We start from the raw sequence: 57,671 nt of genomic DNA on the forward strand, positions 1-57,671 counted from the left end.
TGACATTGACAAACTAAAGTTTCTCCACCTAGAAGGTGGAGGCTTGTACCATCTTATGGAAAGTCAAATTATATACTTCGAGTATTAAATTAACAGAATTTTATCATGAATTTATGTTAAAAGTATTATACTTTGTAAACTTATGTCATGATATTAACTACATTAGCTAAAACATGCTTTTTATCTAAGTGGAGTTGCTTTGCGGCAACGAAAAGTTCATCTATTTTTTTCCACTGACTTAGCAGAATTTCAACATCATTTACCTCTCTCTTTATGCTTTCTAAAATGAAGGCCTGAATTATATATGATGCTAGTTCTAGTTCGATTTCGCTATTAATTACTTTATTAATCATATTGGGATTCTTTAAATCATGAAGAAATTTATAAAAGCATTTGTATGCTTCATAAGCATCACTACTTATTGCATTTATTATCATTCCTGGCATTCCAGGAAATAAAGTAATCATTTCGTCAAACGTTTGATCATCAAATTTACATTGAGATGAAGCAACTTGCTTTGTTTCATCATAAGTTAATGGAAGTAAATTTAGCTGAAAGCACCTACACAAGATAGTGGTTTGTATATCATATGGCTTATGGCTAATTATAAATATCTTAGAATTTTTTGGCGGCTCTTCTAATATTTTCAATATTGCGTTTTTAGCGTTATTAGTCATTGCCTCTAAGCTATCTATTATAGCTATTTTGTGTTCTGATTGAATGGGACTTAAGTGTAGAAAGTTTTTCATTTCTCTGACTTTTTCTATTCCGATAGTATCACCTTCAACAATGTGTAAGTCCAATGCTACTTCATTATAGCTTTTTATGAGTAACCAATTGGAGAAGGATTTTGCAAGCGTTGCTTTTCCTATACCTTTTTTACCACAGATCAGCCAAGACTGAACAGATAAGTTGTTCATTAATTTTTTTTTGGCCTGGTTGTGACCTATTACTCTTTTCATTTTTTCTCCTATAGATCTTAGTTTGAAAATGCGTTGTTTACTGTTTGTAATGAAATTGCACCTTCCCTTAAAACCTTAATCTTATCTTCGGTTAAGTCAATAATAGTAGATTCTGTACCAGAAACTAGTTCATCATCTTCAATCACTACAGATAAATGTTGCTTAATGGATTGTGGTATATCGTCTGCCTTACATACACTTTTTTCTCCTGAAATATTTATACTAGTTGCAACTATTGGAACTTTCAGTTTATTTAATATTGAAATTGCAATAGGATGCTTAGGGATTCTGATGCCTATACTATCTTTAAAGAATTCGTTTGGCAATATATTGTTGTTTTTAAGTGGTAAAATATAGGTAATTGGTCCAGGAGAAAAGTGGTTTATTAAATCAATATATCTTTCCTTTACCTTTGCTATTTTTGTCAAATTGTAAATATCACTAACAAATATAGACAGTGGTTTATTTTGAGAGCGTTTCTTTATCTGATATATTTTTCCTATAGATTCATTATCTAGTGCATTACAAGCAAGAGCATACACTGTTTCTGTTGGAAAACACACTAACAAGTTGTTCTGTATTGCATTTATTATTTTAGATACCATATAGCTCAAAACTTATTTATAACAACTAGATCAGTTTTGTTGCATTGTATCTTATATAGTAACTGCTAGTTTGTATCCGTTCAGGATAGCGGCAAGACCATAGAGTAAAAGTGAGTTTACAACAAATGGTGTCATCCCAGTGCTTGACACTGGGATGGCTTTGTTGCATAGCAACTGAAAAAATCTGGTGGCTACTGACAAAATTCATTATAAAATAGCCATTTAACCTTGAAAGAAAAAATATGCCACAAAAAATGAGGGTCAGTAACCATAGCGAATATAACAAATTTCTAGAAAAAAGAGGAAATATTTTTCATTATATCAACGAAGCCATAGAAAAGTGGTACGAGAATGGTCCAAAAATACCAGTTGGCAACAATATTTATAGCGATAAAGTTGTAATTTTGGTGCACATAATAACTTGTTTATTTAGAATAGGCCTGAGGCAAACAGTTGGGTTTATAGCAGGATACCTTGAGCAAATTGGGAAAAATTTGCAAGTTATCAGCTATTCACAATCATCAAGAAGGTTTAAGAAACTCAATATTAAGATCAATGATTGCAGAAAATAATATGGAAGATATCGAAATTGCTATAGACAGTACAGGAATTAGTATATACAACAACACTCCTGGTCATAGCAAAGAAAATAGCGAAGATAGAAAGTATCGCAGCTATGAACAGACAAGAAAATTGCATGTAATGTTGAATACAAACAGCAAAAAAGCCATAGCTGTAAAATACAGTAACGGCTGATCACTATGGAGCTTGTGATTTGCTAAAAGAAGTCGATTTTCAGTATGTCATAAAAGTACTATATGCAGATAGGGCATATGACAGAGAAAAGCTCTATAAGCTGTGTAATCAATATGGTATAAAAACGAAAATTCCTCCGAAAAACAACGCAGCAGAGCATCCAAAGTTAGACTATATGGCTGAGAGAAATGCTGCAATTAGACTAATAAAATCATGCAGCGAAGATGGAATGAAGAGGTGGAAAAGGCAAACAAACTACGGAAAAAGATCTTATATAGAAAGTTTTTTCTCGCGACTGAAACAAACATTCGGGTTTAGTTTTAGGAATAAATCTGAGACAAATAGAGAGAAGGAACTACTTGTTAAATGCTATTTGCTCAATAAGTTCACTGATATTGGTATGGCTAAATTTGAGATAGCTTCATAAATTTATTGTGCGTTACCTACTATCCGAAGAGCGATGCAACAAAGCCCACTGGGATCCAGGAATTTTATTAAGTTGGTAAGCATAAAAGTAGCCGTTTTATGTTAAAATACAACATTTTGATGATTATGAAAAAGCTGGATTCCAGTGTCAAGCACTGGAATGACATCGTTTACTATGTACCATATTGCAATGTTCGTACAGCTGTGTGTCACGCACTTTGCTTCAATATTTGCACATTAGCCACTCCTCTAAACAGATACGCTAGTTTTTGTGAATATAATACAACGCAGCTTACCATTTGTTATGCAGACTTGCTACAACCCAAACTCTTCATTGACTTTATCAACTATTGCCTGTGGTGGATCCTCTCCCCATCCTGAATACAAAATCTCTCCATAGTCTGCAACATCTATAGAGCCAGTTCTGCTTTTTGCTAGAAACATTTCTCTTTTCTCTTTATCAACTAATACATAATGCCACGCTGATTTTCCACGATCTTTACCACGGACTAAGTATATAAGATCTGACCTACTTCTTTTTGTTGCATCAGCAAAAGATCTTTCATTGACAGTTCTGCTTTTACTTTTTATGCTGCCACTTTCAGAAAAAGCTTCCTTGGATTCGGTTTTTTTGCCTGCTAATTCAGAAATTTTTCCTTTTTCCCCTAATGCCCGTTCTTTGGTGTTTTGAGACGAATACTTACTGGAAAAACCTTCCCCTGTACCGCCAGGAGTCCTGTTTGTGAAACGCTTAGTAAATGAATTATTGTCGTTGTTTTCTGCCATAAAAATCTCCAAACTTTAGATTGTAGAATCCAAACTTTTACTACACTTTATCATATGTTAATTAAATTAATATAAATGAAAAATAATATAGTAATTATTACAGGAATTACGGCCTCAGGTAAATCAGAATTATGCGATAACCTGATAGAAAAATATGGAAATATTAGTATAATAAATTGTGATTCAAAGCAGGTATATGAAGAAATTCCCATAATTACTGCTCAACCACCAAAGCAAGAAGTATTTTATAAACTATATGGTTATGTTTCAGCAAAAGAAAATTATTCCGTGGGTCTATGGTTAGAAGATTTAGAAAAAGAAGTTAATCACGCATTAGAAAATGCTCAAATACCTATCATCACTGGAGGAAGCGGGCTTTACATCAGCAGTTTAATCAAAGGCTTATCATCAATGCCACAAATAAGTCAGGAAGTGAGGAAAAATGTAAGCGAATTAAGGAAAAATTTAAGTAAAGAGGAGTTTTACAAATTAGCGCTAAGCAAAGATCCAAGGATTCAAGGTAAAGTGTTCATGAATGACTCGCACCGCCTTTCAAGGGCACTTGAAGTTATCACTGAAACTGGCAAGTCAATTTTTGTATGGCAAGAGAATAGACAGCCTCCTTTATTCAATAATTTTAAGATATATACAATTCTGCCTAAACGTGAAGATGTATACCGAAAAATAAATTCTCGTTTCATTACAATGATTGAAAATGGAGCAATTGATGAAGTAAAAAAGCTACTTAGCATGAACCTAGCCCCACATTTGCCAGCTATGAAAGCACACGGAGTGCCAGAAATTATAAAGTACTTGAAAGGTGAGATTACTTTAGACGAAGCGATACAAATTGCTCAAACAAACACAAGACACTACGCGAAACGTCAGTATACCTGGTTTAAAAAACAATTTCTAAATGCTGAAGTGATTGATTGTGCAAACAAGCTCAAGATATTTTAATTCAGGCCGTGCTCATTACTACGAATAGGGGGTTCCATATTTTCCAGATGGTCGCTTACTTCTAGTGGATCGCCTAAACCATGCTCTATTTTTATTTTAAAAAATCCAAGCCTCTCGCACAATTTCTGAAAGTATTCTTTTATAATGTCAAATAAGCTTTTATCACCTATATTATAGTCCTTCAGTCTCTCAGGAACAGTAAGTGACAAGTTACCATTTGTGTATGTTACATTTTTATCATCTTGAGACTTAAGCGTGAATTCTAGTGAGCTGGATAGATCACACACCTTGTCACCGAATGTACCGTCACTCCTTTGGAAAAATATTGGTAATGTCATATCAGATTTAACACTCACATTATTTTGGCTAACACAGTCAATACTTATTACTTTTTCAGGGCTTTCTATTATGAATGAATGCTGGCTAAGTGCACCTTGAAACTCTATATGTACACCAGCTTCATATCCTGCTTGATTACAATTGATAACTAATTCTTCCAAGATAGATTCACTTGGAACTTCTGCCTTAGCGTATTTGAACATCTCCTTAAAAACTTTTCTTGCAAATGGGCGGTAGTCTTCATTTTTACCTTCACTTTTTGGCAGTAAACTATCATGTTCTTTGTATAGCTCGGCAATCAAATCTCTACTTATACTTTTGCCGTTAATAACAAAATCCATTCTCTGAAAATCTAAGAACGCTGTATTACCAGAATTCGCTTCAGCATTGTCTTTACCAGCTCTTAACTTGCTAAAACCAAACTTTTCTGCTTGAGTTCTTAATGTAACTACTGGATTTTCCTTTTCTTCTGATATAGAGCTACTCATTATGAATACCTTGATATAGACTGCTGATAGTATAATAATACATAAAAATGATTAATAAGTTAATAAAATACCTACTATAAGCCCTATGATAGCAAATATAGTTAGGGGTAACTTAGGCTTACCGACGATTTTAAAAACAACAAATTCGTCATTCCGTTACGTGTTAGCGGCTGAGATACCGCGAATGAATCGCGGTATGACGTTAGAGAGCTGTGCTAGCTATAGTGCATACCTGACCATAAGGTGACAAGATTTTAAAAAGGCTCTATAACAGTTTTACACATGTATGAATCTCAATGAGCAATCAGATTTTTCTAAATAGCAGGCTGGAGAATATACCTAAGTTTCATTCCGCAATATTACCTAAACTTTGTGGTGGGGACAAGGTGGTGGATCTGCTGTTTTATAAGCCACTTAGTTATGTGGATAGAAGCAAGTTACTATCTGATGCTCGAGTTGGAGAATTTACAACTTTCATTGCAAAAGTTTATGAACATCAGTCGCCCACTTTTAGAGGTAGACCATATAAAATAGTCGTTGAAAGTGAGAGTCAGTATATATTCATAGTCTTTTTTAATTACTCAGTTAAGTATTTATATAAACTATTTCCAATTGGAGCGAATGTGATCATCAGTGGCAAACTCGAAAAATTTGCTGAACATTGGCAAATTACTCATCCAGATTACGTGTCGCTTGACATCAACCAATTTAAAGAAATAGCTTGCATAGAGCCAGTTTACCAATTATGCCGTGGCATTACCAATAAGCACATTGGGAACATAATAAGCTCTAATCTAAAGGAATTGCCTGATTTACCAGAGTGGATAGATGATACATTAATCAAGCAAAAAAAATGGTTAAGTTGGAGGGAAAGCATCATAAAGTTGCACAGACCAAGCTCATTGGTGGAAGCTGAGGTTTGTAGAAAAAGGCTTGCTTATGATGAATTGTTTGCGTATCAGCTAGCGCTGAAACTTGCAAGAAAAAATCATGTGAAAGAAAGGGGAAGAGAATTTATAATATTGAGTAAATATAAAGAGCAAGTTTTAAATGAATTGTCGTTTCAATTAACAAATGATCAAACTCGTGCAATAGATGAGATCTCAGAGAGACAAAAATCCAAGTATCGCATGATAAGCTTGCTGCAAGGTGATGTTGGTAGTGGCAAAACCGTAGTTGCACTTTTTGCAATGATAAATGTGGTAGAAAACAACATGCAGGCAGCTCTAATGGCACCGACTACTATCTTGGCGGAGCAACATTATAATTGGATTGAGGAAGTTTTATCCTGTATCGATATAAAAGTTGCGCTGCTTACTGGTAAAACTTCGCGCAAGGAAAGAAAGATTATCATGAACGAACTTGCAAGTGGTGTTTTAAATATAGTGATTGGCACTCATGCACTATTTCAAGCTAACGTTACATTTAAAAATTTAGGGCTTGCAGTCATAGACGAGCAACAGCGATTTGGAGTGATGCAGAGAAATCGCTTGGTAGGAAAAGGAGAAAATGCCGATATACTTTTCGTTACTGCAACTCCCATTCCAAGAACTTTGCAGCAAGCTATGTATGGTGACGTTGAATGTTCAATTTTGAAAGAAAAACCAAAATCCAGATTGCCAATAAAAACTGTAACTATGAACATTAGTAGGGTGCCAGATGTTATTGAAAAGCTAAAAGGTGCTATAAACAGGGGCGAAAAAGCATATTGGATTTGTCCATATATAGAAGAAAACGAAGAGACCAATATTGCTGCAGCAGAGATGCGTTTTCAGGAATTACAAAAAACATTTCTTGATAAAGTCGGGATAATACACGGAAAATTGACTCAGGAGCAGAAAGATCAAGTTATGTTTTCCTTCAAAAGGAATGAATTTTCTCTGCTTGTTGCAACCACTGTGATAGAAGTTGGTATAGATGTGCCAGATGCAACCATCATGATTATAGAAAATGCAGAGCAATTTGGGTTATCACAATTGCATCAGTTAAGAGGCAGAGTAGGGCGAGGAAACAAGCCATCTTTTTGTGTATTATTATACGATAATTTAAGTAAAAGCTCATCTTCAAAGTTAAAGATCATGTGTGAGTCACAAGATGGATTTTACATTGCTGAAAGGGATATGATGCTAAGAGGCAGTGGAGATATTTTAGGCACAAAACAATCAGGATGTATGGAATTTAAATTTGCTGATTTATATCAGGACAAAGAGCTGCTCAATCTCGCGTATAATAACGCAAAAGGCGCAATGGCTGATTTTGAATTACTGCTTGATATATTTGAATATAGGAGTAGATTACATTTTTCAAAATTTCAGTAGGAAAACCAGGTAGCCCGCAGAAACGAAAAAACTTCCTTGACAAACCTCGCCAGCCCCCTTATCATGAAACTGAAGCTATTGTATTTGCTTTCGCCAATCTGCAGATTAAAAGGTAAGGATTACTTAATGTATCGGCGTCTTATGTTCAATTTTTTGCAGTATATAGATACTGTATGTCTTTACAAAACTTCATCTACATCTAGATTTTTATCTAAATAAGCTGAACGCGCTTATAAAGCGTTACAAGACATCAAAAAATGCCAATACTCGACAGAGATAGTAAAAGACTAGCTAACTCGGGGATTCTTTGTCTTTTTTTCTGCTTAGTAAATTTCTTAAACATTTGCAGCGTAAGTTAGTTGCAATTAAAAGCAGCTGAATTTCGCTTGTCAAGCGTTTAAAACATAAAAAACGCCAATATTTTAAAGCGGATAATAACCACGGGGCTTCTTTTGCCTTTTTTTTCATTTGGTAAATTTCTTAATGTTTATGGCTAAAAGAGCCCAAGAGAGGTCAGTGCTCCTGTGATGTCATTCCAGTCTGGAATCCAGCATTTCACACAATCCCATCAAGAACGTTGTATTTTACATAACACTTTTATGCTTACCAACCCAGTGTCCAATCAAAATTCCTGGATCCCAGTGTCTGGGCACTGGGATGACATCATAGGGACACTGGGATGACACCATAGGGGCACTGCCGTCATAAAGGAACCAGTGTCAGCTACTTGAATGACATCATAGGGGCGCTGGCCTGACAACCGTCATCCCGCTGCTTGTTAGCGAGATACCGCGAATGAATCGCGGTATGACGGTGTAATGACGGTTAAGTAATTCGTTATCCCGCTGCTTGTTAGCGGAATCTGCTGTGGCGACATAAACTCAAATCATTCAAATTTTAATCCAAAGAGGTATCATTATGTCAAACAACTTCAATTTTAAAGAATTTTTTAACCACTATGAAACAAATAGTACGTCAGATGATATACAAAGGTATTATTTGCTGTGGAAATCAGTAATAGCGCAGGCAATGATTGATGCAGCAAGTAACTGTAAAAAAACAGAAAGCTTGGTAGAAAAACGTAAGGCAATTTCTTGGTTGTCAGACTTTAGTCAAGATTTTGTGCACACATGTATATTGGCTGATTGTGATCCGGTATACGTAAAAAATAAAATACAGCCAACCTTAAAAAGCCTTACTAGATAAAGCCTTTTTATATACTTAATGAGGTTTACTCCTTTTACCGAAAAAAATATAATTCAATCTCCTATCTATAGTTGCCTCTATATCTTTGATTAATAGCTGCTTTATCATGTTTACTTTTCGCTTTGCATCTTGAGCTTGACGCTCATTGTTACCACTGTTATTGCTGTAATTATTCTTATCACTATAACTACTGCCACTTGGTTTGCTACTGTTACTGAACTCACTACCCTTTTTTCTTCTTGTGTTGAGTATCTGTATTATCTTTTCCTTTAAAAAGGACTTCCAGCCTGTGCCAAGTAATAATTTATAGAGAAAATGCGGAGTAAGAAACGCCACTAATATTCGAATAGAAATTCCGTAACCGAGATCTTCCCTATTTTCATAATACCACTTGCAATATTGAAACAAACGGTAAAACGCATTTTTGAAAGAGCAAAATTCTACAGCATACCAAAAACCATTGCTGAGAAACATGAGCACAATGCTGAATGTGTAAAGATACATTGTGAAGAGAAACAGTTTCACAATTATATCTTTTAGACTACCTAATATATAATTCAATAATCTTAATTTATAGAAAAGTGATATCATTTCACACCCACTTCAATATGGCTGGGGTGGAAGGATTCGAACCTTCGCGTGGCGGTATCAAAAACCGCTGCCTTACCACTTGGCTACACCCCAATACTACTTACATCAATAACACTATTAGCCCAATTAGTAAAAGATTTATTTGCTTTTTCTATGGGCATCACAGCAATAGCTGGCTGATCATAAGAATGCATTGCTTCGATTTTTTCTACAATTTTATCAACTTGATCATTCCTGCTCTTCATAATTGCCACTACTTCACAACTATTACTAATTTTACCTTCCCATAAATACAGAGAATTCACTTCGGGAAATATATTTACACATACAATTAATTTCTCGTTTAACAATTCTTCAGAAACAGTTTTAGCCTCCTCAAAATTTGAAAAAGTTGTATAAACCAAAACTAAATTATTCATTAGTAGCTACATAAATGCATTGCTACTATACTCTACCGAGATTTATTCATCAAGAGAAAATAACGCCAGCGCGTACTGTATGAACATTTGTTTGCAAAGGTAGTATGTTAAGTGTTATAGCTAGTTTGCCTCAAACGTAAAGGTGTCATCCCAGTGCCCCTGTGATGTCATTCCAGTGCTTGACACTGGAATCCAGTTTTCCATATAATCTCATCAAAAACGTTGTAACCACTTTCTATGCTAGTTTGCTTGTAAACAAGCAAACTTTCCTGGATCCCAGTGGGCTTTGTTGCATCGCTCTTCGGATAGTAGGTAACGCACAATAAATTTATGAAGCTATCTCAAATTTAGCCATACCAATATCAGTAAACTTATTGAGCAAATAGCATTTAACAAGTAGTTCCTTCTCTCTATTTGTCTCAGATTTATTCCTAAAACTAAACCCGAATGTTTGTTTCAGTCGCGAGAAAAAACTTTCTATATAAGATCTTTTTCCGTAGTTTGTTTGCCTTTTCCACCTCTTCATTCCATCTTCGCTGCATGATTTTATTAGTCTAATTGCAGCATTTCTCTCAGCCATATAGTCTAACTTTGGATGCTCTGCTGCGTTGTTTTTCGGAGGAATTTTCGTTTTTATACCATATTGATTACACAGCTTATAGAGCTTTTCTCTGTCATATGCCCTATCTGCATATAGTACTTTTATGACATACTGAAAATCGACTTCTTTTAGCAAATCACAAGCTCCATAGTGATCAGCCGTTACTGTATTTTACAGCTATGGCTTTTTTGCTGTTTGTATTCAACATTACATGCAATTTTCTTGTCTGTTCATAGCTGCGATACTTTCTATCTTCGCTATTTTCTTTGCTATGACCAGGAGTGTTGTTGTATATACTAATTCCTGTACTGTCTATAGCAATTTCGATATCTTCCATATTATTTTCTGCAATCATTGATCTTAATATTGAGTTTCTTAAACCTTCTTGATGATTGTGAATAGCTGATAACTTGCAAATTTTTCCCAATTTGCTCAAGGTATCCTGCTATAAACCCAACTGTTTGCCTCAGGCCTATTCTAAATAAACAAGTTATTATGTGCACCAAAATTACAACTTTATCGCTATAAATATTGTTGCCAACTGGTATTTTTGGACCATTCTCGTACCACTTTTCTATGGCTTCGTTGATATAATGAAAAATATTTCCTCTTTTTTCTAGAAATTTGTTATATTCGCTATGGTTACTGACCCTCATTTTTTGTGGCATATTTTTTCTTTCAAGGTTAAATGGCTATTTTATAATGAATTTTGTCAGTAGCCACCAGATTTTTTCAGTTGCTATGCAACAAAGCCATCCCAGTGTCAGCTACTCGGATGACACCTTTCCTAGCAGAGAAATCACAATGTTCATACGGTTGTACGCATACCGCTGGGATCTAGGATTTTTCTATAGTTTAAAAACAAAAAAAGGACGTTACTCATTGAGTAACATCCTTTTGGAGAAGGTAGAAGTTTTACTTATTACACTGTTCCTGGAGTTGCTGTAGCTCTTGAGTTGACAGGTTCTGCACTAGGTTGATCTAGAGATGCGCGTCGTTTTGCCAACTTTTCTTCGAGTTCTCTGTCAAATTCTTCTTTTAAAGGAAGAACTTGTTTTCTTGTTAGCGTAGAAGAACCAGAACCCATTCCACTATCAGTAGAATTACTGTGAGTGAGAGTTCTGTTACTCAAACTATCCAGGTTTTGCTCCACAATAGGATCACTGAGAACATCTTCACTGAAAGAACTTTGTCCATTTAAGTTAGTCAATGAGGCGCTTCTAGGTAGTTCTGGTGGAGCAACTGGAGTAAGCTTAGGAGTTAAGCTACTAGATGAATTGCTTCTACGGACTGTTGCAAAGTTCTGAGAATCTGAATCAGAGACAGTAGCAGTACTTTCAGTTCCTATAGAATTTAGTGAATTGCTTTTTGACAAGCTGTTAGATTGTTCAGAGCCTTTTCTTCCCAGTGAAGAGAATGATGATGACACAGACCTAGTTAAACTTTTGACAGAAGGCCTGTTAGCTTTTTTCTCTGCTCTGTCAAACATATTGCTTACGCTTGAGTACAAATGATTTTCTCTACATTCTTTAATAACCTTCTTAATTTCATCGTAATGTTCAGAGAAAACACTGTCGATGAAATAACTACCTTTAGGTAATGACCTTTGTGTTAACAAGTTATGCAAGCTTTTTTCATTTAAATTATTAATGAATTCTTTCTGTACTTGCCATCCAGAAGTATGTTCAATCTCCCCTGATTTTGCCTTCTCTGCCATTTTTAAATCAATTTCTGACGATATTCCAGAAAGTACATTTTTCACTAACCCAGAATTATTTCCTTTATCAGCAAAAATTGCTTTCATATCATTTCTTATTTCGTCAGATTTCTTAATTGCATCTGGAGTAAACCTTTTTACCTTATCTAAATAGTCCGTCTCACCAGATGCCTTATGGAATTTATTTGCCACTCCTTCGCCTACAAAACTAGCGCCTTTTTTCAGTGAATCTACTGAATGTTCATAACCTTCTTTCACCTTATCTTTAACATGCACAGCACCATCTCTAACTTTTCCGGCAGCGTATGTTGATGCGTCCTTAACTTTCCCAGCAGTATATTTCGCCCCATCAACTGTTTTTTCTGCTGACCACTTGAGCCCTTTATATCCAGATTGAACTGTTTTTACAGCGACTTTTACAGCGAAATATAAAGCAAGACCAACTATAGCACCTGGTATAGCAAGTGTTGCACCAACTGCCAAAAGTGGTAGTACTGCCGTAAATAATCCACTTGCTGCACTTACTACAAGAATCTTATCTCCTTGTTTCATCTTAGAGAATTTTGTATCCCCTTTTAACAGGTCAGTAATTCTTTCTTTTAGCTTCTTGGGATCATTAGCAATATCTGAATTTGGTAGATTTTGCATCGTTTTATTCAAATCAAAACTATCTTCTGGTTGGTTTTGTTGAGTTCCAACAGAATTTGAATTTTTTTCATTATGTAACATTTTAAACCTCACTATTAATTAAATATATTATAATTGTATTCCTTGATTCTTAAGTTAGTGTTAAATTGATTGCCAGTATTTATTTGTCTTCAAATAATTTCGCTTGACGTGTTTTGTGGTAACATAGAAAATTAGGTCAAGAAGCTGCAGCATTTATGAAGTATAGAAAAAGAACACTCATCTTTTTGGCTGTTATAACTTTAATAATAATAGCTTTACTATTTAGGTATAATTCCCATTTTCACAAAGACGTAGTGCACTTAAAGAGTGACAACAAAGAATTCAAAAAAAAGCCAGAAAATTCCATAGAGTCGACCATATTACATAGAGAAAAGGAAGTGTACGATCATGTTTTCCATCCTGATGATTAATTTGTAAATAAAATAGCAATTTATGTTTGCATTTTCTTATTAAAGAAGTAATATTAGCGTATTAATTATAGAATCAATCATTATGTTTGATGATAATAATCCTTGGAATCTGGGAAAGAAACCGGTAGGGAACAAAACTCCTAATAATGAAGATATTTTAAGTAAAGCTGTATCTGATATAAGGTTCTTTCTTAATGGATTAACCAGAAACAGGGGCAAAAAACCTTATTTCATCATTTTCATTATTTTGCTGTTCTATGCTTGCACTGGCTTTTATATTGTCCATCCTAGTGAAGAAAGTATAGAACTTACCTTTGGTAAATATTCTAATACAGAAACACCTGGTTTGCGTTATCACTTCCCCTACCCTATTGGCAAGGTTTTTAAAGTGAACGTTAAGGAAGTAAATCGTGAAGAAATTGGGGTAAGTAGTTCTTATGGGCGAGATACAGATCGCGGTGAAGGCGTGATGCTAACTGGAGATGAAAATATAGTCAACGTTAACTTCGAGGTTCAATGGCGCGTTAGAGATGCTAAGGACTATTTATTCAAAGTGCGGGATTACAAACCCGGTTTCAGTGTTAAAAATGCTGCTGAAAGTGCCATGAGAGAAATAATAGGTAAAAATACGATCTCTTTTGCACTTGGTCAAGGCAGACCAGAAATTTCTAGAGATACTAGAATTCTATTGCAGCAGATTCTTGATGGATACCAAATGGGTATAGAGATTTTATCTGTTCAAATGAAAAAAATTGATCCACCAGAAAAAGTAATCAGTTCGTTTAGAGATGTACAAAGTGCTCGTGCAGACAAAGAGCGTACTATAAACGAAGCATATGCTTATAATAATGATATTATACCTCGAGCAAAGGGTGAAGCGATAAAGATAAAATTAGATGCACAAGCATATGAAAATGAAATAATAAATGAAGCAAAAGGTAATGCAAATCGCTTTTTATCTCTTTATGAGGAATATAGACAGAATCCTTCTCTCGTTAAGAATCGTATTTATCTTGAAACTATGGAAAATATTTTCAGTAAGGTAGACAAAGTTGTTGTAACTGATGATCTGAAAGGTATGTTTTCTTATTTACCTCTTACAAATTTAGGAAAATAACCATGAGTAGTAATATTAAAATTGTTTTTGTTTCTGTATTTGTTGTTTTATTGATTGCTTTATCTAATTCAATATTTGTTGTGCAAGAAACAAAGCAAGCGATAGTTATACAACTCGGTAAAGTTGTAAGAGATGTTAGGGAAAGTGGCTTATATTTTAAGTTACCATTCATAAATAGTGTAGAGTTTCTTGATAAAAGAGTTTTAGATTTAAGTCCTGATAAGATCCCAAGGGAAGTGATAACAGCGGATCAAAAACGTATTATAGTAGATGCGTATGCAAAATATAAAATAACAAATCCTGTTACTTTTTACCAGGCTGTGAGGAATGAATCAGGTCTGGTTAGAAGATTATATCCGGTTATAGAAGCACACATAAGAGAAAATATAGGCAGATTCTCGTTGATTAGTTTGTTGAATGAAAAAAGATCAGAGGTTATGCAATTGATTCAGCGTGGAGTTTATTCTGAAGCTGAAAAATTTGGCATAGAAATAATAGATGTAAGAATTAAGAGAGCAGATTTACCAGAAGAAAATAGTTCTGCAATATTTCGCCGTATGCAAACTGAAAGGGAAAAAGAAGCAAAAGAAATTAGAGCAGAAGGAGAGCAAGCTGGGCAGGAAGTTAGATCAAAAGCTGATAAATTAAAAAGGGAAATTATCTCCAGTGCAGTAAAAGAATCGTACGAAATAAGGGGCCGTGGTTATGCTGAAGCAACTAGAATTTATAATGAGGCATTTAAGGTTGATGAAGAGTTCTTTAACTTTTATCGCTCTATGAGCGCTTACAGTAAATCATTTGCCGAAAATAATACTAAATTTGTACTTTCACCAAACAATAACTTTTTAGATATTTTAAATAAAGGATGGAAATAATTTATGAAAAGTAAGGCATTTATTTTATCTATATTTGCATATTTTCTAATTGCGTTTTCTTCGTATGCTAATATGTTTGATTGGAATGCAAAAAAGGTCGTTGATGCTAGCACTACTGCATGCAACTGTAATCAAGGACTTGCCGATTTAGTGGAAGAACTCATTCCTGCGGTTGTAAATATTTCAAGCGAACAAATCATCAAACAAGAAAATAACAGCAGAACTAGAGTTCCATCTATGCCAGGAAATAATTTTTTTGATGATTTTAGAGAGTTTTTTGAGCATTTTGATCAGTTTTTTATGGATAGGGGCCCTAGTGTTAACAAAGAGGTGGTGTTGCTTGGTTCTGGGTTTATTATAGATAAAGGTGGAACTATAGTAACCAATTATCACGTTATTAAAAACGCCAAAGATATCACAGTTACTATGAACGATAATACTTATTTCAAAGCAGAAGTTTTAGGCTATGATGCAAGAACTGATCTTGCTGTGCTTAAGATTAATTCTGATAAAGATCTTTCTTCTGTTGCATTTGGTGATTCTGATAAAGCAAGGGTTGGTGATACGGTTATGGCAATAGGTAACCCATTTGGTTTGGGTGGCTCTGTAAGCACAGGAATTATATCTGCAAGGTCCAGGGACATTAGTATTGGCACTATGAATGAATTTATTCAAACTGATGCTGCAATTAATAGGGGTAACTCTGGAGGACCGTTATTTGATTTAAATGGAAAAGTTATAGGTATTAATACTGCTATCTATTCTCCATCTGAGTCTGGCGGCAACGTGGGTATAGGTTTTGCCATACCATCTAATTTAGCTATGTCAATTATTGACACATTAAAAAGTGGCAAAAAAATAAAACATGGTTGGCTTGGTGTGCAAGTTCAGCCTATAACGAAAGAATTTGCTGAGTCCTTGGGTTTAAAAGATATAAAAGGCGCATTGGTTGCAAGTATAGTAAAGGATAGTCCTGCAGAAAAAGGTGGGATTAAAGTAGGTGATATATTATTAGAATTTGAGGGTAAAAAAATCGATAGAATGACACAATTACCTCAAATGGTTTCAAGAGCTGGACCTGAGAAAAAAGTGCAAATTAAGTTACTTAGAAAGAGCAAAGAGGTTAATATTAAAGTTGTGATCGGAGAATCTACAAATGATGGCCAAGATAACAATCAAGAAGAAAATAAATCAACATCTGATTATGTAACCGGTTTAACTGTTTCAAATCTGCCAAAAGAATCAAAAGAAAGTAAAAATAATGTACCTACAAAAGGTGTGATAGTTACCAATGTAGATAGTAACAGTAATGCCACGCTGCGTGGTATTAAAAAAGGGGACATCATTATCCAATTGGATGGAACTGATATAGAAAATACTAACGATTTTCAAAAACAAGTTGATTTAGCAGTAAAGAAAAACGGTAAAGATTCAATAATGTTGCTCATTTACCGCAATGGAAATCAATTTTTCGCTTCAATAAAGTTAAAGAAGTAATTTTATTCACTAAATTTACAAAACAGTAGTGTTGTAAGCTCGCTACTGTAACACTTCAATCTTATAAAATAAATAAAAATCTACACTAGATTTCTTGCATAACCATATAAAAAATCAAAGGATGTCATTCCAGTGTCAGCTACTTGCATGACGCCGTCATAAAGGAACCAGTGTCGGCCACTTGGATAACACCATAGGGGTTACTTGGGTGATACTATAGGAGGTCTAACATGAACTCTCTAAAATTCATTGAACTGTGCTTTCAAACAGTGGTGCCGGGATGTGAGTATAATGATTATCAGTACATAAAAGTCATAGCAGACAGGCTGGAAGCAGCGAATGCTGGCGAAGTAAGGCGCATAATATTCAATATGCCTCCGCGTTCAATGAAGTCCATATGTATGAGTGTTGCGTGGCCCGCATGGATACTGGGCAACTGCAAGAATAATAGTTGCAAGTTATTCTAAGTTGCTTAGTGAAAAACATTCGCTCGATACCAGGTGCATAATGCAATCTGATTGGTATAAAGAACTATTTCCAGAGGTAGAACTATCCAAAGACCAGAACACTAAATATAAATTCCAAACAGTGCAGAGAGGATACAGAATCGCAACATCAGTTGGAGGAACATTAACCGGTGAAGGTGGTGACTTTATTATTGTGGATGATCCGCTTAACCCTGCTCAAGCTTTGAGTGAAACATTTAGAAAACGTGCCACAAATTGGTTCGATCAGACTTTGGTAACGAGACTCAACGATAGAAAAAAAGGAGTAATTGTGCTTGTGATGCATAGGCTCCACCTGGAAGACTTAACTGGGCACCTCTTATCTAAGCCAAAAAACATATGGCATCACATTTGTTTGCCAATGATTTCTGAAAAAGTGGAGATAATCGACTCAATTACGACACAAGAAAAAGGTTTATATTCAAGAGAAGAGAATGAGTTATTATATCCCCTGGAGGGAGGAAGAGAAGAAGTTGAGATGATAAAAGTTGAACTCGGGAGTTACGCTTTTGCTGCTCAATATCAACAAAACCCCCTGCCGCTTTCAAGTGGTATAATAAAACAAGAGTGGTTAAAGCGCTATAAAAATTTCCCTGATAATCTCTCACATGTAACTCAAAGCTGGGACACTGCAGTTTCAACAAACGATTCCAGCGACTTTAACGTCTGCACCACCTGGGCAAAAATAGATAATAAATTCTATTTACTTGATGTATATCGAGCAAAGCTTGAGTACCAAAAGCTTAAAGAGCAAGTTCTGTCACTAGCTGCAAGATGGACGCCACACGCAATTTTGATCGAAGCAAAAACGAGTGGTCAACAATTAACACAAGAGCTAAAGGCAAATAGCGATCTACCGATTATCGAAATAATTCCACACAATGACAAACTCACTCGATTTTATCAAATTGTTCCGGTGATAGAGTCTGGCAGGGTTTTTCTGCCACAGCAAGCGGTATGGCTCAGCGATTTCGAATATGAAATTTTAATGTTCCCAGAAACTCGCCACGATGATCAAGTGGATAGTACGGTGCAATATCTGCAATGGATGAGAAAAACTAACACCAGTGCTTTCAGGGTCAGGGATTTTGGCTCCAACCCTAATAAAACACTTGGGTGGATATCTAAAAACCTAAATTTATTTTCTCAAAGCCTCTGATACAGGCTCTACCTCACACTCTTTAACCTCTGAAGGGACACTTTCCTTTGAAGGGACACTTCCCTTATGTTGCGCAGCAGGAGAACCCGTAGAACAAAAACCACTATCTCTATCAACTGCTGTTTTAGAACTAGAGTTATCAGATCTATACTCTACAGGTAGTACCTCCCCTTTCCCCGAAATAGTACCTTGTGACGGGCCTGGATCACCATCTAGAGAACTTACAGGAGAAGTCTCTTTTGAGGGTGAATTATTTTCTGCTCTTACTATATCTGACAATGAAGAAAATAATCTAGACACAGATGATTTTTTAGTTACAGGAGTTTCAGGAGTACTGCGCGTTGTACCACGCCCTTCATCATGTCGCTTAAGGTTTACGTCATATTGCTTACTAAAAGTTGAAGAGAGCCATTTTTTCATTTTTTGAACACCACCCCCATGTTTCTTCGGGATTTACTATCTTGTGACTTTGCTTCAGAACACTCATCACTAGAAACCCCAGAATTTAAGGACATTGAATTCTTCCATGCTCTAGGAGAAGAAATCGATGATGATCTACTCAAAGATAGCTGTGATTGACCACAAGTGGATTGACTTGAATCTATTTCCTCCGGCACCAACTGAAACAGCCCCCTTTTTCCTCCCTCTCTTTCTGATCCTTGCCTGGGAGGCCTCTCTAACCCTTCATCACGACTTCGCTTGGGAAACTCCTGTGTCTGTGATGCTTCAGCTAATAGCGTTCGAGGAAGCTCAGGGTCAATGGCCAGTTCATGGTCTTTGTTGATTACAGAGTTTTTTATTATTTTGGTTATCACACAGTGAGAAATTTCTTTATTAGAAAAGTCTATACCGTATATTCCTCTACTACCAAATACTGGTAGGTGTTTTGGTGAAGTGTAACTTTCAATATTATTTAACACAACCATACCAAAGCTACTATTAATAGTATCTACTTCTTCTTTGGTTAAAAATCTATAATAGTTATCATAACTTACAATAGGAACTAAAATTGAATCCTCATTATTTCCTGAATAAGAAGTATGAAAGACATAATAAAGAGGAGGGCATGCTTTACGAATGAAGCCAGTTATTAAATACTTAATCTTCTCAATAGCTGGATCATCTGAGCTAGAAGTTTGAAGATCACGTCCTATCAAACATGCTTGACTTTCTTCTATCTCATTAATGAACTTAGTTTTATCAAAGATGCTTTTCTTTATATATACACAATTGTCCTTGACTTTCAAGAAATCATCAGTTCTTTTAGGACTATTTTTATAACCTTTTACTGTCGCTGAGAATGACTCTATAAAATACTCTTGTAACCTTTTATCATAGAAACGCATACAATATAGATAAGATTTCCTGTCAAAGCTTTCATCAGATGTATACTCTTCTACATGTTCTAAACCAAAATTTCTTCCCATAGCACCTGTGATGTCTCTCGCAAGCCCATTAGCTAGCAAACATTTTAGATTGAAAACTATACTTTGACCTATCGGCACTGAAAATCTATACTTTCCATTACTATCTACCAATTGGCTCCGATTGAAATTAAAAGGAAAAGATTTCATATCAAAAGATAAACTAGCAGTACTTTCATTTCCACAGAATGTTTCTACTATCCTTCCTTTCATATTGTCTAAATACTTCATGCATTGATCAGCATCCATACTTTTATCAAATGAGATAACAATATGACCCTTGTTACGTAAACCTCGATGTACATTTTGTACTTTTAGATTAGTATTAATAATATTGTTATAACAAACACTAATATTAAATGCGTTTACTAATGCTTGATTCATTTCACTCGCACTAAACATAATACCCTCCCTACTTTTAATATACCTTAAAATCTTGAACTGCCTTGACCACTACTTTTACTTTTATTGGATTCATCCCTTCTTTTCCTCTCTTCATCTTCACGCTTAAACCTTTCACCAAAATTCTCTAGCTTTTTCTGATCTAATTTAGTTATATCAACTCTCCCTCCTCCTGGTGCAGTATTATCAAATTGCCTTTTGCCTGAGCCATTATTACTATGCATATTAACCTCCAGTAAAAATATTATGTAACTAATATACTAAAAATAAAATTAAGTGCAAGCACTTTTTTATATTTTTTTTTAAAAAATTTTATTCACTCTTTTTCATAAAATTCAGTTTTCTAGATTCCAGCGTCACGCGCTGGAATGACACCTGTATTTCTCTTTGCCATCAATCCCTACTCTTTAATGTCATACCAGTACCTCTTTTTCTTGTCATCCCAGTGCCCAGACACTGGGATCCAGTCTTTTTTGTCATCTAAAGCTAACACTAGCTATCCCCTCGATGGTGCTTTTTCTGGTGCCTTTCCTATTGAATCCACATGATTATTAACTTTTACATCATCAATCAATCTTTTTGGTGGTTGAGCAGTACTAGCATTAGACTTTCCATTAGAAGCTTGTTCTTGCTGATTGTCAGATGGAATATTCCGTTGATTATTATTACTCAAATTTATCCTTCTTGACTGTGTACTATCGAGTTTAAACTTTCCACCTCTTTTTTGCTGATCTCTCTTCGGCGTCTGCCCTGTAGGTTCCGGTGGACACACCTCTTTCTTCGGTCCCTCCGGCTTCGCTTTTTTCTCTTCTTCCACTTTTGGTTTTGTTTCTTTTACCTCGCGGATCTCCTCCTTTATAACCTCTTTAGGTATTAGTTCTTTCATAGGTTTTGGTAAAAGATCAAGCTCTGGTTTGCTCAGAGGGACTGGCCTTACAAATCCGGGTGAAATTTCAAAAAGGAAAACTGGCACTTTAGGCTTTTCTCTTTCGTCTAACTTGATTTCTACGTTTTCGCAAACTTCTTTATTTTCTTCCTTTAATGATGTTTTTTCTGCTTTTTTATCTTCTTTTTCTGTAGATGCCTCTACCGCAGCCGCCAACTCAACTCCAAACATCTCTGCGAACATTGTAACAATCCATCCGACAACGGCCATTTGTAACCTGAGTTTCAGATCTTGCAATGCAGTTAATCTTTCTAACGCCCTTGCAAACTCTTCTTCTGATAACTCACCACTGCCTAATTTCTCCTGCAATTCTTTTATCTCTTTGTCCAACCTCTGATTGAAACTTAAATCGCGTGCAAAAATCTTCTTGATTAACTCCTTAAGCTTGTCACGCATAAATTTAATTATCGAAAGAAGCCAATTTTTTTCTTTCTTCTCCTTGAGCATTTGGTAGATTTTCGGATCATCTACATCTACTTCAAAAAGGGTAAAGAGAGATTCAAAGAAATTCCAGAAATCTCCGAGTACTCTTCCTTTTTCACCAGTGAAGTAATCCTCATCATCACCTTCTCCGATATGTAGCTCTGCTTGAGATGATATTTCATCGATACAACTAGAAGCCTGACGCTCACACTCGAGCCTCCTGAGCAAATCTTGTCTGGTGAGCTCCTCTATGGCTGCTTTTAGTTCATTTAGCTTCTGCTCTGCAGAGAAATCTTGCTCCCTGATTTTTCCTTGGAAGATCGAGCCACCGTTTCCGTTATTATCTGAAAAATTTTCCATTATTTTTGCCTCCTCAATAAAATTACTGCCTTTGTTGTTACCTGAAAAGCTTTCCACCATTTTTACTTCCTTCATAAAACTTAATAATTTAATTCTACAGTACTAAATATTTAAGAACTATTAATGTAAAGATGTCAATAAAATTATTTACATTTTTACACTATATATATATTATATCATGTGCTATTTAACCTTTCAATAATATTTTTTATTTTTACTGCTTCTTCAAACTCTAGCATGCACTTTTCTTAAATTATCCTTATCAATATTTGCTTTTGCCTCTATCCCACTTTTTCTTGTAAAGTATTTGATATAGATTTTATTATACTCTTTGGCATAACATTTGCAACATACTTTATCTATAAATGGAAATTATTATACTTGCAGCTAGACACAATTTGAAATAATTTACACTATAAAGTTAAGGAACGAGATCCCAGTGTCACGCACTGGGATGACAGCAGTCCTACGTCATACCGCGATTCATTCGCGGTATAGATTCCGCTAACAAGTAGCGGAATGACGAATTTTTGTTTTTCAAATTATCGTAAGTCACTTTAGCTATATCAGAGCAATAGAGGCAGTGCGTAGAGGAGCTCACCAGACAAGATTTGCTCAGGAGGCTCGAGTGTGAGCGTCAGGCTTCTAGTTGTATCGATGAAATATCATCTCAAGCAGAGCTACATATCGGAGAAGGTGATGATGAGGATTACTTCACTGGTGAAAAAGGAAGAGTACTCGGAGATTTCTGGAATTTCTTTGAATCTCTCTTTACCCTTTTTGAAGTAGATGTAGATGATCCGAAAATCTACCAAATGCTCAAGGAGAAGAAAGAAAAAAATTGGCTTCTTTCGATAATTAAATTTATGCGTGACAAGCTTAAGGAGTTAATCAAGAAGATTTTTGCACGCGATTTAAGTTTCAATCAGAGGTTGGACAAAGAGATAAAAGAATTGCAGGAGAAATTAGGCAGTGGTGAGTTATCAGAAGAAGAGTTTGCAAGGGCGTTAGAAAGATTAACTGCATTGCAAGATCTGAAACTCAGGTTACAAATGGCCGTTGTCGGATGGATTGTTACAATGTTCGCAGAGATGTTTGGAGTTGAGTTGGCGGCTGCGGTAGAGGCATCTACAGAAAAAGAAGATAAAAAAGCAGAAAAAACATCATTAAAGGAAGAAAATAAAGAAGTTTGCGAAAACGTAGAAATCAAGTTAGACGAAAGAGAAAAGCCTAAAGTGCCAGTTTTCCTTTTTGAAATTTCACCCGGATTTGTAAGGCCAGTCCCTCTGAGCAAACCAGAGCTTGATCTTTTACCAAAACCTATGAAAGAACTAATACCTAAAGAGGTTATAAAGGAGGAGATCCGCGAGGTAAAAGAAACAAAACCAAAAGTGGAAGAAGAGAAAAAAGCGAAGCCGGAGGGACCGAAGAAAGAGGTGTGTCCACCGGAACCTACAGGGCAGACGCCGAAGAGAGATCAGCAAAAAAGAGGTGGAAAGTTTAAACTCGATAGTACACAGTCAAGAAGGATAAATTTGAGTAATAATAATCAACGGAATATTCCATCTGACAATCAGCAAGAACAAGCTTCTAATGGAAAGTCTAATGCTAGTACTGCTCAACCACCAAAAAGATTGATTGATGATGTAAAAGTTAATAATCATGTGGATTCAATAGGAAAGGCACCAGAAAAAGCACCATCGAGGGGATAGCTAGTGTTAGCTTTAGATGACAAAAAAGACTGGATCCCAGTGTCTGGGCACTGGGATGACAAGAAAAAGAGGTACTGGTATGACATTAAAGAGTAGGGATTGATGGCAAAGAGAAATACAGGTGTCATTCCAGCGCGTGACGCTGGAATCTAGAAAACTGAATTTTATGAAAAAGAGTGAATAAAATTTTTTAAAAAAAAATATAAAAAAGTGCTTGCACTTAATTTTATTTTTAGTATATTAGTTACATAATATTTTTACTGGAGGTTAATATGCATAGTAATAATGGCTCAGGCAAAAGGCAATTTGATAATACTGCACCAGGAGGAGGGAGAGTTGATATAACTAAATTAGATCAGAAAAAGCTAGAGAATTTTGGTGAAAGGTTTAAGCGTGAAGATGAAGAGAGGAAAAGAAGGGATGAATCCAATAAAAGTAAAAGTAGTGGTCAAGGCAGTTCAAGATTTTAAGGTATATTAAAAGTAGGGAGGGTATTATGTTTAGTGCGAGTGAAATGAATCAAGCATTAGTAAACGCATTTAATATTAGTGTTTGTTATAACAATATTATTAATACTAATCTAAAAGTACAAAATGTACATCGAGGTTTACGTAACAAGGGTCATATTGTTATCTCATTTGATAAAAGTATGGATGCTGATCAATGCATGAAGTATTTAGACAATATGAAAGGAAGGATAGTAGAAACATTCTGTGGAAATGAAAGTACTGCTAGTTTATCTTTTGATATGAAATCTTTTCCTTTTAATTTCAATCGGAGCCAATTGGTAGATAGTAATGGAAAGTATAGATTTTCAGTGCCGATAGGTCAAAGTATAGTTTTCAATCTAAAATGTTTGCTAGCTAATGGGCTTGCGAGAGACATCACAGGTGCTATGGGAAGAAATTTTGGTTTAGAACATGTAGAAGAGTATACATCTGATGAAAGCTTTGACAGGAAATCTTATCTATATTGTATGCGTTTCTATGATAAAAGGTTACAAGAGTATTTTATAGAGTCATTCTCAGCGACAGTAAAAGGTTATAAAAATAGTCCTAAAAGAACTGATGATTTCTTGAAAGTCAAGGACAATTGTGTATATATAAAGAAAAGCATCTTTGATAAAACTAAGTTCATTAATGAGATAGAAGAAAGTCAAGCATGTTTGATAGGACGTGATCTTCAAACTTCTAGCTCAGATGATCCAGCTATTGAGAAGATTAAGTATTTAATAACTGGCTTCATTCGTAAAGCATGCCCTCCTCTTTATTATGTCTTTCATACTTCTTATTCAGGAAATAATGAGGATTCAATTTTAGTTCCTATTGTAAGTTATGATAACTATTATAGATTTTTAACCAAAGAAGAAGTAGATACTATTAATAGTAGCTTTGGTATGGTTGTGTTAAATAATATTGAAAGTTACACTTCACCAAAACACCTACCAGTATTTGGTAGTAGAGGAATATACGGTATAGACTTTTCTAATAAAGAAATTTCTCACTGTGTGATAACCAAAATAATAAAAAACTCTGTAATCAACAAAGACCATGAACTGGCCATTGACCCTGAGCTTCCTCGAACGCTATTAGCTGAAGCATCACAGACACAGGAGTTTCCCAAGCGAAGTCGTGATGAAGGGTTAGAGAGGCCTCCCAGGCAAGGATCAGAAAGAGAGGGAGGAAAAAGGGGGCTGTTTCAGTTGGTGCCGGAGGAAATAGATTCAAGTCAATCCACTTGTGGTCAATCACAGCTATCTTCCGGAGAAATAGGTCCAAGTCAATCCACTTGTGGTCAATTACAGCTATCTTTGACCTGTGGATCATCATCGATTCCTTCTCTTAGAGCATGGGATAGTTCAACATTCTTAAATCTTGAGGTTTCTAATGAGGAATCTGAAAAACAGCAAGTTACTGATGAAAGTGATCGAAAAAGTAGTGATGAGTGTTCTAAAGCGAAGCCACAAAAGCAAGAACGTGATTCGGTGTATTCAAGTGCAAGTACTCCTTAGGGTTCTGTAAGTAAAAAACCATCTTTAAGTAATCCACCCTCAGGAGTGACTTCTCCTGTTACTGAACCAGGTGATGGCGGATTTCTCAATAGACCAAAAATACGAGCATTACGTTCTAAAACGAATGGTGGTATTCCAGAACCCTTGCCACAAGATGCCGTAAGCAAGCCAAATGTGCCCGGGGACCGTAATTCTAAAATTTCTAAAGATAGTGGTTTCGAGTCGCTTGAGCGGCCACAGTCGAATTCTTCTATCACTACTAGTACTGTTCCAGGGATATCTGAATCAAGGAAAGATCTAAATCCTCCCGTAGACAATAAGCGGCCACAGTCACTGCCACTTGCGGGTTTTTCTACTTGTGCTAGTAATGAAACAGTAAAAGCTTTTTTGTGTTTTCTAGATTATTTTTCTTCTTCTGAAGGGAAGAAGCAACTACCCTCACTTCTTTCTTCTGAGGCGGGAAAGCAGTTATCCTCGATTTCTGATCCTTGTGAACAGGAAAACCTACTAGACTTTCTTTTTTCTACTGAGAGGAGTAAGCAACTATGCTCGCTTTTTTCTTCTGAGAATAAACAACAACTGCATTCACTTTTTTCTCTTAAGGGAAAAGAGCTACTGTTTTCACCTTCTCCTGAGGGGCAAAAGCTGATACCTTTAGTTCTTTCTCCTAAAGGGAAAGAGAAACTACCCTTACTTTTGTCTCCTGAGGGAGAGCGAATATCCAAACCTTTCTCTCCTGAGGCAGGCAATATAATATCCTTACTTATTTATTCTCGTGTAGAACCTAAAAATATGTCACACCGTTCATTTCGTGACAAATTAGCAAAATGGCTTCACCGTAATTCTTCACTCTCAAAAGTGGCTTCTCCTCAAGAAAAACCTCTTACTAATGACGAGAAGAAGGAACTACGCCCATTTCTTTGTCCTAAGCTGCAGAAGAAACTAGATTCCAACTCTCTTGAGGATGCACAGTTAAAATACTTGCTGTATACTCCTGGTGGGAAAGAGAAGCTAGACTTACTCCTTTCTTCTCCTGAGAAAGAGGAGAAGCAACTACTCTCAGATTTACAAAAAGTTGATGGTAACGCTTCTACAAGTTTTGCAGATAGTGGTTGTTATTCAGGATCGTCTTCACAAAAATCGACTAGTGATACTGGAAGTGATGAAGATGAACTAGAAGCTAGTGGTAGGTCGTCAGTCTCATCGAACTCCAGTACTTCCACTGTTAGAACTAAAATGGATGCTACTAAGATCGAGCAATACTTGCAGGAGAAAAAAGTTAACAGTCGTACCTAATCCACTGCTCTCAGCCACCTAAGTGTTTTATTAGCTGACCCTGAGAGCACTGGTGTTGGTTTTTCTTGTCCATTGTAAGTATTGCATGGTACTAAATGTTTAAAAAGTATTAATATAAAGATATCAATAAAATTATTTACACTTTCATGCTATGCCCATAGCATCATATATTACTTAACCTTACAATAATTTTTTTATTCTTGCTGCTTCTTCAAACTCCAAATTTTTAGCATGCTCTATCATTTGCTTTCTCAAATCATCCTTATTAGTATTTACTTTCGGTTCTGCTATTGCCCTCTCCTGTAAGGTGTTTGATATAGGTTTTATTATAGTCTTCGGGATAATATTGTGCAATATATTATGTTCTTCTTGTTTTTTTCTTCTTCTTTCGGTCTCTCTCAATGCACGATCTAAAGAACCAGTGATTTTATCTGCATACAAAATTACTCTACCTTCAGCATTACGTGCAGCACGACCAATCGTTTGAATTAATGAAGTTTCCGATCGCAAAAATCCTTCTTTATCAGCATCCAAAATTGCAACCAACCCACACTCTGGAATATCAAGACCTTCCCTCAGCAAGTTAACACCTACTAAAACATCGATTTCTTTAGATCTCAATTTGTATATAATTTCTATTCTCTCCAGCGCAGCAATATCAGAATGCAAATAACTCACTCTCATATTCAATTCACTCATATATTCAGCTAAATTTTCAGCCATTTTTTTCGTCAATGTAGTGATTAAAACACAAAATCCCTTCCCTATTGTCACTTGTGCCTCATGAATTACATCATCAATTTGACTCTCTATTGGTTTTACAATGCAGATTGGGTCCGTAAGCCCTGTTGGACGGATAACTTGCTCTATAAATACATTACTGGTCTTTGCCAACTCATACTTTCCGGGAGTGGCTGAAATGTAAACAGTCTGCGGCCTAACTCCCTCCCACTCTTCAAATTTTAATGGACGATTATCAAAAGCGGAAGGGAGCCTGAAGCCATAGTCAATCAATTTCTTTTTACGCGCCTCATTACCACTGTACATCGCACCAACCTGAGGAACGGTGACATGACTCTCATCAACAAATAAAATTACGTCTTTGGGTAAATATTCAAACAAAGTAGGTGGTGGATCCCCAGCTTCCATTCCATAGAGATAACGCGAATAATTTTCAATACCTTTACATATTCCTGTTGTTCTCATCATTTCGATATCAAAATTAGTGCGTTGCTCGAGGCGCTTTGCTTCAACAATCTTGTTTTGCGAGTAGTAATAATCCAAGCGTTCATGCAGCTCTTTTTTGACTAGTTCAATTGCCTGCAACAAAGCCTCACGCGGGGTTATGTAATAGCTATTTGGAAAAATGGTGATTTTATTTACGCCTTTGGTAACATTGCCCGTTATAGCATCAACTTCAGAAATTTCTTCTATTTCATCGCCAAATAACGATAAACGCCAAGCTTTATTTTCATAATGGGAAGGAAATATATCAATAATATCGCCGCGCACTCTGAAATATCCTCTCTCAAACCTGGCATCAGAGCGCTTGTATTGAAGATCAGTTAAGTTGCTCAGGAAATCATTAATACGAATTTTATTTCCAACACTAAGCGGTATGATCATGCTGCGGTAGCTCTCAGGCGAACCAAGACCGTATATGCAGGAAACACTGGCAACTACGATCGTATCCCTGCGCTCCAAAAGGGAGCAGACGGTGGAATAACGCAGCATCTCAATTCTTTCGTTAATTGCAGAATCTTTTTCGATATAAGTATCAGTTTGTGGTAAATAGGCTTCAGGTTGATAATAATCATAATAAGAAATGAAGTATTCAACAGCATTATGGGGAAACAATCCTTTCATTTCCTCATAAAGCTGTGCTGCTAAAGTTTTATTGTGTGCCATAATTAATGCAGGCCTGTTTGTCCTTGCAATAACATTTGCCATAGTAAAAGTTTTCCCAGAACCAGTAACTCCAAGCAAAACCTGATCTCTTTTATTGCTATTTAGCCCTGCAATTAAGCTATCGATTGCCTGTGGTTGATCCCCAGCCGGTTGAAAATGTGTAGCGATTTGAAATTCCATAGACTTTACTTACTATCTTTGATTCATTGTATAGTAAACACTATATTGCTTTTAAGATAAGTTGTATAGCTATCGTAAAGCCATGAAACATTAACCAACAATGTCATGCAAGTAGCTGACACTGGAATCTTGTTTCAATGTTAAACAAAATACCATAGAATTCAAGAAGACAATTCCTAAAAAATCCCTACATCCAAAAAAAGGCAAAATGCTGCTTGAATAAGCTAAATTTTTTTAGATGCAAAAACAATAAAACATAGTTGATACTAAAGTTATAGTACTCCTATGACAACGTTACAAAAATTAAGGAAATGGATAGCTCTGATCAATTGGAATAGTATTTTCAGGTACCGGTGGTCAATATGACATTTTTAAAATAAAGATTTAGAACCTGTTTAAAATCTTCTCAATAGAAGAGAAATGAAGGAAAGAACGACCATTTGTAGGCTAGTGTTAAGTTTTCGCTCGCAATTTTTCCACAATCGTCTGCATTTTTCTAACCAAGCGAAAGATCGCTCTACAACCCATCTTTGTGGCAATACAGCAAAGGAATGTAATTCACTTCGTTTTATTACTTCTACAGTTGCTCCAATAATCGTTTTTATTTGAGTTGCAAAATTTTCTCCTGTATAACCTGCATCGACCAGTATATTTTTAACTTCCGAGAGGTTTTCTTTTGCGCTTTCAACCATTCTCACAGCACTGCTAACCCCAGTTGTAAATTAGAAAAAATAGAAAAGGTAAGGAAATAGGGTAAACTCCAAGGTATTTGATATTCATTCCTAAAATAGGAGGTTACCAATGAAAGAGAAAGTAACAGAAATCTTTTGTATAGTCGATGATTTTTGCAATACAGTCGATGAAAATTTTGCAGAAAAACTTCTACCAAGTGGCAAAAAACCAACCAGGACGCCAGAGATTACGCATTCAGAGATTTTTACCATAATATTGCTATATCAAGTGCGACAATTTTAAAATTCTCTATGTGCATTATTTGAAATTATTATACGAATCAGCGTTTCCAAAATTGCCATCCTATAGTAGGTTTATCAGGTTAAAATCGCGGGTTTTATGGTATTTAGCGCTCTTAATGCAATGGTTTTGCGAACAGTCAAAAGTGACAGGGATTTCGTACATAGATGCAACATCTATCGCTGTTTGCCATCCAAAAAGGACCTCGAGAAACAAAGTTTTCAAAGGGTTGGCAAAGATTGGAAAGACTACTTATGGGTGGTTTTTCGGTACATCTAGTAATCAATAAAACTGGCGAAATTCAAGGGGTTACGGTGATAAAAGGCAACGTTGATACCTGTGCCAAATTTAACTAAGAAATTGACTGGATTATTGTTTGGAGATAAAGGATATATCAAAAAAGATCTTTTTCACGAATTATTCGATAGAGGGTTAAAGCTTGTAACCAGTATAAAAAAGGGTATGAAAAACTCATTAATGGCGCTAAATGAGAAGATTTTGTTAAGAAAAAGATCGATTATTGAGACAGTTTTTGGCTCTCTGAAAAACAAATTTGAGATTGAGCATACTCGCCACAGATCACCGATAAATTTTTTGGTACACATTTTTTCTACGCTTGTTTCATATTCCATACAGCCGCTGCATTTCTAAGCTTTACTTCGTTGGCTAATCCGCAACTGGGGTATATAGGGTTGACACCAAGGCAATATTCTTCTGGAGAAGTTGATCGGCATGGCAGCATATCAAAGATGGGACCAGCGGAATGTAGAAGTATGTTATATGAAGCTGCACAAACAATGCTTACAGTTACCAAGAGGACATTTAAATTAAAAAACTGGGGTTGCGAAGAAAAAAGGAATGAAAAAAGCAATTGTAGCAGTAGCAAGAAAATTAGCTGTAATTATACATAGGATGTTGGTTGATAAAACAGAATTTTATTATCAATAAACATCAAAAGAGCATAGGACAATAATTTTATTGAAAATAAAGATAGCAATGCCGATGGAAGGGACAAGCAAGAACTTAGTTAGACTTCGTGGTAAATATGTTGCCGTCCACTTCCGCCTAACAAGTATAATGCGGCTTGACAAATTTATTGTCATCTCAGACCGCGGAGAGAACCATATGCTACTTTTAACTTATGTAAAATTACCAAGGATTATGGAGAAGATATGCTGTTTTGATTTGTGTGAAAATTATTGTTGACTTATGTGCAATTAGAGAACCTAAGTCACTTTAGCTATATATAAAAGGTTTAAGTGGTTGTATTGATGTATCTTTGTATTAAAAAACACCCAATAAGCAGAGTTGTAAGTGGAATAAACCACAAAATGTAAGTGCTAGATTTTATAGGTGGTACGATTATAATTGAATTGCCGTAAGAATTTTTTAACTCTGAGATTATCTCTTCATCTGTGTATCCATCATTGATTTTTTTACGAATTGCTTCTCGCATATCATACGCGATCTGAGATCCAGATTCAGACAATGATTCGCCAGAACATATTGGACACCTTATTATTTCAAATAAACTGGTTGCTCGTTTTTCCATGCTTTTATCTCTGAGTTTATTATCCAGAGTAAAAGCGTTTACGCCTGAGTGGAATATCAATATGAAAAGTAAGCTAATTACTATTCTCATTCTTGGTTAATTGGATTATTTTACTGAGTTGGTTCATAAAATCAGTGATGGATAACTTTCCAATAAAGCTTGACCCTACATCATCATCGTACTTTATTGAAAATTGAATGCCATTATCAGTTGTTTTTTCTGATAAGGAAGGTACTAATTTTTCGAACGCATCTGAAGTTTTTGAGTCACCAATCATAAACGCGATTAATTCTTTATAATTTGATATAGCCACGTTGATTTTGTCTTTAAATGAATATGTAACTAAGTTGTAATTGTTTACCCCACCATCTGCAGCAAAAGAAAAATTATTACTTTGAATCAAAAATTTCTCTATATTGAAATTAATTCTGGAAGCTGAGATGTCGTTTACAAATTCATAATCAAATTTAGTGTCGATACTAAGGTAACTTTCAGGACTTGCAGTATTTTTATACCGATAAGTATACAAATCAAATCCTAGCTTAGCATTTCCACTCAGTTCTTTATCGAGGTAAAATTGAATGTAATTACTTTTATCATTCACTTCAGTTATAACACTTTGCTGATTTTCTGAAACATCACATTTTAATCCATAATCTTCGTAACGAAGTGTATCTATATAGTCTATCACGGTACTATTTTTGTTGAATCGCAATGAAGATGGTAAATCGTTTAGTCTAACAACAAAGCGGCTGCTATCGTTTGTGTGGCATTTTATATTCTTTTTCTCATCACCATGAACAGCAATATTGACTTCATTGCTTGGTATGTAGATATATACTGATTTATCAAACAATCTATTTTTTATCAATAAAGCATCAGATGAGATGGTTAATTGCTCATTGGAAAATTTTGGGTTTGTCACACGGAAAATTAGGTTAGAAGGAAATCCACTAAAATCATGTGAAATATCAAATTTTTCGTCGTTAATGTATAGTATTGTTTCAGCTAAAAGATTTTTTACCTTATATGCAGAAAAATACCAAAAACCACTATACGCTACAGGAATAAACAAAAGTAAAGAGACGATAATATAGATAAAAATCTTACGCATGATTCCCCTGTTTATCTAATGATATGTTTCTTGTACCCCTTGGTATGGTTACACACAAGCCGTCGATATCTTTTGTGATTTTTATTTGGCATCCAAGCCTCGACGTCTCTGTTAAGCCGAAAGCTAGGTCTAACATATCATTTTCCTCATCAGATATAGGGTTATGTATTTCTACAGCATTATAAAACTTTGGATCAACAATTACATGGCATGTAGAGCAAGCAAGAGAACCTTCACATGCACCTTCAAGCAGATCTGGATCACTTCTGTGGGCTAAATTGAGCAGAGTTTCTCCCTCTGCAGCTTCATAGCTTTTCTTACTCCCATCAGGTAAAATAAAAGTAACAGATGGCATATTATTCCTATTAAAATCCTTACTAATTTCTCTATATCCTACAGGTAATAACTAATATTTGCAAACTCTTTGCAATTCCAGTGCCTATATTTCTTGTTATCCAAGTAGCTCTTTGTTGTCATCCGAGTAGCTGACACTGGTTCCTTTATGACAGCAGTGCCCTCTTCTTGTCATCCCAGTGCCCTGATTACTTGGATCCAGAAAAAAGAATGGTGTCATGCAAGTAGCCTCCTTCTCCTGTCATCCGAGTAGCTGACACTGGGATGACACCCCACTTAACCGTCATACTGCCGCGGTATCTCTTAGCCGCTAACAAGCAGCGGGATAACGAGCTTATCGTCACGCCGTCGCGAACCGTCATACCGCGATTCATTCGCGGTATCTCAGCCGCTAACAAGAGATCCCGCTAACAAGCAGCGGGATGACGATTGTCGTTTAGCCATAAATATTAAGAAATTTACCAAATGAAAAAAAAGGCAAAAGAAACCCCGTGGTGGTTGGCTATTTACCATGTACTAAAATATCGGCGTTTTTTTATTCTAAAACGCTTGATTAAGAGCGATTTAGCTGCTTTTAACTTGCAACTAACCTACACCGCAAGTGTTTAAGAAATTTACTAAGCAGGAAAAAAGGCAAAGAAACCCCGTAGTAGCTAGCATTTAAATTCTCCCTTGTCAATTTGACGTTTTTTGCTGTCTTAAACGCTTTGTAAGCGCGTTTCGGCTTATATAGGTAAAAACCCAGAAATTTTTAAAGACATGCGATGCACGTAGTGCGAAAAATTAAACATGAGACGCCAAATACCCTAAGTTTTTTGTCATTAACCTGCACAGATTGCGAAGATAAATAAATAGCTTCAGTTTCATGATAAGGGGGCTGGCGGAGTTTGTCAAGGAAGTTTTTTGTTTCTATTGAATGACAGTTGTAACCTACGAAAGAAGTCTGTTGTAATTTGTACGATATCTTTATAAAATGGTTCGCATAAGTTATCTAGCAGTGCAACTAAACAAATATAAAAATCAAAACGTCGCGGTTTTTGGTCTTGGTAAAACTGGTTTATCCGCCATTAACGCTCTAACAAAGAGTGGTGCAAGAATATATGCATGGGATGATCATGAAGAGCAAATAGCAAATGCAAAAATGATGTATAAAAAATGTAATTTTATTCATCCCAAGGAATACAATTGGCATGAGATCAGTGCATTGGTTTTAAGCCCTGGAGTGCCAACAGAGCCACATTGGATAGTAAAACTTGCAAGGAGATTTGATTGCAAAATAAAATCAGACATTGAGCTATTTCTTGAAGCTAAAACTACGAACCAGAAGGTAATAGGCGTCACAGGAACAAATGGTAAATCAACCACTACATCACTAATAGGGCACATATTAAAATCTGCAGGGAAAAAAGTAGCTATTGGTGGAAATTTAGGCGTTCCTGTTTTGGATCTAGAAAGAGATGCAGAAATTTATGTAATCGAACTCTCCTCTTTTCAATTGGAGTTGATGAATGAAATTAACGTGGACATTTCAGCACTGCTCAATATTACACCAGATCACATAGATAGGCATGGAAGTATGGAGAACTACATAGCAACTAAATTAAAACTGATAAACGGTAGTGAGGTTGCCGTAATAGGATGTGACAATGAGATTACTGCTGATATATTCAACAAATTCACTGGAGACAAAATTCCAATCTCAGTAACATATTCCCCGATGTCATTCCAGCGCGTGACGCTGGAATCCAGAAAAGAAAAACCATTGCCAACTACTCAGATGACAGAGGGTGGTGCAAGAGATCTAATATCATTGGCAGGTAACAATTTGCTTGATTATAGTGAACAGATTACTGGTATAGATCGAAATTATCTGGATCCCAGTGTCAGCTACTTGGATGACAAAAGGGGCACTGGGATCCAGAAGATCTCGTTAAAACTAGAGAATCATAGCTTATCAGTAAGCGACGTGAAAATAAACCTAATATCCAACGCAGAAAACATAGCAGCCACATATGCCGTATGTAAGGTACTTGGAGTAGATAGCAACACTATTATCAATGGAATCAAGTCCTTTTCAGGACTGAGGCATAGAAATGAACTGCTTGGCAAAATAAGAAATGTGTTTTTCGTGAACGATAGCAAAGCAACTAATGCAAAATCGAGCGAAAAGGCGATCTTATCTTATGAAAACATAAATTGGATCGCTGGTGGAAGAAGCAAAAAAGGTGGAATAGAATCATTAAGCAAGCATTTTACAAGGGTTAGAAAAGCTTTTCTTATTGGAGAATCAACCGAAGCTTTTGCAAATGTTATGGAGAATAAAGTAGATTATGTTAAATGTTGCAATCTAGAAGATGCATTCAGATTGGCTTTTGAAGAGGCCTTAAATAGCGCAGAAGAAGTAACAATATTACTTTCTCCCGCGTGTGCTTCTTTTGATCAATGGAAAAATTTCGAGGAACGTGGTGAAGCATTTTGTAGAATGTTTGAAAATCTCAGGTACAATCACACATGCTGTTTAGTATGATGTTGCGTGGAACAAAAGTTAATAATAGATAAGCTAATTAGGGTTATTCCATTTGAAGGGATAAGCGATGAAACCCTATTAAAGGTGTGCACTGACCTTAATCTAGCTAATAGCTTTTGCAAATTTCAGAATGGAATATATAGCGCTTTGGAGCACATAGCAGAGGACTTAAATAGCTCAATGGAAGCTGAATTAAGAAATTCTAATTTAGAAGATATGAAAGTGCGAGAGCGAGTAAAGTTAGCTATTCAAATACACCTTTCAAACTATGCTAAGCTACCGAATTATAGAGAACTTTTAAAAAATGTTTTATCATTCTCCGTATCACCAAAAAATACATATTTTTCTAGTAAACTTTTATACAGAACTATTAGTGCGATTTGGTATGGCATTCATGACCAATCAACAGATTTTAACTACTATACAAAAAGAGCAATATTAGCTGGAGTGTACTTAAGTACGATACTTTTTTTTATCAATGATTATTCAGAAGATTTTGTGGATACTTTATCGTTTCTTGATAACCGTATCAACAATGTCATGACATTTCAAAAATTCAAAACTCGCTTAAAAGGAATCATAGGAAATTTCTTATAAGCTATTGATTGTTGGTAGAAAAGTACTTGAGCACGATCCTGAAAAGGTTTGTGAAAATAAAAATATTCATGCTGATCATAAAGAACATTTAGTTTATCGTGAGGATAATAATGGTACAACAAAATACACCAGTTACGAAGAAAAAGAAAATAAATTTATTGAAGAAGCACATGAATATTTAATAGACTCTGAATTTAATAAAAATTTTGATCTAGGGCAGTACAGAATAAGTAATTTCTCCGGAAACTTGACGAAAATAGAACTGGAACTCATCAATGAAAAGTATATGCAAGTTCAAGTTAATAGAGAAAGAAAAATTATTCTCGCTATACCGTAGGTGCGTTCCAAGATTATACTGAAGTTTTTATTGCACTCAAAATCTTCGTTTTTCCTAATCTCTAGAATTATCAATGCATCATCACTTAACCAGCCTGAGTGAGCTAGTCCATTCAACGTTGATTCAACTAGATTGCTATTGTAAGGTGGGTCTATAAAAACTATGTCACATTTTGAAATAGGTTGTGGTAAGCAGTTAGCACTGCAGCAAATTAGCGTAACATTGTCCGTAATTCCAAAATCTTTTGCTGTTTTTTTAGGCAATTGCAAATTGTAATAATCTGAATCTACCATAAATGCATGTTTAGCGCCGCGAGAAAGCGCTTCAAATGAAAAAGAACCACTACCACAGAATAAATCAAGTACATTCAAGTTATAAATAGGTTTTCTTGAGGAAAGCATATTAAATATTGCTTCTCGGACAATACTCATAGTTGGCCGTGCAGCTAAATGCTTACCTGTAGTTATTTTTCTTCCGCGATATTTGCCTGCAATGATGCGTAGCATATTAAATAAGCTCCAAAATAATTAATTATTTATACTATATGATTAATGTCAATATGGCTTTAGCAGTTTAATAGAGAGAAGCTATCGAGTCGCTTGTAAGAAAAACACAAACACAAGACTCATCAGTTATCTTTTTCTGATTTGCCTGCTGCATTAATTGCTTGACCAATCTCATCTTGTAAATCATCATGATCATTTTTTTCATCATGATTTAGCCCTTCAATTCTGCTTTCTAACTCTAACTTAATTATAGTATTGATTTTATCTATATTATCAAGAAAGCCTCTACATTCTTCTTCACTATACTCTTCACCAGATGCTTTTTTTTCAATAAATAGGTTTTTAAATCCTGCTAGATCAGAATTCTGATCGGTATTTAGTACAACATTTCTCTCTATGAAGCTAAGATCTGACAGCAGTAAGCTAACCTCTAACAGATCTTCACTTTTCACGCTTTTAAGGTCTTCAAGACTTTCTAAAATACTAAACACCTTAATCCTTTCTTGTACAATCTCTTTGTCTTCCTTATCAAATTCAGACAATAAACTATGATTATCTACAAATTTCTCACTCAAAGCTTTATTCAATTTAGCAAAATTGACATCCTTGTCAAGTGATGTGTTATCCCGCAACAAGTCTACCCTTGCCCTACGCGCATTTAAAATGTCGTCGTAGTCATTTAACTTTATGTTGCCATCTTTGTCTTGCTGCAATTTATAATAATCAAGGCCTTTGAAATTTTTATTAGTCTTCATCTTCAATCCTCTTCTCATCTCCTTTTGCATCTGGTTTCCTCATTGGTTCCGGTAATTTCCTTTTACTGTCTTCTCGATTTCTTTTTTCCTCTCTTTCAGCACGTTTTTTTATAGCTTCCTGGGTATTCATTTCAAAAAGTGCCTTAACGTACTCTTCTGGATTTTTTGGTTCTTTAAATAAAGGCTTAAGATTATAAACTTCGTCTTTTCGATCTCTTTCTTCTTTTCTTCTAGCTCTTTCAGCACGTTTTTCTACAGCTTCTGGAGTGTTCATTTCAAAAAGTGGTGAGAGGTTGTAAACTTTATCTTGATTTCTTCTGCCTTCTCTTTCAGCACGTTTTTCCATACCTTCAAAAGCAGATCCAAAATCATCAATTTCATCTGAACCTTTTGGTTCCGTGCCTAAATTTCGTGTCACTTCATTTGATTGATCAGGCTTATCTTCTTCTGTTGGCTGATCATGCTGTAGTTGATTAGGCTTGTCTTCTTGTTCTGTGCTTAGTTCTCGTACTACCTTATCTGGCTGACCTCCCCCTCGTAGTCGAAGAGGGTCGCCTTCTTCTAGTGGCTGATCATGGTTATCTCTTACTAGTTCCGTGCCTAACTCTCGTTCTACCTTATTTGATTGATCAGGATTGTCTTTTTCTGGTTCTCTCTTACGGCCTATGGTGTCATCATGAAGCTTATTCAAGAAATCTTGCCTATGCGATTTTGCTCTAAAAAGTAAGTTATTTGGATAACCATCTTTTTCTCCTGTACGGCGGCTAACTCCTATAGAATCAAGGCCATGCTCCCAAGTAAACTTCATAGCATCTTCTATTGTATAGCCCAAATGTGATCCTACATACCCTTTGTAATATTCTAAATATCTATCAATTCTTCTATGCACAATATCTTCTTTATCAACTCCAAATGCCCTGTAGATCTTTTCCTCAAGTTTATCAACGTCATTTTTAGGTGATGTTGCAAATTTTGTTGCTTCAATAGTAGCACCTACAAATTTACGTGGCACATCAATAGCGTATTTCAGCACTCCTCCAACTCTTGGTACTCTCCCCAGCAGATTAGCTGCACCTCCGGCTAATCTATCCGGTAAATGAGTAGCCCAACTGCCTAAAGACTCAAGTCCTCTACCAGCAAAATTTTGCCACTGCTGTTTGAATCCTTCCATTATGCCAGTCAAAGGCGATGCCTGATACATACTAGATATATTGTAAACGCTGAATCCACCACCAGCGATACTTGAGCCCATTTGTTGTACGAACGTGCGTAAGGAGAACATTAAAAATGAAAGCAAGAATAGTATAAAGATTTCCCCTGCATTGATTAAATAACCTCTCTGTATGTCTTGCACCCTTTGGTAATCGCTATTTTCTTGATAATTTTTGCAATCCTCACAATCTTTACATTTCTGACAGTATTCACTGTTGGGATCCTTATATAAATCATGAAGTTTCAGTATTCTACAACCTTGTTTTTCTACCGCACTCCGCACTAAAGATCTTATTTCATTAATTATTTCCCTATAACTATTGCATTTATTTATATCTTGACAGTAGCGTTTTATTATTTCACTAACATCACCTATCCTTTTCTCTATATTGTTGATCAGTAATATAATGTCAGCCCTCTCTGATGCATGGGATAAACTATTTGTTAAGCGTACTAGATCTTTTGCACTGCAGCCATTACTAACTACCATATCACTTTCTGCAATATAGTGGTCTGCTGGATTATCTTTAGTTCCAGGCATTGGATTAAAGAAAGGATAATCTATATAACGAAACCCTTTTATATGTTCACCATTTTTATCTTTAGGGTAATCCGGTGGAAGCGGGATATATCCAGCGCCTCCAGTAAATTTTATTGTACCACCTTCTCTGCTTATCTTTTCTATACCTTCTATACTTTTATCTATGTTAAGAGAAGAAGCTTCTCCAAGAGTGTAAGGTACAAAAATTTGCCCTGGGGTCCAACCAAAGTACTGCTTATCAACGATACAAAAACCACCAAACACCCATTTTGGAGCACATAACCTTACCTCAAACCATTTATCGTAGCATACAGTAAAACCTAACTGCCTATAAAAGGTATTCATTATAATGGAAGCCAGTAATGACAAGAGAGCAAATATCATAATCGACTGTAAACAAAAGCTGATGCAGAATTTTATCCAACCTTCAAATAGACTTTTCAGCGGTGAAAATAAAATAGAAATTAGAAACAGTGGCATAATGGCTATAAGAAAAGCTATACCCATAAAACCAGAGAGAAATATTATGTAAGCATATAAGCACAGCAAGAAGTATAGCACAATCCCTATGAAAATTGCCGGTATCATAAGAAGGCTTGCCCACATTTGGTAATGTAAAAACGCTGCAAACTTTTTCCAAACAGAATAAGCAAAAAATTTATTGAACATGTCCTCCATGAAGCTAAACAACTTAGCTTCATCTCCTTGAGCAATACTTCCGGTGTTCATGTTGGGAGCAAAGTTAGTAATTACACTTATTAATTGTTCAAGACCTTTAACGAATAAAACAAGAAAATGATCATAGAAAAATCTAAAACTTCCAGGAGATATAAGCACTATTACTAGAGTGATTTTCATCATTCTGATGAGCATATCATGCTTAGTTTCTCGTATCATGCCAAAAAGATAAAGAAGCGATGAAATCATTACAAATAGAACAAGCAAGGAAAGAACAAAATTGTGAAAGCTCGTACTTTTTTCAGCTATATTTTCGAACATAGCTTGTGCAACTGCAGGATCATTGCTATTAAAATGTTCTTTGCAATTTTCGTTAATCAATAATACACATTTTAGATAGTTATAAATGTAATCAAAAAACCCAAAACTACTTGGCTGCTGCACTCCACTTAAGAACTCAAAAGAGTAGCCACCTACATTATCTAAGTAATATCTATCTAATATTTTTACATATATTTTCCATCCCTTTTTTAATTTCACCGGGTTACAATTTCTGTCTTTTAATTTAGTGCTATCTCTGTCTAAAGTAAAAAGACCGCTCCCATTTTCTGCCACGGAGTTGTAACCTAGATGTACAGTAGGATATTGAGGATCGCGCATTAACTTTAGATTTTCGTTAGGATCATCTTTCCCCGTTTGAAACAAAAGATAAGCACCATGACCATTGGTAAACCAACATGGAGCACCACGTGATACTGTATTTGCGCTATCATCTTCATTAATGCACTTGCAATTTACAGTGCAACTTGTATCAGACTTACTTGAAAATTTTTGTATGCTAGGTTTATAATCATTACAAACTAAGTGAAAATTAGGTAAACTATTATCACTTTGTTTACCTTCAAATTTAGTTGCATATTTTAACTGCTCCAAGCTTTGTAAGGTATAACTGCCTTTTTTAGATTCCTTCTTGTTATTATTACTCCAAGATGTCCATGCACCATTTACTCGCACTATTAAGCTATCTCCATTGGTTTCTAATCCAGTATCTTTCCACTTCACCACTTGGTTATGGTGAAAACCAGAATTAATTTCACCAGTGTCAGGATCAATAACGCTTTCATCTTCACCTTCTGGAATAAAAGCATCATGATCGCTTGAAAAATGAGCGCTTACTGCAATAGGTTCAGGACCAAAATAGTCAGCAGATATGCACCTTGGAAAAGGCATATCGTTCTTACTACAACCTGTGATCAGCACATAAGCTGCAAGAAGTAATACCCTAAACCAACATTTGCCTAAACGTGATTGCATATCTAAACTTTTTCCAAATACAGAATAAATTTCTAAAACTTTACTTAAAATATCTTTTTAATTAGTTACTCCATAACATCATTCATATCTTACTCCTCTCCATTTTCTTCCTTGTTTTTAGCTTTAGCACTAGGATCACTTCTTATTGTTTCATCAGAATTTTTTTGCTGATCTGATTGTTTTAATGTTTTAGGTCTATCACTCGTTGTTTTATCAGAACTTCCTTTAGAATCTTCTTTTTTGTCTGGTTGCTTTGGTGTGTTAGGTAATTTAGCCTCAATTTTTCCCCGATCTTTACTCATTTTCTGCTTGATACTCTGTATCATACTTTGGGTCTTATCATCAAGGCCAACGGTTGACAGCATAGCTTGCGATGCGCTCTTAGCAACTGTACCAACACCGCCAGTAACTCCATAACCAGAGCTAAATAGTGTTTGTACCATAGTTTCCGATATAGAAACAAAAGCTTCCATTGCACCGGCAATAATGAGGTATATAAACGCCTGGATTAGGTCTATAGGTAATGCTGCAAAGTGTCCACCAGCCCTTTCTCCGGTACTGAGTGCAACATCAACGCTAGTGCCAGGACTGTATCCAAGAGGCAGTATTGATTTCATCAAGCACAGATCATACGATAAGAAATTTACGCTAATTAAACATTGATAGCATGCAGAAAAATTTGTGAGGTTATATAAAACTGAATACATCAACTGATTTAAAAGAGATAAAAATGAAAATAAAATGACTGGTTCTAATGAAACATGAGCCAACGTTTTTATCCAATTATCAAACAAGGGTTTAGTCTTTTGAAATAGAATAAATACGATAAATAAAGGTGTTAATGACAGTAAAAACGCCACTAGAACAGTAGATATTACATATTTAAACGTAGCGCTAATAATGCATTTTAAAAACGCATAAGTAGCGCAGAATATTACCCAAAATGCAATAAAGCCAAAAGGACCAGAGAGCATCAATGATAAAAACTTTAACCAAGTTTCTGCTGTGAATAATACTCCTGCTGTCAAGTCTAAGAATGCAAATTTTCTCTCCCCTTCTCCTACATAGCCAGAAAAACTATCAACTAAATAAATGCTACCATCTACAAAAAGTCTGGATAAAGTTGTACCAAAGAGTTCCCAGCTTCTATCGCTAAAGGCAAAAGCTATAAATGCTATCTTGAACATCCTTACAATGAAATCAAATTTACTTAGCTGTATTGTTCCAAGCATATAGCCAATGAAAGTAAATATAACGTATAGAGTAAGCAAAGCTCTTACTCCCTGAAAAAGACCTTTTATATATCCTTTGTATGAATCTTTAACGCTGTCACCAATTACTTCTTTTTTCATAAAATCAAATATCTTGTTTATATTCGATGAAATAAAATCATTAATTTTTCTTTTGACAAATAAAGTTACACTATACTTATTGTTTTCGTAATATTTGCCATTTTTGTCCGTAATGTCATCTTTCTCTACGTTGCTTACATTGATGCCGAAATATATCTTCTTAGGTTTGCATTCATCTGTTATAGGTTTTTTGTCTTTGCATTCATCTGTTAAAAGACCTCCATCTATTATATAATATACCTTATCCTTTGTTTTATCTAAGTTCTCTACTTTTTTGAAATCATTAGTCTTTGGAGCAGATGGATCCCCTGGCGGGTTATCACCCAAATACACATACAGTTTTTTGCCATTGATATATTCACACGATCTAGTCACTTTAACATGGTACCCACCTCTATTAGCTCCATAGTGACCATAATCTGCAATGGCAAGCATCACACTGCTACCGGGCGTTACCTCGTCATTTACTGGATAATCATTGTTCAATTCCAGAGAAAAATCCTCGAATTTATTGTTATCGCCAATTTGCGAACACATATTATCCCCTTTTGCACCCTCTTTCTTTGGAAGACATTGAATACCTTTAGCGGTATTTTTATCATCAGGATCACCAATTTTTGCAACAAGAGCCTCAGCCCAAGATTTATCATCTTCAGTAAAACTACCTGCTTTAACATTCCCTTCCATTTTTTCTAGATAAGGATACATATCACATTTATTTCCTTTATCGTACTTCTTATACCTTATAGAGGAGACACAGTTCCGTTCTCCTGCTTGACCTAAACCATAGTTCCATATACCCTTCTCAGTATAGCATATATTTTGATGGTAACAGTTAAGCTCATAGGAGGAGTACTTTTTTCTCTCATCAAGACTACAGTTTTTTCCATCACATAACTCGTTCAATCCTATTTTAGCGCGGCGTAAATCAAGTAGTGAACCATATACCCATGGTTCGTTGTCTTGAATATAACCTTTATTAAAATGCACCTTATTATCATATGGGGTATACCCATTGCCAACTAGCACTTTGCTTTCCTTTGCTTTTGTTTTATCAAGAGGTAAAAATTGTATTTTATTTTTTGTACCATCTTTACCATCACAAAAAAACTCTCCCCCCTGATGTACTTCACTCACTGTAGCTTTCTTATATACAGTTTCCTTACGATCATTTTCTACAGCTTTATAACAATTGTCATCAAAATTGATGCCTTTCCCTTCTGGATTGTCGTAATCAATTGTTATTTTTCTGGGAACTAAGCTGAAGCTTAACTTGTCACCAGGATTTACTTTAATTCCAGTGTCCACATAACGTCTATTGCTGCCAAATCCTTTGCCACCACATAGTTCGTTTTTACTTTCATTAACACCATAATTGTTAGGTACACTATTAATATCCGCAGCCTTACTATAATTTGGTTCTGAGCCATCAGCACAAAAGCTAGCTGGCACAAGTACTTTCCTTGGATTTTTGTCTTCTTTAAAAGGGCAAAAATTTACTGATCCATCGAGGGTGAATTTGATTTTCTCACCCTGACTAATTACCTGACCAGAATCAACCCAATGAATTTTATCGGCTTTACGAACTGGAACATCCACATTAACGCTGGTGTTTTTGCTCTGCAACCCAGGCTCGACACAATCCATATTACAACCAGTGATTGCAAGACACAGTATCAATAATAGTGATCTTTTACTTATCATTGCTGTCTTCCTGGTTGTGGTATCTGAGGCGTTGACCTTTGAGTCCCTTGTGGTATTTGAGGTCTTGACGTACCTGATTGTTGAGAGGCATCTCCTCTTTCTCTTCTTTGAACGCTTTGTTCATCTAACCCTACTGTTCCCATTAAGCTTTGTTGATACTGTCTTCCAGGTTCGCTTGCTACATAAGCACCAAACAACGAGTCAGATATTGCCGAAGAAGCTTCAACTAAAGCTTTCATAGCGTGTCCCAAAATAACAAAAGCCATCATAGCGGTAATATTAGGTGTATATTTGGAAGCATAACCATAAAAAATACAAGGGTTAAAAATCTTTAGGTTAATATTAAGTATACATGTAGAGCAGACCTCAAAATCAAATACTGAATACACAATATAATCCATAACCTGACTTATCAGTGATATAAAAATTAAAAGGACCACTGGATGAATTGCAAATCTTGCTAAATTTTTAACCCAGTTTTGAAACATCTGCCTAGTATACGCAAATAAAAGACAAATAATAAAAATAGGTGCTAAAGAAAGTAATAACGCAACTATTGCTATAGATGTAATAAAAGAAAATAAGGCATTAAAAATAGATAAGCTCACTGTGATTAAACCCCAAATCACCAAGCAAAAAGATACAATGCCCAAAGGGCCAGAAAATATAAGAGATACTATTAACAATACTGAATGCGATGACAAGAACCTATTGAGCGGCAAATCAAGAAACTCAAAAACATTTGAAGTAGTGCCTCTAAAATTTGCTATTTCTATTAGTTGTTTTGGAGTGTTAATAAATATAGAGAATGCGTTGTTATAAAAAAAGTCCCAGCTATTATCCTGCAATAGCTGGGCGATGATTCCTATCTTTACGCATATAATTAAAAACTCATATATAGAAATATGAGTTAATCCAAAAAAGTAATAAAGAGTATATAAGATTATATATAGTACTAATAGTGATATTATAGTAGATCTAATGGTATTTGTTCTGCTTGATTTTATAAAACTTTCGTAAAGAGACTTTACAGGACTAGTATCAGAGTGAATTGCGTTAGGGTCTTTATAATTAGAGCCGAAAAATGCAGTTTTCACTTTTTCATCAAAGAAATTATATATTGCACTAAAAGTTTTTGTAGGTGGCTCTTGAGTTGTTAGGTTAATGCTAAACTGACCTTCATTTTTGTAATCGCAGCCATGGTCTCTTATTCCGTAATATATGGTGCCTGTTTTGTCTTTTAATTTTCCTTTCAAGTTTTCTATGTCATGAACTTTGCTGATATCTACAGATATATCCGCTTGATTTTCACCAGGCTTATGCTCAGGGAATTTATCGGAAACACTTATATACAAGCTATTTTCCAGACTATGGTTCTTCGTTACTCTTATGTTGAACCCGCCTTTGTCATTTGTATTGTAGCAGCTCTTGTCATTTCTGCTACATAGACTAAAAGTTAAACTTGGTATTTGATGGTCATTCTCCATCTTATGATCACAACTAGTACATAAACCACCACCTGGAATGTGTTCAAGAGTTTCATTATCCATACCAACTTTTAGAAATGTAATGTCAGTTTTTACCTGTTTTCCCTTTAATACGTTACTAATAATTTCAGCAACAACAGATTCACCACTAGAATTTAAAGCATTGAATAGCTCAATTTCTATATTATTATGTTCAATATAAACGCAATCCTCGCCTCTACGACCAGAAGAAAATTTACATATACGTCTACAGAGTGAATTTAAAATGTGCGTATCTATCTTACTTGCACTGCTCTCTGAAAGCTTGCTGCAATCTATATTCTCTCCTTGTTTTATAGAGTTAATAATATTTTCAATTTCCTTTTTTCTTTCATCTTGATCTAACTTCGAAAACCAGTACTCTCTTCCACTCAACCATTGCGCATCGCCTATTATATATTTATTAGGACATATCCCATCCTTGCCACCTTGGCATTTCTCTTGATTTAAAACATGTGCAAAATGTTCCGTTTCTTGCTCGCTACACTTTTCGTCGATTTTCAAATACCTGATTTTTGTCTCACTCTCTTTATCTTTACACACTTTACTTCCAATCACACTAAAGCTTATCGTATCGCCTTTTTTAAGTGCAAATGGTAATGCAACGTCATTTCTCCCAGGCCCAATTGCAAAATCTGCATACTGCTTAGGACAAAAATTAACCTTACTAGGCACTATATCAATCTCTGTTACTCTTATTCTATCTGAGATATTAACACCAGAATCAACCCATTTCTGCTCTGTTGACACTATATCTAGTTTTTCACGCAAACCTGATAAATTTTCTGGCTTAATACAGTGATGTTCCCCGCAGCCTGACAGAAAAAAAAACGGTATTATCAGCAAAAATTTTAGCATAAATCCAACTCATTCAGTGCTTTTGTTAACACTCTCGGAGCTACTAGAACCAGAACCTCGAGATTTACTCTTGTCTCCACCACTCAACTTCTTAGCAGCAGCACCAGCAACTCCAGCAACACCCCCAGCAGCAGCTTTGGCAGCAGATAAAGCTTTGCCCACCATTTGTCCAGGTGTCTGACCTGAGCCAAGTGCTGCTCTATGGTTACCAGCAAGTTCAGCAGCCATGCCAGGAAGAATGTTTAAAAAGTGGTAAAAGAGGAATAATACTAAACACAATTTTAATAATTCTCCGATGAGAGAGCTGCCAAACTCCATGTATGTAAAGTCGAATAGACCAAGTATGCTGCTCTTTTTAAAGCTATAATTTTGCATCATACATGCAAGAGTAGTTTCATTTTTATCACATTCCCCATCTTTCAATTTAAACCACTGTTTTTTCTTACTATATGAGATTTCTGCTTGTTTCTTTTCATATGACTTGTCCGGTTGTTCATTTTTATATGACTCGTCCAGTTCAAAATTTAAATTTTTAAAATAGATTTTATCACATGCTATGAACATAAAGGACAAAAACGCAAAAAGGATAACCGGGTATAAGCTATAGGTAATCAACTCTTTCACCCAGCCTTCAAAATATCCTTTGGTGTGTTGGAATAAAACCATAGGAATGAACAAAGGTGATAAAATGATGATTACACTTAAAGCAACTAGAGATAAAATAAATACATAGCACAGCCACAAAATAACCATCATCATCAGAACGGCCATAAATATACAGACAAGAGCTACTAAAATTTGTCCACCAGCAAAAATAATACCGATTACCGAACCTGCAACTAATAAGACAGGAGCAGCACCAAGCAAGACTGCTAACGTTGCAACACCTCCAGTACCAATTTTGCCACCAATTCCATCTAAAGGGGCACCTAAATAAAATAAAATTCTACAATCAAGCCTATCCCAAGGTGCAAGATAACTGTAAGATACCCTCTTTCCTGCACGAGTATATTCATAATCTGTACCTGCTTTATAATTACATATGCCTTTACTTTCAGATGATGCTTTTAGCACTATCTCTGACAAACCATTTGAGAGACGAGTTAATTCTCCATAATAATGAGACATGGTACTGCCTGTTGTGAAGTAAATCACTAAAGCGAATTTTATGATCAACATATACATTTCTTGAGGCCTCTGAACTCCACCAGACATGGCTTTTATAGAGAACAGTATTAAAGCTAAAACTAAAACAGCAGTTACAGTGTTTTTCAGCCTTTTCTGTGCTACAGATATAAAACTCTCACCATTTGGTGCACCTTTACCTGCAACTAAATTATCTAACGATTCCTTAATGCATTGCACTATCATAGAAGTTACGGGAATAGGAGCTAATGATTTACTCCCTGCCTGGTTATAACAAGCTTCAGAAACATACGAGCTAAAACAGCCAGCATTATCATAACCTACAAAAATTTTCCCCCCTTGTCCGTTGAGTCTTTTTTCTTTAGATCTGATAATAGTTTTATAGTCATCATTATTACCAATAGGAACTTTTTCCTCTCCTGTACCATCTTTATTTTTGAATATCATCACAGATTTTTCACACATAGGAGCAAGTGGGTCAGGTGGCAATTCCGTGCACCCCATATCAACCCCTTGCGGCCAAGGAGTCATTTCGATACCAAGCATGCTAACACTGGCTAACTCCACACATAATCTGCCCGTTTTTCTCACTGCTTTGAATGTAGCTCCATGTATGGGTTCGCTCTGTCCTGCTTTGAGAACTCTACATTCCAGACCACCATCAACCTTCGAGGACCATGACCCATCTACGTATCCAGTGTCTTTCTCCCTGACATCAAAGTCTATGTATCCAGGTTTTCCTCTGGAATTAAAGTCTACCTTATTAAAAAGATTACCAAAAGTTAAAGGGTTTCGATGACATACTTCTATATATTCACTGTATTGCACACCATTTTTTGGCCAGTAATAACTCTCTGTACTCTCCTGAACGTTAGAATTTAAGGCTTCTTTTTCTGCTCTTTTCCCGTCATAATCTTTTTTGTTCACGTCTTCCCGAGCTTTATTTTGCAAACAAGAAAAATATTCCTCTTCTGTTTGGTAATTTTCATTAGTGCAGCCACTATAACCTGTGTCTTCTAATTTAAAATTTTTGTATTTTCCATCATGATCACGTGCAACTGGGTGTTTAACAAAACTATGTTCACAAACAACAAGCCCTCCTATCGCTTTCCAGACTCCAACAATTGCAGCTATCATTCCAACAATAACAAGAGCGGTAAACAAACCAGCAGAAGAAACGATCAAAACAATGCCAGTAAATATTGCGCCAACAGCAATCGCTATTCCAGCAAGTGCTGCAGCTGTTTTAAACGCTCCACAATCAGGATTAGAGGCACGACTAAAACTGCCAGTGGAATTAAATCTGCTAACAAATTCTGTCTTGTCAGTACCACTTACTCCATCTGCAAGCACTGGATATGAGAGTAAAAAGTCTATATTTAGTAAAAATATCGCAATTAATAGCAATGACAGCTTAGTCTTAAACATTTTTTACCTTCTGATAAAATATAGGCAACCATACTTTTGGGTTGTCCCCAACTTCATTTAATATATCGTGTAACAATAGAACACTTTCTGCACGTCCGGATAATACGTTGATTATATCATCCAGGCCTTTTAAGTCTATTCTAGCTACTACAGCATTGACTCCTTGTTTCACCAAAAAGAATCTAGTACTCGGATCTGTGTGCTTAATTAATATATATTCACGTTCAGTTAACATAAAAACATCCCGATAGACACTAGTAGCTTTCAGATTTGGTAAAAAAATCTGTGTCGCTGTTTGTTGTACAAGCGTATCGCTAATAGTACTTTTACTTGCATCCTCAACACTCTGAGTAGCAAAAATCACAAAAGCATTTAGTTTTCTCAGTACCTTCAACCAGTCTTTTATCTTGGGTGCAAAAACTGGATTATCTATTAACGCCCATGCCTCATCAAGAACGATAATAGATGGAGTGCCATCAAGAGATATACTAATCCTATGAAATAAATAAATCAAGACCGGTCCAAGAGCAACAGGATCTTTGAGCAAGCTAGCCATCTCAAAACCAAATACTCTTGCTCGTGAAAAATCTAGCAAATCTTCTTTATTGTCAAATATTGCAGCATGAGAACCATTATCATGCCACATAGATATTGCCCCAGCTAGAGTATCAGGACCTGCAAGCCCTAAAAACGGTACGAGGTTTCTCAAGAATCTGTCTTCTTTTCTTAATTTAAAATTTCCTTCAATTGCATCATTAATTCGTGCAATATCTTCTGAAGTAAATTTATCATTATATACCGAAATTAAAGACTTTATCCACTCCATTAAAAATGTTCTATTATCAGAGGTATCATCAAGTTGTAAAGGATTAAAATTTGTTTTAGTTCTTGGTTCTATTACAGTATAGATACCACTAAGTGCTCTTAAGAAAATCTCTGCACCGCGATCTTTATCAAAAAAGAATATCCTTGGAGAAAACTTCATCGCTTGGGCACACAGGAAATTCATTAAAACAGTTTTACCAGCACCAGTTGGGCCAATTATCATAGTGTGTCCAACATCCCTTATATGAAAGTTGAAAAAAAATGGAGTACCAGATGTCGTGTCAAAAACTGTAACGGCATCTCCCCAGTGGTTATTGAATTTATTACCAGTAGGATAATTATGTTGAGATGCAAATCCAGCCAAATTAAGACTACTTATTGTAGCTTTTCTCACTATATAATCGAAATTACCAGGAATTTGCGCCCAAAATGCTGGTTCAAGGTTAACTCTCTCACGTATAGGGTAAACACCGCAATTAGAAAGCTCTGATTCTACCAACGACAGAGCGTTATCCAATGATTTAGGACTTTTTTCTATACATAAAATAGTCAGGTGATGTTGACCAAACGCAATCTTACCACTCATTGCGTCATCAAGCGCTTGAGAAATTTCTGCTATTTGAGAAATAGCTTTATCTGCAGACTGTATCATTCGATTTTGCTGTATCTGCATTTTTCCAATCGCCATTTGCCTGTTTATAAATTGAAAAGATTGCGTAATTATAAACTCGTAAGGAAGTTGTAAAAACGAATCAAGCATTCCTGCAGAAGTATGATTTCCATATTCTTTGATACTAATTATTCCAGCATATTTACTCTCATTATGAGTCACAACCTGTATCATCTTACGGCCAAAGAATAACCTATGTACTGGTAAGTATCTTGATATTTCAGTTCTTAGCGGAAAAAGCGTATTTGTAACGAAGCCACAATTTACGATTCTAGATAGAAACTCCATTATTTCGCAGAACAAACCATCTGGAGTTTCTTTTACTCCAAGAATTTTAGGCGAATAATTTCTAAGGCTTGTCACTACACGATTTGTCGTTTCCTCTAAATCTTCATACGTGGCACGTATATCACTTTCCCAAGCATGTTTTGAAGTTACATGTCCGAATTTTTTTAGTAGATGTGACAAAAATTCTACTCCTTTTGTGTCCGCTCTACGGATAATCGTAATGTATAGGTCATTAATAAATGATTGCCTTGTTGCGTGTTTTTCTCTCCATTTTAGATTTACGTGATTAGCGAAAAAATTCGGCAAACCTTGACTTGCAAATTCATCAGAAAAAATATTTTTCTTACGTCTGATAGTATGAAAATACAAACTAAATGCCGGAGATGAAATGCTTCTTAGCATCTGATTCCTGATGTTGTTCTGTATGACTAAATCCTCGTCATCGGCAGTTTCAAATGCAAAACCACTTAATTTTATAACCTTAACCAACCAATTTTCTTTTGTCATCAAGGTTGTGCTATTCCAATAGCAAGAATAAGGAATAAATTCAGCAGCGTGAACTTCCCTGTTCAGAGTAGATTTATTCTTTGATTGAATAGCCCTAAACCTCAGCATCACACAACGTTAAGCAATATCATAAGAATTGGCTCCATGGTAAAAACGATTTAAACATTTCGAGCACTTTCCCAATTTTACCATAAATAATTCAATAAACAACGGTTCTTTTGCAGAAGCTATATAACCAAGTCCATGTATACCTGGTAACATTAAGAGAATCACTCTTAAATCATTTGAATTAATGAAAATTAGCATGCAAATCAGGACGTTTAATATTGCAAACATATAACTCACACCAAAGAGCATTGCAGGTCTTGTAAGACCTTTAAATAATTGATCTGTTTGTATACTACCTGTGGACATATCTTTAACCTTCTAATAATAGCTCTAACACTAATACTATATCATTATATTAAAAATCCATTGAAACTAGTAGCACTTTAAGTTAAGATACATTATTTAATCCCGATAATGACAAATTGGCCATTTCAAGAAGCAGAAAAAGTATTGCAAGAGTTTCCTAATAAAAAAGAAATAATATTTGAAACTGGTTATGGACCCTCTGGTTTACCCCACATAGGAACCTTTGGAGAGGTTTTCCGCACTACAGTTGTTGTAAATGCATTAAAAAAAATAGCTCCTGGTATAAAAACCAAAATCATTGCAATTTCAGATGATATGGATGGTTTGCGAAAAATACCAGATAATGTGCCAAATCAAGAGATGCTAAGAGAGCACTTAAATAAACCATTGACTATGATACCTGATCCATTTGGCACTCATCAGAGTTATGGTCATCACATGAATTCATTGTTGTGTAAATTTCTTGATTTGTTTGAATTTGAATACGAGTTCAGGAGTGCAACAGAGTGTTATAAATCTGGCGTTTACGATGAAAAACTTTTACTACTGCTGAAAAATTATGATAAAGTGATGGACGTAATGCTTCCATCATTTCGGGAAGAAAGGCAGCAGACTTATAGTCCATTCTTGCCAATATGCCCAAAAACTTCTCAAGTTTTACAAGTTCCAGTAATTGAAACAAATACAGAGAAAGGAACAATCACATATGAAGACCCAAACGGGGAAAAAATAGAAGTTCCAGTGACAAAAGGAAAATGTAAACTGCAATGGAAACCTGATTGGGGAATGAGGTGGGCCGCATTTGGAGTAAATTACGAAGCTCACGGAAAAGATTTAACTCCATCTGCTGTGCTTTCAAGTCAAATATGTGAAATACTTGGAGAAAAGCCACCACTTCTGTTTTGCTACGAGCTTTTTCTTGATAAAGAAGGAAAGAAAATATCAAAATCAAAAGGAAATGGAATTTCAATTGAAGAGTGGCTAACTTACGCACCAACAGAGAGCTTAGCATTGTACATTTTTCAGAGTCCTAAAAAAGCTAAACGTTTATATTTTGATGTGATACCAAAATCAACTGATGAATATTTAGAATTTGTAAAGCGTTATCATGAGAACAAAGAAAAGGATATAAATAATCCTGCTTGGCACATTCACCAGGGCAATGTTCCCAGTATAGAAACTTCAGGCATAAATTTCTCACTACTTTTAAACCTAGCAGCAGCTTGTAATGCTGAAAACAAAGAGATCCTATGGGGTTTTATATCCTCTTATGCACCAAACGTTACACCAGAAAATAATAAAATGCTTGATAGACTTTCAGACTTTGCAGTAAAGTATTATCACGATTTTATCAAGCCAACAAAATCATATAAAACTCCAAATGAAAAAGAAAAAGCAGCGTTACTAGATTTGAAGGACACTTTACATTCTCTATCTACAACTGCTACTGCTGAAGAAATTCAATCTCAGGTATTTTCTATTGGAAAAAAATATGATTACACCAACTTACGTGACTGGTTTCAGCTATTATATGAAACGTTACTTGGCCAAAAAACCGGTCCAAGAATGGGATCTTTCATAAAGCTTTACGGAATAGGTAATACGATTTCTCTCATAGAAAGCGCTACTAAATGTATACTTTAGAGTTTACCTCCTTTCATTTGAGCTCTTTAGTTTTAATAAGAATTCCTTGACAAACTCCGCTAGCCCCCTTATCATGAAACTGGAGCTATTGTATTTGCTTTCGCCAATCTGCAGATTAAAAGGTAAGGATTACTTAATGTATCGGCGTCTTATGTTCAATTTTTTGCAGTATATAGATACTGTATGTCTTTACAAAACTTCATCTACATCTAGATTTTTATCTAAATAAGCTGAACGCGCTTATAAAGCGTTACAAGACATCAAAAAATGCCAATACTCGACAGAGATAGTAAAAGACTAGCTAACTCGGGGATTCTTTGTCTTTTTTTCTGCTTAGTAAATTTCTTAAACATTTGCAGCGTAAGTTAGTTGCAATTAAAAGCAGCTGAATTTCGCTTGTCAAGCGTTTAAAACATAAAAAACGCCAATATTTTAAAGCGGATAATAACCACGGGGCTTCTTTTGCCTTTTTTTTCATTTGGTAAATTTCTTAATGTTTGTGGCTGAACGACAACCGTCATCCCGCTACTTGTTAGCGGGATCTCTTGTTAGCGGCTGAGATACCGCGAATGAATCGCGGTATGACGGTTCGCGGCGGCATGACGATAAGGTTTATACCTTGTCATCCCAGTGCTTGACACTGGGATCCAGCTTTCTTTATAAATTCACCAAAAGTGCTTCATTCTATAACGCAAAACCCATACTCACCAAATCCAATGCATTACTTGCAATTAAGTTTCCTGGATCCCAGTGTCTGGGCACTGGGATGACACCATCATAAAGGAATCAGTGTCAGCTACTTTCATGACACCATTCTTTTTCCTGGATCCAAGTAGTCGAGCTACTTGGATGACAGCTAGCCTGACAACCGTCATCCCGCTACCTGTTAGCGGGATCTACGCTAAGAGATACCGCGAATGAATCGCGGTATGACGGTTTGCAACGGTATGACGGTTCGCGGCGGCATAGTAATTCGTCATCCCGCTGCTTGTTAGCGCTTACTATTACCCACAAATAAAAACATAATATTGTATTTACTCAAATAATTTAATTTTATTAACCTGAAAGCTTATTAGATTAAAATTATTAAACTAAGAGTTATAATTTTAGCAACTAAAAGCTGTAAATTGCACCATATAAACAGTTATTTCAAGCAAAAGTTATGCCATTAAGAGCTATGCAACAAACATTTATATTTGTGGGTAATAGTAAGTTGTTAGCGGGATCTCTTGTTAGCGGCTAAGAGATACCGCGAATGAATCGCGGTATGACGGTGTAGACGATGGTTAAGTATCCCGCTGCTTGTTAGCGCCGCGGCGGTATGACGGTTCGTGGTGGTATGACGTAGAGTGCTTAGAAGCTGCTATTTTGCTATAAATGGCTGTAATGGCATCATCTATTTTATTGCTATCACAGCCTGTTTGTGCAAATTCAGCATTCCCACCACAGTTCTTTTCAACTGCTATGGATATTAGTTCTTTTGCGCTAATCTTATTGATTAAGTCTTTACTTACTTTAATAATCAAGACTGTTTTATCTTTTTCTGTTGCCGTGAAAGCTATTATCGTTTTTGGTTTTTGTTGCTGCAAAACAAACTCTCTTATTACATTTGCTGGAATATCAGTGAAAGTGTGGCTTATAAAATTTATTCCATTTATTTCGGTGCTTTTTATATTCTCTGCACTCACAAGCTTTTTATATAGGTTTTTTATTTTGGTTTCGGATTTTTTGTGTTCTTGACTTAAAATACTTAATCTGCTTGTTATTTCACTCACTGGCGCTTTTACGAATTCTGCAACTTTTTTTAAGTTAATTTCATTATCACGTACATAATTGATTGCTTCCTGAGCAGTTAAAGCTTCAATTCTCCTCACTCCAAAAGCAACAGAACTCTCTGTTACTATCTTAAATAAACCGATTTCTCCAGTATGTTCAACGTGCGTGCCACCACACAGTTCCCTTGAATCTCCAATCTTCACTACTCTTACTTGATCGCTATATTTTTCGCCGAATAACGCCATAGCTCCTTCGTCTATTGCCTGATTCATGCTTTGAATTTTTGTAGATGCGGAAAGATTTTCTCTGATTAGAGAGTTTACCATATCCTCTACCCAAAACAACTGATCTTGAGTCATTTGAGTGTTATGGCTGAAGTCGAATCTCAGTCTATCTGGTGCAACTAGGGAACCTTTTTGAGTGACATGATCACCTAGAATTTTTCTGAGTGTAAAGTGCAGAAGATGTGTAGCTGAATGATTTCTTCTTAAGGTTTGCCTTCTTTCCTTGTCAATGCTTGCTGCAACTGTGTTACCTTTACAAATTGAACCGAACTTAACTATGCATCTGTGCAAATATAGGTCATTAACCTTATTGGTATTCTCGACTATAATAATACTTCTATCAGATTTGATCAGACTGCCAGTATCTCCCACTTGTCCACCTGACTCGCCATAAAAAGGTGTTTTATCAAGTATAATGGTTATCTTTTCTCCCTCCTTTGCAGAATCAATTACTTCATTTTTAGAGGAAACTATAGCTAGTATTTTCGCATCACTTACTTCATTGAACTCATAACCAACAAATTTTGTTTTGCCAAATTTATTGATCAAATCAAACCATACTTGCTCAACAGATTTTTCACCAGATCCAGCCCATTTAGCACGTGCTCTCTCTTTTTGTTCTCCCATTGCATCATCAAAACCCTTCTGGTCAAAATTTATTTTTTTCTCTTTTAAAATATCAAGTGTAATATCCAAAGGAAATCCGTAGGTGTCATATAGCTTAAACGCTGATTCTCCAGGCAAAGTATCGCCCGATTTTAAATCTGTAGTGAATTTCTCCAGGAGATTGATACCTTTCATCAAAGTGTCTTTAAAGTTTTCTTCCTCTGATTTTAACGTCGTTTCTATTAAGCTTTTAGCTCTGACTAATTCAGCTCCCATATAAGCCGAACTCGTGCTATCTATCAACACTGGAAAAATACGATGGAGTAGGGAATCATTATATCCAAGCAGGTGAATATAACGTGTGGCTCTCCTAATTAATCTGCGTAATACGTAATTCCTGCCCTCATTTCCAGGAAGCACTCCTTCTGCGATGAGAAATGCAGCCGCGCGAAGATGATCTGCTATGATCTTATGCGCTATTTTATTTTCCGTTCTTCCACAGTACTCTTGTGATTTACTTATCAGAGCAGAAAATAGATCAATATCATAGTTATCATGGACGTTTTGCATAACAGCCGCTATTCTTTCAAGGCCCATTCCAGTATCGATGCATTTTTTTGGCAATTTGTGTAAATTACCTTCTTCATCTTTGTTAAACTCCATGAATACCAGATTCCAGATTTCAACAATTCTATCGCCCTCTTGTAAATTAGGACTCCCATGGTCATAAAAAATTTCAGAACATGGACCGCACGGACCAGTGCTTCCCATACTCCAAAAGTTATCATCCGTTGTAATTCTTATGATTTTATCACTTGAAAAGCCACTTATCTTACGCCAAATCTCGTACGCCTCATCATCAGTATGGTAGACGGTTATGGATAGTCTGTTTTTATCAAGAGATAACTCTTTAGTGATAAATTCCCACGCAAATTCTATCGCAGTTTCCTTAAAGTAATCACCGAAGCTAAAATTTCCGAGCATTTCAAAAAATGTGTGATGCCGAGTTGTATAGCCAACATTTTCCAGATCATTGTGTTTACCGCCTGCTCTTAGGCACTTTTGACTTGAGACAGCACGTTTCATTTCAGTTT

General features: G+C 35.6%; 38 protein-coding genes, 1 tRNA gene and 6 pseudogenes (1 of these 45 only partly in view). 18 read left to right on the forward strand and 27 right to left on the reverse strand.

Annotated features, from left to right (window positions below):
• Positions 1-140: 140 nt before the first annotated feature.
• Both OPR50_RS06875 and OPR50_RS06880 read right to left on the reverse strand, forming a co-directional pair.
• On the reverse strand, positions 141-962 hold the full coding sequence (locus OPR50_RS06875) for an AAA family ATPase (RefSeq protein ID WP_182309569.1): 822 nt from the start codon (positions 960-962) through the stop codon (positions 141-143).
• A gap of 17 nt (positions 963-979) precedes the next feature.
• Entirely contained in the window at positions 980-1,567 is a 588-nt protein-coding gene (locus OPR50_RS06880) for an L-threonylcarbamoyladenylate synthase (protein ID WP_182309570.1), read from the reverse strand.
• Between the two features lie 242 nt (positions 1,568-1,809).
• On the opposite strand from OPR50_RS06880, the pseudogene OPR50_RS08945 reads away from it, so the two are divergent.
• A pseudogene (locus OPR50_RS08945) lies at positions 1,810-2,750 on the forward strand (IS5 family transposase).
• Between the two features lie 314 nt (positions 2,751-3,064).
• On the opposite strand, the gene OPR50_RS06900 reads toward OPR50_RS08945, so the two are convergent.
• Positions 3,065-3,535, reverse strand: coding sequence for a hypothetical protein (locus OPR50_RS06900; protein WP_265023987.1), 471 nt, complete (start codon positions 3,533-3,535; stop codon positions 3,065-3,067).
• A gap of 75 nt (positions 3,536-3,610) precedes the next feature.
• On the opposite strand from OPR50_RS06900, the gene miaA reads away from it, so the two are divergent.
• The gene (gene miaA / locus OPR50_RS06905) at positions 3,611-4,495 is read left to right on the forward strand and encodes a tRNA (adenosine(37)-N6)-dimethylallyltransferase MiaA (RefSeq protein ID WP_065094524.1); all 885 of its coding nucleotides are present in this window, start codon (positions 3,611-3,613) and stop codon (positions 4,493-4,495) included.
• Here the strand turns inward: miaA and OPR50_RS06910 are convergent.
• The gene (locus OPR50_RS06910) at positions 4,492-5,322 is read right to left on the reverse strand and encodes a hypothetical protein (protein ID WP_265023988.1); all 831 of its coding nucleotides are present in this window, start codon (positions 5,320-5,322) and stop codon (positions 4,492-4,494) included. The two genes, miaA and OPR50_RS06910, sit on opposite strands and share 4 nt — an antisense overlap.
• Positions 5,323-5,618: 296 nt before the next feature.
• On the opposite strand from OPR50_RS06910, the gene recG reads away from it, so the two are divergent.
• Together recG and OPR50_RS06920 are read left to right on the forward strand one after the other, a co-directional pair.
• The gene (gene recG, locus OPR50_RS06915; protein ID WP_265023989.1) at positions 5,619-7,640 is read left to right on the forward strand and encodes an ATP-dependent DNA helicase RecG; all 2,022 of its coding nucleotides are present in this window, start codon (positions 5,619-5,621) and stop codon (positions 7,638-7,640) included.
• Between the two features lie 918 nt (positions 7,641-8,558).
• Positions 8,559-8,846: a hypothetical protein gene (locus OPR50_RS06920; RefSeq protein WP_010962862.1), complete on the forward strand. Its 288-nt coding sequence runs from the start codon at positions 8,559-8,561 to the stop codon at positions 8,844-8,846.
• Positions 8,847-8,861: 15 nt separating this feature from the next.
• Here the strand turns inward: OPR50_RS06920 and OPR50_RS06925 are convergent, their stop codons facing one another.
• The 5 genes and pseudogenes from OPR50_RS06925 to walE1 all read right to left on the reverse strand — a co-directional run bounded on the left by OPR50_RS06925 (position 8,862) and on the right by walE1 (position 12,903).
• Positions 8,862-9,320, reverse strand: a complete 459-nt coding sequence (locus OPR50_RS06925) for a hypothetical protein (protein ID WP_022626355.1) — start codon at positions 9,318-9,320, stop codon at positions 8,862-8,864.
• A 135-nt stretch (positions 9,321-9,455) separates the two neighbouring features.
• A tRNA-Gln gene (locus OPR50_RS06930) sits at positions 9,456-9,530 on the reverse strand.
• Positions 9,521-9,856, reverse strand: coding sequence for a divalent-cation tolerance protein CutA (cutA, locus tag OPR50_RS06935; protein ID WP_006279213.1), 336 nt, complete (start codon positions 9,854-9,856; stop codon positions 9,521-9,523). The genes OPR50_RS06930 and cutA overlap by 10 nt, the downstream gene beginning before the upstream one ends.
• A gap of 328 nt (positions 9,857-10,184) precedes the next feature.
• A pseudogene (locus OPR50_RS08950) lies at positions 10,185-11,125 on the reverse strand (IS5 family transposase).
• A 254-nt stretch (positions 11,126-11,379) separates the two neighbouring features.
• On the reverse strand, positions 11,380-12,903 hold the full coding sequence (walE1, locus tag OPR50_RS06955; RefSeq protein WP_264339096.1) for an actin bundler: 1,524 nt from the start codon (positions 12,901-12,903) through the stop codon (positions 11,380-11,382).
• 453 nt (positions 12,904-13,356) lie between these two features.
• On the opposite strand from walE1, the gene hflK reads away from it, so the two are divergent.
• The 4 genes and pseudogenes from hflK to terL all read left to right on the forward strand — a co-directional run bounded on the left by hflK (position 13,357) and on the right by terL (position 18,428).
• Positions 13,357-14,391, forward strand: coding sequence for an FtsH protease activity modulator HflK (gene hflK / locus OPR50_RS06960; protein ID WP_010962866.1), 1,035 nt, complete (start codon positions 13,357-13,359; stop codon positions 14,389-14,391).
• Positions 14,392-14,393: 2 nt separating this feature from the next.
• Positions 14,394-15,266, forward strand: coding sequence for a protease modulator HflC (gene hflC, locus OPR50_RS06965; protein WP_155969359.1), 873 nt, complete (start codon positions 14,394-14,396; stop codon positions 15,264-15,266).
• A 3-nt stretch (positions 15,267-15,269) separates the two neighbouring features.
• Positions 15,270-16,763 carry a DegQ family serine endoprotease gene (locus tag OPR50_RS06970; RefSeq protein WP_265023990.1) on the forward strand — a complete coding sequence of 498 codons (1,494 nt, stop codon included), beginning with the start codon at positions 15,270-15,272 and terminating at the stop codon, positions 16,761-16,763.
• A gap of 230 nt (positions 16,764-16,993) precedes the next feature.
• Positions 16,994-18,428 (forward strand): annotated as a pseudogene (gene terL / locus OPR50_RS06975) (phage terminase large subunit).
• Here terL and OPR50_RS06980 read toward each other — a convergent pair.
• The 4 genes from OPR50_RS06980 to OPR50_RS06995 all read right to left on the reverse strand — a co-directional run bounded on the left by OPR50_RS06980 (position 18,408) and on the right by OPR50_RS06995 (position 22,043).
• Positions 18,408-18,848 carry a hypothetical protein gene (locus OPR50_RS06980; RefSeq protein ID WP_265023991.1) on the reverse strand — a complete coding sequence of 147 codons (441 nt, stop codon included), beginning with the start codon at positions 18,846-18,848 and terminating at the stop codon, positions 18,408-18,410. The pseudogene terL and the gene OPR50_RS06980 sit on opposite strands and share 21 nt — an antisense overlap.
• The gene (locus OPR50_RS06985) at positions 18,845-20,254 is read right to left on the reverse strand and encodes a hypothetical protein (protein ID WP_265023992.1); all 1,410 of its coding nucleotides are present in this window, start codon (positions 20,252-20,254) and stop codon (positions 18,845-18,847) included. Before OPR50_RS06985 ends, OPR50_RS06980 begins: the two co-directional genes overlap by 4 nt.
• Positions 20,255-20,280: 26 nt before the next feature.
• A complete protein-coding gene (locus OPR50_RS06990; protein ID WP_264339090.1) occupies positions 20,281-20,478 on the reverse strand; it encodes a hypothetical protein in 198 nt (65 codons plus the stop codon).
• Between the two features lie 272 nt (positions 20,479-20,750).
• On the reverse strand, positions 20,751-22,043 hold the full coding sequence (locus OPR50_RS06995) for a hypothetical protein (protein ID WP_265024332.1): 1,293 nt from the start codon (positions 22,041-22,043) through the stop codon (positions 20,751-20,753).
• A 551-nt stretch (positions 22,044-22,594) separates the two neighbouring features.
• Between OPR50_RS06995 and OPR50_RS07000 the strand changes: the two genes are divergently transcribed.
• From OPR50_RS07000 to OPR50_RS07015, 4 genes are all read left to right on the forward strand, one after another.
• Positions 22,595-23,695 (forward strand): nitrogenase component 1 family protein, encoded by a 1,101-nt coding sequence (locus tag OPR50_RS07000; protein WP_264339091.1) that lies wholly within the window; start codon positions 22,595-22,597, stop codon positions 23,693-23,695.
• 272 nt (positions 23,696-23,967) lie between these two features.
• Positions 23,968-24,165 carry a hypothetical protein gene (locus OPR50_RS07005; RefSeq protein ID WP_264339090.1) on the forward strand — a complete coding sequence of 66 codons (198 nt, stop codon included), beginning with the start codon at positions 23,968-23,970 and terminating at the stop codon, positions 24,163-24,165.
• Positions 24,166-24,191: 26 nt separating this feature from the next.
• A complete protein-coding gene (locus OPR50_RS07010; RefSeq protein WP_265023993.1) occupies positions 24,192-25,706 on the forward strand; it encodes a hypothetical protein in 1,515 nt (504 codons plus the stop codon).
• Between the two features lie 45 nt (positions 25,707-25,751).
• Positions 25,752-27,002 (forward strand): hypothetical protein, encoded by a 1,251-nt coding sequence (locus OPR50_RS07015; RefSeq protein ID WP_265023994.1) that lies wholly within the window; start codon positions 25,752-25,754, stop codon positions 27,000-27,002.
• Between the two features lie 180 nt (positions 27,003-27,182).
• Here OPR50_RS07015 and uvrB read toward each other — a convergent pair whose 3' ends face one another.
• Positions 27,183-29,090 carry an excinuclease ABC subunit UvrB gene (gene uvrB / locus OPR50_RS07020; RefSeq protein WP_264339088.1) on the reverse strand — a complete coding sequence of 636 codons (1,908 nt, stop codon included), beginning with the start codon at positions 29,088-29,090 and terminating at the stop codon, positions 27,183-27,185.
• A gap of 395 nt (positions 29,091-29,485) precedes the next feature.
• A pseudogene (locus OPR50_RS07025) lies at positions 29,486-29,758 on the reverse strand (transposase); the annotation flags it as partial.
• 133 nt (positions 29,759-29,891) lie between these two features.
• On the opposite strand from OPR50_RS07025, the pseudogene OPR50_RS07030 reads away from it, so the two are divergent.
• Together OPR50_RS07030 and OPR50_RS07035 are read left to right on the forward strand one after the other, a co-directional pair.
• Positions 29,892-30,732 (forward strand): annotated as a pseudogene (locus OPR50_RS07030) (IS982 family transposase).
• A 22-nt stretch (positions 30,733-30,754) separates the two neighbouring features.
• Positions 30,755-30,973 carry an IS110 family transposase gene (locus OPR50_RS07035; RefSeq protein WP_265023995.1) on the forward strand — a complete coding sequence of 73 codons (219 nt, stop codon included), beginning with the start codon at positions 30,755-30,757 and terminating at the stop codon, positions 30,971-30,973.
• A gap of 344 nt (positions 30,974-31,317) precedes the next feature.
• On the opposite strand, the gene OPR50_RS07040 is transcribed toward OPR50_RS07035, so the two are convergent.
• The 3 genes from OPR50_RS07040 to OPR50_RS07050 are packed head-to-tail and all read right to left on the reverse strand — an operon-like array spanning position 31,318 to position 33,083.
• Positions 31,318-31,704 carry a cytochrome c-type biogenesis protein gene (locus tag OPR50_RS07040; RefSeq protein ID WP_182309927.1) on the reverse strand — a complete coding sequence of 129 codons (387 nt, stop codon included), beginning with the start codon at positions 31,702-31,704 and terminating at the stop codon, positions 31,318-31,320.
• Entirely contained in the window at positions 31,688-32,728 is a 1,041-nt protein-coding gene (locus OPR50_RS07045; protein ID WP_265023996.1) for a hypothetical protein, read from the reverse strand. The genes OPR50_RS07040 and OPR50_RS07045 overlap by 17 nt, the downstream gene beginning before the upstream one ends.
• Entirely contained in the window at positions 32,721-33,083 is a 363-nt protein-coding gene (locus OPR50_RS07050; protein WP_077188202.1) for a ferredoxin family 2Fe-2S iron-sulfur cluster binding protein, read from the reverse strand. Before OPR50_RS07050 ends, OPR50_RS07045 begins: the two co-directional genes overlap by 8 nt.
• A gap of 972 nt (positions 33,084-34,055) precedes the next feature.
• On the opposite strand from OPR50_RS07050, the gene OPR50_RS07055 reads away from it, so the two are divergent.
• The 3 genes and pseudogenes from OPR50_RS07055 to OPR50_RS07065 all read left to right on the forward strand — a co-directional run.
• Entirely contained in the window at positions 34,056-35,609 is a 1,554-nt protein-coding gene (locus OPR50_RS07055; RefSeq protein WP_007549232.1) for a Mur ligase family protein, read from the forward strand.
• Between the two features lie 6 nt (positions 35,610-35,615).
• Entirely contained in the window at positions 35,616-36,206 is a 591-nt protein-coding gene (locus OPR50_RS07060; RefSeq protein WP_010082414.1) for a COQ9 family protein, read from the forward strand.
• 22 nt (positions 36,207-36,228) lie between these two features.
• Positions 36,229-36,543 (forward strand): annotated as a pseudogene (locus tag OPR50_RS07065) (hypothetical protein); the annotation flags it as partial.
• Here OPR50_RS07065 and rsmD read toward each other — a convergent pair.
• The 8 genes from rsmD to OPR50_RS07105 form a co-directional block, all read right to left on the reverse strand.
• The gene (gene rsmD, locus OPR50_RS07070) at positions 36,501-37,049 is read right to left on the reverse strand and encodes a 16S rRNA (guanine(966)-N(2))-methyltransferase RsmD (protein ID WP_006280837.1); all 549 of its coding nucleotides are present in this window, start codon (positions 37,047-37,049) and stop codon (positions 36,501-36,503) included. The pseudogene OPR50_RS07065 and the gene rsmD sit on opposite strands and share 43 nt — an antisense overlap.
• 122 nt (positions 37,050-37,171) lie before the next feature.
• Positions 37,172-37,804, reverse strand: a complete 633-nt coding sequence (locus OPR50_RS07075) for a WD_0853 family protein (protein ID WP_010082417.1) — start codon at positions 37,802-37,804, stop codon at positions 37,172-37,174.
• Entirely contained in the window at positions 37,794-41,549 is a 3,756-nt protein-coding gene (locus OPR50_RS07080; RefSeq protein WP_264339083.1) for a TrbL/VirB6 family protein, read from the reverse strand. Before OPR50_RS07080 ends, OPR50_RS07075 begins: the two co-directional genes overlap by 11 nt.
• Positions 41,550-41,638: 89 nt before the next feature.
• Entirely contained in the window at positions 41,639-44,605 is a 2,967-nt protein-coding gene (locus OPR50_RS07085; RefSeq protein ID WP_265023997.1) for a TrbL/VirB6 family protein, read from the reverse strand.
• Positions 44,602-46,989, reverse strand: coding sequence for a TrbL/VirB6 family protein (locus tag OPR50_RS07090; protein ID WP_265023998.1), 2,388 nt, complete (start codon positions 46,987-46,989; stop codon positions 44,602-44,604). Before OPR50_RS07090 ends, OPR50_RS07085 begins: the two co-directional genes overlap by 4 nt.
• Positions 46,990-46,998: 9 nt before the next feature.
• Positions 46,999-49,563 carry a TrbL/VirB6 family protein gene (locus OPR50_RS07095; protein ID WP_213863603.1) on the reverse strand — a complete coding sequence of 855 codons (2,565 nt, stop codon included), beginning with the start codon at positions 49,561-49,563 and terminating at the stop codon, positions 46,999-47,001.
• Positions 49,556-51,961, reverse strand: coding sequence for a VirB4 family type IV secretion/conjugal transfer ATPase (locus OPR50_RS07100; protein WP_010962886.1), 2,406 nt, complete (start codon positions 51,959-51,961; stop codon positions 49,556-49,558). The genes OPR50_RS07095 and OPR50_RS07100 overlap by 8 nt, the downstream gene beginning before the upstream one ends.
• A gap of 9 nt (positions 51,962-51,970) precedes the next feature.
• Complete coding sequence (locus OPR50_RS07105; RefSeq protein ID WP_007548615.1) at positions 51,971-52,267, reverse strand: type IV secretion system protein VirB3; 297 nt, start codon at positions 52,265-52,267, stop codon at positions 51,971-51,973.
• Between the two features lie 108 nt (positions 52,268-52,375).
• Between OPR50_RS07105 and OPR50_RS07110 the strand changes: the two genes are divergently transcribed.
• Positions 52,376-53,911, forward strand: coding sequence for a lysine--tRNA ligase (locus tag OPR50_RS07110; RefSeq protein ID WP_264339080.1), 1,536 nt, complete (start codon positions 52,376-52,378; stop codon positions 53,909-53,911).
• Positions 53,912-55,197: 1,286 nt separating this feature from the next.
• Here the strand turns inward: OPR50_RS07110 and alaS are convergent.
• Positions 55,198-57,671, reverse strand: partial view of an alanine--tRNA ligase gene (gene alaS, locus OPR50_RS07120; RefSeq protein ID WP_265023999.1) — the 3' portion only. It continues 160 nt past the right edge of the window; only the last 2,474 of its 2,634 coding nucleotides appear in the window; its start codon lies beyond the right edge, outside the window; the stop codon is at positions 55,198-55,200.

Source organism: Wolbachia endosymbiont (group A) of Epagoge grotiana (genome assembly GCF_947251775.1).
In the GTDB taxonomy this organism is placed as follows: Bacteria; Pseudomonadota; Alphaproteobacteria; order Rickettsiales; family Anaplasmataceae; genus Wolbachia; species Wolbachia pipientis.

Coding starts and splice junctions, on each gene's coding strand:
- OPR50_RS06875 (WP_182309569.1), bottom strand. CDS start 962: ATGAAAAGAGTAATAGGTCACAACCAGGCCAAAAAAAAATTAATGAAC.
- OPR50_RS06880 (WP_182309570.1), bottom strand. CDS start 1,567: ATGGTATCTAAAATAATAAATGCAATACAGAACAACTTGTTAGTGTGT.
- OPR50_RS06900 (WP_265023987.1), bottom strand. CDS start 3,535: ATGGCAGAAAACAACGACAATAATTCATTTACTAAGCGTTTCACAAAC.
- miaA (WP_065094524.1), top strand. CDS start 3,611: ATGAAAAATAATATAGTAATTATTACAGGAATTACGGCCTCAGGTAAA.
- OPR50_RS06910 (WP_265023988.1), bottom strand. CDS start 5,322: ATGAGTAGCTCTATATCAGAAGAAAAGGAAAATCCAGTAGTTACATTA.
- recG (WP_265023989.1), top strand. CDS start 5,619: ATGAGCAATCAGATTTTTCTAAATAGCAGGCTGGAGAATATACCTAAG.
- OPR50_RS06920 (WP_010962862.1), top strand. CDS start 8,559: ATGTCAAACAACTTCAATTTTAAAGAATTTTTTAACCACTATGAAACA.
- OPR50_RS06925 (WP_022626355.1), bottom strand. CDS start 9,320: ATGTTTCTCAGCAATGGTTTTTGGTATGCTGTAGAATTTTGCTCTTTC.
- cutA (WP_006279213.1), bottom strand. CDS start 9,856: ATGAATAATTTAGTTTTGGTTTATACAACTTTTTCAAATTTTGAGGAG.
- walE1 (WP_264339096.1), bottom strand. CDS start 12,903: ATGTTACATAATGAAAAAAATTCAAATTCTGTTGGAACTCAACAAAAC.
- hflK (WP_010962866.1), top strand. CDS start 13,357: ATGTTTGATGATAATAATCCTTGGAATCTGGGAAAGAAACCGGTAGGG.
- hflC (WP_155969359.1), top strand. CDS start 14,394: ATGAGTAGTAATATTAAAATTGTTTTTGTTTCTGTATTTGTTGTTTTA.
- OPR50_RS06970 (WP_265023990.1), top strand. CDS start 15,270: ATGAAAAGTAAGGCATTTATTTTATCTATATTTGCATATTTTCTAATT.
- OPR50_RS06980 (WP_265023991.1), bottom strand. CDS start 18,848: ATGAAAAAATGGCTCTCTTCAACTTTTAGTAAGCAATATGACGTAAAC.
- OPR50_RS06985 (WP_265023992.1), bottom strand. CDS start 20,254: ATGTTTAGTGCGAGTGAAATGAATCAAGCATTAGTAAACGCATTTAAT.
- OPR50_RS06990 (WP_264339090.1), bottom strand. CDS start 20,478: ATGCATAGTAATAATGGCTCAGGCAAAAGGCAATTTGATAATACTGCA.
- OPR50_RS06995 (WP_265024332.1), bottom strand. CDS start 22,043: ATGGTGGAAAGCTTTTCAGGTAACAACAAAGGCAGTAATTTTATTGAG.
- OPR50_RS07005 (WP_264339090.1), top strand. CDS start 23,968: ATGCATAGTAATAATGGCTCAGGCAAAAGGCAATTTGATAATACTGCA.
- OPR50_RS07010 (WP_265023993.1), top strand. CDS start 24,192: ATGTTTAGTGCGAGTGAAATGAATCAAGCATTAGTAAACGCATTTAAT.
- uvrB (WP_264339088.1), bottom strand. CDS start 29,090: ATGGAATTTCAAATCGCTACACATTTTCAACCGGCTGGGGATCAACCA.
- OPR50_RS07040 (WP_182309927.1), bottom strand. CDS start 31,704: ATGAGAATAGTAATTAGCTTACTTTTCATATTGATATTCCACTCAGGC.
- OPR50_RS07045 (WP_265023996.1), bottom strand. CDS start 32,728: ATGCGTAAGATTTTTATCTATATTATCGTCTCTTTACTTTTGTTTATT.
- OPR50_RS07050 (WP_077188202.1), bottom strand. CDS start 33,083: ATGCCATCTGTTACTTTTATTTTACCTGATGGGAGTAAGAAAAGCTAT.
- OPR50_RS07055 (WP_007549232.1), top strand. CDS start 34,056: ATGGTTCGCATAAGTTATCTAGCAGTGCAACTAAACAAATATAAAAAT.
- rsmD (WP_006280837.1), bottom strand. CDS start 37,049: ATGCTACGCATCATTGCAGGCAAATATCGCGGAAGAAAAATAACTACA.
- OPR50_RS07075 (WP_010082417.1), bottom strand. CDS start 37,804: ATGAAGACTAATAAAAATTTCAAAGGCCTTGATTATTATAAATTGCAG.
- OPR50_RS07080 (WP_264339083.1), bottom strand. CDS start 41,549: ATGCAATCACGTTTAGGCAAATGTTGGTTTAGGGTATTACTTCTTGCA.
- OPR50_RS07085 (WP_265023997.1), bottom strand. CDS start 44,605: ATGATAAGTAAAAGATCACTATTATTGATACTGTGTCTTGCAATCACT.
- OPR50_RS07090 (WP_265023998.1), bottom strand. CDS start 46,989: ATGCTAAAATTTTTGCTGATAATACCGTTTTTTTTTCTGTCAGGCTGC.
- OPR50_RS07095 (WP_213863603.1), bottom strand. CDS start 49,563: ATGTTTAAGACTAAGCTGTCATTGCTATTAATTGCGATATTTTTACTA.
- OPR50_RS07100 (WP_010962886.1), bottom strand. CDS start 51,961: ATGCTGAGGTTTAGGGCTATTCAATCAAAGAATAAATCTACTCTGAAC.
- OPR50_RS07105 (WP_007548615.1), bottom strand. CDS start 52,267: ATGTCCACAGGTAGTATACAAACAGATCAATTATTTAAAGGTCTTACA.
- OPR50_RS07110 (WP_264339080.1), top strand. CDS start 52,376: ATGACAAATTGGCCATTTCAAGAAGCAGAAAAAGTATTGCAAGAGTTT.